Origin of the sequence: Methylobacterium iners (assembly GCF_022179305.1) — a bacterium.
Lineage (GTDB): Bacteria > Pseudomonadota > Alphaproteobacteria > Rhizobiales > Beijerinckiaceae > Methylobacterium > Methylobacterium iners.
Genome location: NZ_BPQP01000045.1, coordinates 1 through 54,424, shown reverse-complemented (window position 1 = coordinate 54,424; position 54,424 = coordinate 1). Strand labels below are relative to the sequence as shown.

General features: G+C 71.3%; 56 protein-coding genes and 3 pseudogenes (1 of these 59 cut by a window edge). 23 read left to right on the top strand and 36 right to left on the bottom strand.

The window, feature by feature from the left end:
- The 3 genes from MFF55_RS14960 to MFF55_RS14950 all read right to left on the bottom strand — a co-directional run.
- A protein-coding gene (locus MFF55_RS14960) for an ABC transporter ATP-binding protein (RefSeq protein ID WP_238244901.1) crosses the window boundary here: on the bottom strand, positions 1–440 show its 5' portion. 343 nt of this gene lie to the left of the window's left edge; the window shows 440 of its 783 coding nt (coding positions 1–440); it begins with the start codon at positions 438–440; its stop codon lies off the left edge, out of view.
- 4 nt (positions 441–444) lie between these two features.
- Positions 445–1,299, bottom strand: coding sequence for an ABC transporter permease (locus MFF55_RS14955; RefSeq protein ID WP_238244900.1), 855 nt, complete (start codon positions 1,297–1,299; stop codon positions 445–447).
- A gap of 139 nt (positions 1,300–1,438) precedes the next feature.
- Positions 1,439–2,413: an aliphatic sulfonate ABC transporter substrate-binding protein gene (locus MFF55_RS14950; RefSeq protein ID WP_238244899.1), complete on the bottom strand. Its 975-nt coding sequence runs from the start codon at positions 2,411–2,413 to the stop codon at positions 1,439–1,441.
- Positions 2,414–2,586: 173 nt separating this feature from the next.
- Between MFF55_RS14950 and MFF55_RS14945 the strand changes: the two genes are divergently transcribed.
- The 3 genes from MFF55_RS14945 (at position 2,587) to MFF55_RS14935 (ending at position 7,046) form a co-directional block, all read left to right on the top strand.
- Entirely contained in the window at positions 2,587–5,376 is a 2,790-nt protein-coding gene (locus MFF55_RS14945; RefSeq protein WP_238244898.1) for a [protein-PII] uridylyltransferase, read from the top strand.
- A 63-nt stretch (positions 5,377–5,439) separates the two neighbouring features.
- Positions 5,440–6,042, top strand: coding sequence for a nucleotide exchange factor GrpE (gene grpE, locus MFF55_RS14940; RefSeq protein WP_238244897.1), 603 nt, complete (start codon positions 5,440–5,442; stop codon positions 6,040–6,042).
- A 68-nt stretch (positions 6,043–6,110) separates the two neighbouring features.
- Positions 6,111–7,046 carry a hypothetical protein gene (locus MFF55_RS14935; protein WP_238244896.1) on the top strand — a complete coding sequence of 312 codons (936 nt, stop codon included), beginning with the start codon at positions 6,111–6,113 and terminating at the stop codon, positions 7,044–7,046.
- 63 nt (positions 7,047–7,109) lie between these two features.
- On the opposite strand, the gene MFF55_RS14930 is transcribed toward MFF55_RS14935, so the two are convergent.
- The 6 genes from MFF55_RS14930 to MFF55_RS14905 all read right to left on the bottom strand — a co-directional run bounded on the left by MFF55_RS14930 (position 7,110) and on the right by MFF55_RS14905 (position 11,794).
- Entirely contained in the window at positions 7,110–8,069 is a 960-nt protein-coding gene (locus MFF55_RS14930; protein WP_238244895.1) for a hypothetical protein, read from the bottom strand.
- A gap of 81 nt (positions 8,070–8,150) precedes the next feature.
- Positions 8,151–8,825 carry an alpha-ketoglutarate-dependent dioxygenase AlkB gene (locus MFF55_RS14925; protein ID WP_238244894.1) on the bottom strand — a complete coding sequence of 225 codons (675 nt, stop codon included), beginning with the start codon at positions 8,823–8,825 and terminating at the stop codon, positions 8,151–8,153.
- Positions 8,825–9,463, bottom strand: coding sequence for a 2,3-bisphosphoglycerate-dependent phosphoglycerate mutase (locus MFF55_RS14920; protein WP_238244893.1), 639 nt, complete (start codon positions 9,461–9,463; stop codon positions 8,825–8,827). The genes MFF55_RS14925 and MFF55_RS14920 overlap by 1 nt, the downstream gene beginning before the upstream one ends.
- Before the next feature lie 44 nt (positions 9,464–9,507).
- Complete coding sequence (gene dapB / locus MFF55_RS14915) at positions 9,508–10,305, bottom strand: 4-hydroxy-tetrahydrodipicolinate reductase (RefSeq protein ID WP_238244892.1); 798 nt, start codon at positions 10,303–10,305, stop codon at positions 9,508–9,510.
- A gap of 63 nt (positions 10,306–10,368) precedes the next feature.
- On the bottom strand, positions 10,369–11,055 hold the full coding sequence (locus MFF55_RS14910; RefSeq protein ID WP_238244891.1) for a MarC family protein: 687 nt from the start codon (positions 11,053–11,055) through the stop codon (positions 10,369–10,371).
- Positions 11,056–11,059: 4 nt separating this feature from the next.
- Entirely contained in the window at positions 11,060–11,794 is a 735-nt protein-coding gene (locus MFF55_RS14905; RefSeq protein WP_238244890.1) for a class I SAM-dependent methyltransferase, read from the bottom strand.
- Positions 11,795–11,943: 149 nt separating this feature from the next.
- Between MFF55_RS14905 and gloB the strand changes: the two genes are divergently transcribed.
- From gloB to MFF55_RS14860, 9 genes are all read left to right on the top strand, one after another.
- A complete protein-coding gene (gene gloB, locus MFF55_RS14900; RefSeq protein WP_238244889.1) occupies positions 11,944–12,720 on the top strand; it encodes a hydroxyacylglutathione hydrolase in 777 nt (258 codons plus the stop codon).
- Between the two features lie 170 nt (positions 12,721–12,890).
- A complete protein-coding gene (locus MFF55_RS14895) occupies positions 12,891–13,550 on the top strand; it encodes a TetR/AcrR family transcriptional regulator (RefSeq protein ID WP_373874809.1) in 660 nt (219 codons plus the stop codon).
- A 302-nt stretch (positions 13,551–13,852) separates the two neighbouring features.
- Positions 13,853–14,815, top strand: coding sequence for a malate dehydrogenase (gene mdh / locus MFF55_RS14890; RefSeq protein WP_238244888.1), 963 nt, complete (start codon positions 13,853–13,855; stop codon positions 14,813–14,815).
- A 136-nt stretch (positions 14,816–14,951) separates the two neighbouring features.
- Complete coding sequence (sucC, locus tag MFF55_RS14885; RefSeq protein ID WP_238244887.1) at positions 14,952–16,148, top strand: ADP-forming succinate--CoA ligase subunit beta; 1,197 nt, start codon at positions 14,952–14,954, stop codon at positions 16,146–16,148.
- Positions 16,149–16,158: 10 nt separating this feature from the next.
- Positions 16,159–17,043 (top strand): succinate--CoA ligase subunit alpha, encoded by an 885-nt coding sequence (gene sucD / locus MFF55_RS14880; protein WP_238244886.1) that lies wholly within the window; start codon positions 16,159–16,161, stop codon positions 17,041–17,043.
- Between the two features lie 166 nt (positions 17,044–17,209).
- Positions 17,210–20,194, top strand: a complete 2,985-nt coding sequence (locus tag MFF55_RS14875; protein WP_238244885.1) for a 2-oxoglutarate dehydrogenase E1 component — start codon at positions 17,210–17,212, stop codon at positions 20,192–20,194.
- Positions 20,195–20,262: 68 nt separating this feature from the next.
- Complete coding sequence (gene odhB, locus MFF55_RS14870) at positions 20,263–21,573, top strand: 2-oxoglutarate dehydrogenase complex dihydrolipoyllysine-residue succinyltransferase (protein WP_238244884.1); 1,311 nt, start codon at positions 20,263–20,265, stop codon at positions 21,571–21,573.
- Positions 21,574–21,684: 111 nt separating this feature from the next.
- A complete protein-coding gene (lpdA, locus tag MFF55_RS14865) occupies positions 21,685–23,085 on the top strand; it encodes a dihydrolipoyl dehydrogenase (protein ID WP_238244883.1) in 1,401 nt (466 codons plus the stop codon).
- 162 nt (positions 23,086–23,247) lie between these two features.
- Positions 23,248–23,571 carry a hypothetical protein gene (locus tag MFF55_RS14860; RefSeq protein ID WP_238244882.1) on the top strand — a complete coding sequence of 108 codons (324 nt, stop codon included), beginning with the start codon at positions 23,248–23,250 and terminating at the stop codon, positions 23,569–23,571.
- 133 nt (positions 23,572–23,704) lie between these two features.
- Here MFF55_RS14860 and MFF55_RS14855 read toward each other — a convergent pair whose 3' ends face one another.
- Positions 23,705–24,733 carry a tyrosine recombinase XerC gene (locus MFF55_RS14855; RefSeq protein WP_238244881.1) on the bottom strand — a complete coding sequence of 343 codons (1,029 nt, stop codon included), beginning with the start codon at positions 24,731–24,733 and terminating at the stop codon, positions 23,705–23,707.
- A gap of 400 nt (positions 24,734–25,133) precedes the next feature.
- Between MFF55_RS14855 and MFF55_RS14850 the strand changes: the two genes are divergently transcribed.
- Complete coding sequence (locus MFF55_RS14850; protein WP_238244880.1) at positions 25,134–25,643, top strand: ferritin-like domain-containing protein; 510 nt, start codon at positions 25,134–25,136, stop codon at positions 25,641–25,643.
- 76 nt (positions 25,644–25,719) lie between these two features.
- A complete protein-coding gene (locus MFF55_RS14845; RefSeq protein ID WP_238244879.1) occupies positions 25,720–26,724 on the top strand; it encodes an SDR family oxidoreductase in 1,005 nt (334 codons plus the stop codon).
- A 15-nt stretch (positions 26,725–26,739) separates the two neighbouring features.
- Here MFF55_RS14845 and MFF55_RS14840 read toward each other — a convergent pair whose 3' ends face one another.
- From MFF55_RS14840 to MFF55_RS14805, 8 genes are all read right to left on the bottom strand, one after another.
- On the bottom strand, positions 26,740–27,756 hold the full coding sequence (locus tag MFF55_RS14840) for a nickel/cobalt transporter (protein WP_238244913.1): 1,017 nt from the start codon (positions 27,754–27,756) through the stop codon (positions 26,740–26,742).
- Complete coding sequence (locus MFF55_RS14835) at positions 27,747–28,412, bottom strand: DUF1007 family protein (RefSeq protein ID WP_238244878.1); 666 nt, start codon at positions 28,410–28,412, stop codon at positions 27,747–27,749. The genes MFF55_RS14840 and MFF55_RS14835 overlap by 10 nt, the downstream gene beginning before the upstream one ends.
- A 189-nt stretch (positions 28,413–28,601) precedes the next feature.
- Positions 28,602–28,958, bottom strand: coding sequence for a hypothetical protein (locus MFF55_RS14830; RefSeq protein ID WP_238244877.1), 357 nt, complete (start codon positions 28,956–28,958; stop codon positions 28,602–28,604).
- Between the two features lie 227 nt (positions 28,959–29,185).
- Positions 29,186–29,647, bottom strand: a complete 462-nt coding sequence (locus tag MFF55_RS14825; protein WP_238244876.1) for a cytochrome c-type biogenesis protein — start codon at positions 29,645–29,647, stop codon at positions 29,186–29,188.
- A complete protein-coding gene (locus MFF55_RS14820) occupies positions 29,644–31,644 on the bottom strand; it encodes a heme lyase CcmF/NrfE family subunit (RefSeq protein WP_238244875.1) in 2,001 nt (666 codons plus the stop codon). The genes MFF55_RS14825 and MFF55_RS14820 overlap by 4 nt, the downstream gene beginning before the upstream one ends.
- A 31-nt stretch (positions 31,645–31,675) precedes the next feature.
- Positions 31,676–32,188, bottom strand: a complete 513-nt coding sequence (ccmE, locus tag MFF55_RS14815; protein WP_238244874.1) for a cytochrome c maturation protein CcmE — start codon at positions 32,186–32,188, stop codon at positions 31,676–31,678.
- Between the two features lie 134 nt (positions 32,189–32,322).
- Positions 32,323–33,816, bottom strand: a complete 1,494-nt coding sequence (gene ccmI / locus MFF55_RS14810) for a c-type cytochrome biogenesis protein CcmI (protein ID WP_238244873.1) — start codon at positions 33,814–33,816, stop codon at positions 32,323–32,325.
- Between the two features lie 161 nt (positions 33,817–33,977).
- Positions 33,978–35,396 (bottom strand): sensor histidine kinase, encoded by a 1,419-nt coding sequence (locus MFF55_RS14805; RefSeq protein WP_238244872.1) that lies wholly within the window; start codon positions 35,394–35,396, stop codon positions 33,978–33,980.
- 107 nt (positions 35,397–35,503) lie between these two features.
- Between MFF55_RS14805 and MFF55_RS14800 the strand changes: the two genes are divergently transcribed.
- Together MFF55_RS14800 and MFF55_RS14795 are read left to right on the top strand one after the other, a co-directional pair.
- On the top strand, positions 35,504–35,743 hold the full coding sequence (locus tag MFF55_RS14800) for a type II toxin-antitoxin system VapB family antitoxin (RefSeq protein ID WP_238244871.1): 240 nt from the start codon (positions 35,504–35,506) through the stop codon (positions 35,741–35,743).
- Positions 35,743–36,144, top strand: coding sequence for a type II toxin-antitoxin system VapC family toxin (locus MFF55_RS14795; protein WP_238244870.1), 402 nt, complete (start codon positions 35,743–35,745; stop codon positions 36,142–36,144). The genes MFF55_RS14800 and MFF55_RS14795 overlap by 1 nt, the downstream gene beginning before the upstream one ends.
- A gap of 9 nt (positions 36,145–36,153) precedes the next feature.
- On the opposite strand, the gene MFF55_RS14790 is transcribed toward MFF55_RS14795, so the two are convergent.
- From MFF55_RS14790 to MFF55_RS14765, 6 genes are all read right to left on the bottom strand, one after another.
- The gene (locus MFF55_RS14790; RefSeq protein WP_238244869.1) at positions 36,154–36,831 is read right to left on the bottom strand and encodes a response regulator transcription factor; all 678 of its coding nucleotides are present in this window, start codon (positions 36,829–36,831) and stop codon (positions 36,154–36,156) included.
- A gap of 28 nt (positions 36,832–36,859) precedes the next feature.
- A complete protein-coding gene (locus tag MFF55_RS14785) occupies positions 36,860–37,228 on the bottom strand; it encodes a PepSY domain-containing protein (RefSeq protein WP_238244868.1) in 369 nt (122 codons plus the stop codon).
- 86 nt (positions 37,229–37,314) lie between these two features.
- Entirely contained in the window at positions 37,315–37,524 is a 210-nt protein-coding gene (locus MFF55_RS14780; RefSeq protein WP_238244867.1) for a hypothetical protein, read from the bottom strand.
- Between the two features lie 16 nt (positions 37,525–37,540).
- The gene (locus MFF55_RS14775) at positions 37,541–37,894 is read right to left on the bottom strand and encodes a hypothetical protein (protein ID WP_238244866.1); all 354 of its coding nucleotides are present in this window, start codon (positions 37,892–37,894) and stop codon (positions 37,541–37,543) included.
- A gap of 20 nt (positions 37,895–37,914) precedes the next feature.
- Positions 37,915–38,430, bottom strand: coding sequence for a hypothetical protein (locus MFF55_RS14770; protein WP_238244865.1), 516 nt, complete (start codon positions 38,428–38,430; stop codon positions 37,915–37,917).
- Positions 38,431–38,465: 35 nt separating this feature from the next.
- Positions 38,466–39,080, bottom strand: a complete 615-nt coding sequence (locus MFF55_RS14765) for a lysozyme (RefSeq protein ID WP_238244864.1) — start codon at positions 39,078–39,080, stop codon at positions 38,466–38,468.
- Positions 39,081–39,214: 134 nt separating this feature from the next.
- Between MFF55_RS14765 and MFF55_RS14760 the strand changes: the two genes are divergently transcribed.
- Positions 39,215–39,496, top strand: a complete 282-nt coding sequence (locus MFF55_RS14760; RefSeq protein WP_238244863.1) for a hypothetical protein — start codon at positions 39,215–39,217, stop codon at positions 39,494–39,496.
- 6 nt (positions 39,497–39,502) lie between these two features.
- Here MFF55_RS14760 and MFF55_RS14755 read toward each other — a convergent pair whose 3' ends face one another.
- A complete protein-coding gene (locus MFF55_RS14755) occupies positions 39,503–41,083 on the bottom strand; it encodes a DUF2793 domain-containing protein (RefSeq protein ID WP_238244862.1) in 1,581 nt (526 codons plus the stop codon).
- 31 nt (positions 41,084–41,114) lie between these two features.
- Positions 41,115–45,012, bottom strand: a pseudogene (locus tag MFF55_RS14750) (baseplate multidomain protein megatron).
- A gap of 47 nt (positions 45,013–45,059) precedes the next feature.
- On the opposite strand from MFF55_RS14750, the gene MFF55_RS14745 reads away from it, so the two are divergent.
- Positions 45,060–45,434 carry a type II toxin-antitoxin system RelE/ParE family toxin gene (locus MFF55_RS14745; protein ID WP_306421436.1) on the top strand — a complete coding sequence of 125 codons (375 nt, stop codon included), beginning with the start codon at positions 45,060–45,062 and terminating at the stop codon, positions 45,432–45,434.
- Positions 45,431–45,715 (top strand): addiction module antidote protein, encoded by a 285-nt coding sequence (locus tag MFF55_RS14740; RefSeq protein WP_238244860.1) that lies wholly within the window; start codon positions 45,431–45,433, stop codon positions 45,713–45,715. Before MFF55_RS14745 ends, MFF55_RS14740 begins: the two co-directional genes overlap by 4 nt.
- Here MFF55_RS14740 and MFF55_RS14735 read toward each other — a convergent pair.
- The 10 genes and pseudogenes from MFF55_RS14735 to MFF55_RS14690 all read right to left on the bottom strand — a co-directional run bounded on the left by MFF55_RS14735 (position 45,649) and on the right by MFF55_RS14690 (position 50,925).
- A complete protein-coding gene (locus MFF55_RS14735) occupies positions 45,649–46,167 on the bottom strand; it encodes an NlpC/P60 family protein (RefSeq protein WP_238244859.1) in 519 nt (172 codons plus the stop codon). The genes MFF55_RS14740 and MFF55_RS14735 overlap by 67 nt on opposite strands.
- A gap of 45 nt (positions 46,168–46,212) precedes the next feature.
- Complete coding sequence (locus MFF55_RS14730; RefSeq protein ID WP_238244858.1) at positions 46,213–47,103, bottom strand: phage/gene transfer agent baseplate hub protein; 891 nt, start codon at positions 47,101–47,103, stop codon at positions 46,213–46,215.
- Positions 47,104–47,122: 19 nt separating this feature from the next.
- Positions 47,123–47,764 (bottom strand): DUF2460 domain-containing protein, encoded by a 642-nt coding sequence (locus tag MFF55_RS14725; protein ID WP_238244857.1) that lies wholly within the window; start codon positions 47,762–47,764, stop codon positions 47,123–47,125.
- Positions 47,765–47,779: 15 nt separating this feature from the next.
- The gene (locus tag MFF55_RS14720) at positions 47,780–48,355 is read right to left on the bottom strand and encodes a phage tail tape measure protein (protein ID WP_238244856.1); all 576 of its coding nucleotides are present in this window, start codon (positions 48,353–48,355) and stop codon (positions 47,780–47,782) included.
- Positions 48,356–48,365: 10 nt separating this feature from the next.
- On the bottom strand, positions 48,366–48,584 hold the full coding sequence (locus tag MFF55_RS14715; RefSeq protein WP_238244855.1) for a phage tail assembly chaperone: 219 nt from the start codon (positions 48,582–48,584) through the stop codon (positions 48,366–48,368).
- Positions 48,581–48,874: pseudogene (locus tag MFF55_RS14710) on the bottom strand (gene transfer agent family protein); the annotation flags it as partial. The pseudogene MFF55_RS14710 and the gene MFF55_RS14715, both read right to left, overlap by 4 nt.
- A 51-nt stretch (positions 48,875–48,925) precedes the next feature.
- Positions 48,926–49,309: pseudogene (locus MFF55_RS14705) on the bottom strand (phage major tail protein, TP901-1 family); the annotation flags it as partial.
- A 28-nt stretch (positions 49,310–49,337) separates the two neighbouring features.
- A complete protein-coding gene (gene gp17 / locus MFF55_RS14700; protein WP_238244854.1) occupies positions 49,338–49,760 on the bottom strand; it encodes a tail completion protein gp17 in 423 nt (140 codons plus the stop codon).
- The gene (locus tag MFF55_RS14695; RefSeq protein ID WP_238244853.1) at positions 49,757–50,095 is read right to left on the bottom strand and encodes a head-tail adaptor protein; all 339 of its coding nucleotides are present in this window, start codon (positions 50,093–50,095) and stop codon (positions 49,757–49,759) included. The genes gp17 and MFF55_RS14695 overlap by 4 nt, the downstream gene beginning before the upstream one ends.
- A gap of 266 nt (positions 50,096–50,361) precedes the next feature.
- A complete protein-coding gene (locus MFF55_RS14690) occupies positions 50,362–50,925 on the bottom strand; it encodes a head-tail connector protein (RefSeq protein ID WP_238244852.1) in 564 nt (187 codons plus the stop codon).
- Between the two features lie 30 nt (positions 50,926–50,955).
- Between MFF55_RS14690 and MFF55_RS14685 the strand changes: the two genes are divergently transcribed.
- The 4 genes from MFF55_RS14685 to MFF55_RS14675 all read left to right on the top strand — a co-directional run bounded on the left by MFF55_RS14685 (position 50,956) and on the right by MFF55_RS14675 (position 54,212).
- Positions 50,956–51,678 (top strand): S1 family peptidase, encoded by a 723-nt coding sequence (locus tag MFF55_RS14685; protein ID WP_238244851.1) that lies wholly within the window; start codon positions 50,956–50,958, stop codon positions 51,676–51,678.
- A 140-nt stretch (positions 51,679–51,818) separates the two neighbouring features.
- Positions 51,819–52,682 carry a S1 family peptidase gene (locus tag MFF55_RS14680; RefSeq protein ID WP_238244850.1) on the top strand — a complete coding sequence of 288 codons (864 nt, stop codon included), beginning with the start codon at positions 51,819–51,821 and terminating at the stop codon, positions 52,680–52,682.
- A gap of 20 nt (positions 52,683–52,702) precedes the next feature.
- A complete protein-coding gene (locus tag MFF55_RS26830; RefSeq protein WP_283206747.1) occupies positions 52,703–52,828 on the top strand; it encodes a hypothetical protein in 126 nt (41 codons plus the stop codon).
- A gap of 646 nt (positions 52,829–53,474) precedes the next feature.
- Positions 53,475–54,212, top strand: coding sequence for a Crp/Fnr family transcriptional regulator (locus tag MFF55_RS14675; protein WP_238244849.1), 738 nt, complete (start codon positions 53,475–53,477; stop codon positions 54,210–54,212).
- Positions 54,213–54,424 lie beyond the last annotated feature (212 nt).

Sequence of the window (54,424 nt, the reverse complement as noted above, 5' to 3'; positions counted from 1 at the left end):
CGCGGGTTCGCCACGAAGGCGCGGGCGATCGAGACGCGCTGCTGCTGCCCGCCCGAGAGCTCGCGGGGCCAGCGCCCGGCATGTTCCGAGAGGCCGACCCGCTCCAGGGCGTGCGACACCCGGGCGGCCCGCTCCGCCTTGGGAAGCTCGGCAAGCCCGAAGCCGACATTGTCGGCGACGCTGAGCCAGGGCAGCAGCCGCGGCTCCTGGAACACGAGTCCGACGCCGGGATGAGGGCTGGCGATCCCCTCGCCGTCGAGCTGGATCCGGCCCGCGCTCGCCCGGTCGAGCCCGGCGACGAGGCGCAGCAAGGTGGTCTTGCCGCAGCCCGAGCCGCCGATCAGCGCCACGATCTCGGCCTGCGGCACCGACAGGTCGATCCCGTCGAGCGCCCGGGTGCCGTCCGCGTAGGTCTTGGAGAGGCCCTCGATCGTCAGCATCGCCTTAGAGCGTCTCCCGCGCCGTATCCTGCCACCGCGTGAGCGGTCGAGTGAGCGCCACGAGCAGGGCATCGGCGAGCTTGCCGAGACAGGCGAAGGCGATGATCGCGGCGAGGATCTGGTCGGCCTTGCTGAATTGCTGGCCGTCGACGAGGAGGTAGCCGAGGCCCTCCGAAGCCCCCATCAGCTCGGCGGCGACCACGAACAGGAAGCCGAGGCCGAGCCCCGTGCGCAGGGCCACCAGGGTGGCGGGCAGGATTGCGGGCAGGAGGATCCGGCGGGCGAGCGCCGTCTTCGACAGCCGGAAGATGCGGCCGACCTCGACGAGCTTGCGGTCGACCGAGGCGATGGCGCCAGCGACCCCGATATAGACCGGGAAGAACACGCCCACCGCGATCAGGGTGACCTTGGGCGTCTCCAGGATGCCGAGCCAGAGGATGAAGAGCGGCACCCAGGCGAGCGAGGGCACGGCGCGCAGCGCCTGCAGGGTCGGATCGAGGAGGTGGCGGGCGAGCGGGAGGGTGCCGGTCAGCGCACCGACCGCGATGCCGGCGGTGGCGCCGAAGGCGAAGCCTAGCGCGACGCGCACCAGCGTCGCCTGAACGTGAAGCCAGAGATCGCCCGAAGCCGCCAGCGCGTAGAGGGTGGCGCCGATCTGGCTCGGCGGCGGCATCAGCCGCCCTTGCGCGAAGCCGGTCCGCACCGCGAGCTCCCAGCCGATGGCGAGCGCGAGCGGCAGCAGCAGCGAGAGGGCGACGCGCCCGCCGGCGGCGAGGCGCGCCCTCGGCTGAGTGAGCGCTGGGCCCCCTGACGGCGGGGCGCTGATCTCGACCTGAGGGGCCAGCGTCGGGGCTGTCATGCGCGGTCCGGTCACGTGTCCTTGGAAGTGGCCCGCGCGTCCTTGATCTTGAGCGCCGGCCCTCATTCGGCCACGCAATGACAGAGGCGTGTGCCCAAGGAAAGCGGCAGGGCGCCTGGCGGGTGCTGCCCGTTCGGCCTCAGCGCGTGGCGGGTGCGAATTGCGTGTCGATCAGGGCGTCGACCGCCGCCGCGACGTCGGTTCCCGCCGGGACGACCCCGGCCTGCTGCAGCGCGAGGCCCGCCGCGCGGATGCTGTCGGCCTGCGCCTTGCCGATCACCGGCTGCGACAGGTCGGTGCGCTCGATCTGCCGGGCGATCACGGGCTCCGGCAGCTTGGTGGCGGCCACCAGCGCCTGGCTCAGGGCCTGCGGGTTCTTCACGGCGTAGTCGCGGGCCCGCTCGTAGGCGGCGATGACGACGCGCACGAGCTCGGGATGAGCCTTGATGAAATCCTCGCGCACGTCGAGGACGCCCCAGGTGTTGGCGGAGGCGTCGCGGTGGAACAGCACGGACCCGCCCTCGATCTCGGACGCCGCCATCATCGGGTCGAGCCCGGCCCAGGCGTCGACGTCGCCCCGCTCCAGGGCGGTGCGTCCATCCGCGTGCTGGAGCAGGACGAGCTTGGCGTCCTTCTCGGTGAGCCCGGCGCTCTGCAAGGCGCGGATCAGGAAGATGTGCGGATCGGTGCCGCGGGTCACCGCGATGCGCTTGCCCCTGAGGTCGGCCGGCTTGGCGATGCCGGTGTCCTTGCGGGTGACCAGCGCCGTCCATTCCGGCCGGGAATAGGCGTAGACCGCCTTGATCGGGTTGCCGTTGATGCGCGCGAGCAGGGCAGCCGCGCCGGCCGTCGAGCCGATATCGATGGCGCCGCCGTTCAGGAATTCCAGCGCCTTGTTCGAGCCGAGCGACTGGGTCCAGCGGACCTTGATGCCGCGATCCTTGAGCGCCTCCTCGAGAAAGCCCCTGTCCTTGAGGACGAGGCTCACCGGATTGTAGGTCGCCCAGTCGAGGCGGATCTCGGCCGGATCGGCCGCGTGCGTCGCCGCCGGCATCGCGATGGTCGCGAGCGCGCCGCACAGGGCGCTGAGCAGGGTCCGGCGGTCGAGACGCATCGCGAAGGGCTCCGTAGCGCGGCAGGGGAAAACCGCGGCGGATCAGCTAGGCAATCACGTTCTTTCTGTCAAACGAATTTCCGGCACAGAGAACGAAGCAATCGCCGCAAAGTCCCGGCGTAGAAGGCCTTCCCGCTGGCGTCGGTCCACCAACCTGATAACGGGATCATCCCATGTTCGATGCCGTCGCCGCCCTGGACAAGGTCCTCGAGAACCTCGACCGCGATGCGCGCGAGGCGACGCAGCTGCGGGCCGTGCTCGTCCCGGAACTGCGCAGGGTCATCGCGCTCGGCCACGCCGATGCCGAGCAGCAGCTCCTGAAGGATCGGGACGGCACCGCCTGCGCGCAGCGGATCAGCCGGCTCACCGATGCGGTCATCCGCGCGATCCACGACGCGGTGGTCTGGCGCCTCTACCCCAACGACAACCCGTCGACCGGCGAGCAGCTCGCCGTCGTGGCCACCGGCGGCTACGGCCGGGGCAAGATGTCCCCCGGCTCCGACATCGATCTGCTTTTCCTGCTGCCCTACAAGCAGACGCCCTGGAGCGAGAGCGTCGTCGAGGCGATGCTCTACGTGCTGTGGGACCTCAAGGTGAAGGTCGGCCACGCCACCCGCTCCGTCGAGGAATGCCTGCGCGAGGGCCGCGCCGACATGACGATCCGCACCTCGCTCCTCGAAGCCCGGTTCCTGTTCGGGGCCCGCGCCCTGTTCGAGGAGCTGGTCACGCGCTTCGACGGCGAGCTCGTCATGTTCACGGCGCCGGAATTCGTGGAGGCGAAGCTGCGCGAGCGCGACGCCCGCGTCGCGAAGGCCGGTGCCTCGCGCTACCTCGTCGAGCCGAACGTCAAGGACGGCAAAGGGGGGATGCGCGACCTCAACACCCTGTTCTGGATCGCGAAGTACGCCTACCGCGTCCGCGACCAGATCGAGCTCGTGAAGGCCGGCCTGTTCACGGCCGAGGAGTACCGCGCCTTCGAGCGCTGCGAGGAGTTTCTCTGGCGCGTGCGCTGCCACATGCATTTCGTGACCGGCCGCGCCGAGGAGCGCCTCTCCTTCGGTCTGCAGCCCAGGATCGCCGAGCGCTTCGGCTACGGCCCACGCGGCGGGCTATCGGGCGTCGAGCGCTTCATGAAGGCCTACTTCCTCATCGCCAAGGAGGTGGGCGACCTCACCGCCATTGTCTGCGCAGCCCTGGAGCAGCGCCACGCCAAGCGCACGCCCGTGCTCGACCGCTGGATCGGCCGGTTCCGCGATCGTTTCCGCGCCACCGCCATCGAGGCGGAGGATTTCACGGACGACCACGGCCGCATCAATCTGCGCGGCCCCGACACGTTCGTGCGCGACCCGGTCAACCTGATCCGCCTGTTCTGGCTCGCCGACCGCCACAACCTGCCGATCCACCCCGACGCGACGCGGCTCGCCAACCGCTCGCTGCGCCTGATCGGCCATTCCCTGCGCTCGGACGGCGAGGCAAACCGCCTGTTCCTCGACATCCTGACGTCGCGGAACTCGCCCGAGACCATTCTGCGCCTGATGAACGAGGCCGGCGTGCTCGGCCGCTTCATCCCGGATTTCGGCCGCATCGTCGCGATGATGCAGTTCAACATGTACCACCACTTCACGGTGGACGAGCACCTGCTGCGCTCGATCGGCGTGCTCGCGTCCATCGATTCGGGACTGGTCGAGGAGGAGCACCCGCTCGCCTCCCGCCTCATCGACGCGATCAGCAACCGCCGCGCCCTCTACGTCGCCGTTCTCCTCCACGACATCGCCAAGGGCCGCCCGGAAGATCACTCGATCGCGGGGGCCGCCATCGCCGAGAAGATGGGGCCGCGCTTCGGCCTCAACCTCGCCGAGACCGAGACGGTGGCCTGGCTCGTCGAGCACCACCTCCTCATGTCGATGACGGCCCAGAGCCGCGACCTCTCCGACCCCAAGACCATCGAGAAGTTCGCCGGCATCGTGCAGAGCCTGGAGCGCCTGCGGCTCCTCACCATCCTCACCGTCGCCGACATCAAGGCGGTGGGCCCCGGCGTCTGGACCGCCTGGAAGGGCACGCTGCTGCGCACCCTCTACGACGAGACCGAGGTCGTGCTGTCGGGGGGGCATTCCGAGATCGCGCGCACCGACCGGGTCCGCCTCATCCAGATGGCGCTTCGCGAGGGGCTTCCGGATTGGGACGCGGGCGCCTTCGATGCCTACGCGGCGCGCCACAACCAGGCCTATTGGCTGAAGGTCGACAACGCGCATCAGCGCAAGCATGCCGCCTTCGTACGGGACCTGACCGAGGGGGGGCGCACCGTCGCCACCGCCTACGAGACGGACCCGTTCCGCGGCGTCACCGAGCTCACGGTCTACTCGCCCGACCATCCCCGCCTGCTCGCCATCGTCACGGGAGCCTGCGCGGCGTCGGGGGGCAACATCGTCGACGCCCAGATCTTCACGACGACCGACGGCTTCGCGCTCGATTCCATCATCATCTCCCGCGCCTTCGAGCGCGACCAGGACGAGCTGCGCCGGGCCAAGCGCATCACGGGCGCCATCGAGCGGGCGCTCAAGGGCGAGATCCGCATCGCCGAGCTCGTGGCCGACCGGCATCCGCCGAGCGAGCGCACCACCACCTTCCTGGTGCCGCCCGACATGTCGATCGACAACGCCCTGTCGAGCCGCGAGACCGTCATCGAGATCACCGGCCTCGACCGGCCGGGACTCCTCTACGAACTGACGACGGCGCTCAGCCGGCTCGGCCTCAACATCACCTCGGCGCATGTGGCGACCTTCGGCGAGCGCGCCGTCGACGTGTTCTACGTGACCGACCTGACCGGGACCCGGGTCACCCAGCCCGACCGGCACGTCGCCATCCGCAACGCCGTGATGGAGGTCTTCGCCGGCGACGTCGCCGCCCTGCGGGCCGAGGGCCTGGAGGCGCTGGTCGACTCGCCGCCGCCCCGGGAAGCTTGATTTCGCAGGGCCTCCGTCTGATATCAGCGGCGGCCCCAATCCCTGAAAAATCAACGACAAGCGATGATGGCGAACGACATGGAGAACGAGGAGAGGCGCGAGGCGGCGGAGGCTCTGGAGACGTCCGAGCCTGAGATCGTCGAGGCCGCGCCGGCCGAGCCCGATGCGCTGGCGGCGCTGACCGCCGAGCGCGACGAACTCAAGGACCGCGTTCTGCGCACGCTCGCCGAGATGGAGAACCTGCGCCGGCGTACCGAGCGCGAGGTTTCCGATGCGCGCACCTACGCGGTCACGAACTTCGCCCGCGACATGCTCAACGCCGCCGACAACATCCGCCGGGCCCTCGAGGCGGTGCCCGAGGAGGCCCGTGCCGGCGCCGAGGGCGCCTTCAAGGGCCTGATCGACGGCATCGAGCTGACCGAGCGCGACCTCGCCAAGACGCTGGAGCGCCACGGCGTCAAGCTGATCGAGCCCAAGGGGCAACGCTTCGACCCCAACCGCCACCAGGCGATGTTCGAGGTGCCGGATGCCGAGGTTCCGAGCGGCACCGTCGTGCAGGTCGTGCAGTCGGGCTACGTCATCGGCGAGCGGGTGCTCCGCCCCGCCCTCGTCGGCGTAGCGAAGGGCGGCCCGAAGGCGGCGGTCAACCCGCCCGACGCGGCGTAACGGATCGCTTGCCGAAGACCGGTCCGGTTCTCGCCCCGTCTCCCGGCTCTCCGACGTCTTTAGTCCGCATGCACTTTCGCTTCCTCGTCATCCTTGCAGCATGCCTCGCCGCCTCGGTGACGGCCGCCCGCGCGCAGGCTCCGACGTTCCCGCCGGGCGCGCGAACAGGACTCGTCGCGCCCTCCGGCTTCGCGCCGGCCGCAGCCTTCGTCGGCTTCGAGGACAAGGCCACGGGAGGCGCCATCGTGGTCGGCGACCTGCCGAGTGCCACCTACGACGAGATGCTGCCGACCTTCACGCCCGAGGGCATGGCCAAGGGCAGCATCCGGGCCGCGCAGCCCGCCGCGCCCTGGTCGGTCCCGGACGGCGAAGGCCGCATCCTGAGGGGCGCCCAGGAGTCGCGCGGCGTCACCTATCGGCGCTGGCTGGTTCTCGCGAGGACCAGGGACACGGCGGCGCTCGTGTCGGCCATGGTTCCGGAGGCAGCCGCGGAGGCGGCGACGCCGGCGATCGAGGCCGCGCTGAGGACCATCGCCTTCCGGCCGCCGCCCTCGCTGGACGAGCGGATCGCGGCGTTGCCGTTTCGCGTCGGGGACCGAGCCGGCTTCCGGCCGGTCCTGGCGATGGGAGGCCTGTCCCTGCTCCTCACGGAGGGGCCGTCCGACCAGCCGCAGGCCGCGACCCAACCCGTCGTCTACCTCGTCGCCCACGGGTCCGGTGCACAGGGCGGCCCGGCGGCGAATGCGGCGCTCGCCCGCGAGATGTTCACGAAGACCCCCACCCTGCGTTCCGTCGCATCGACGAGGGCGGAGGATCGCGACGGGACGAGCCGGATCGAGGGAACGGCCGTCGAGGCCGCCACTGGCGCTGAGGTCGAGGTCGTGCAGATCGTCCGCTTCGAGAACGGCGGCTACGTGAGGTCGATCGGAATCTGGCGTCGCGGCGAGGCTGTCCGCCATCGCGAGCGCTTCGAGCGGCTGGAGGCCTCCATCCGCTCGCGATGAGCGGTGTCGTCCCGAAGCCCTCCGCGCCGCTCATCCGAGCCTAAGTGTGATCCGCAGGCCGGCTCACTTCACCTGCACGCTGTCGACGACCTCGCGGAAGCGCGAGAGCGTCGCCTCGCGCTGGTCGGCCCTGACGACGCCGACCGCACGCAGGTAGCCGTCCGGCGCGAAGCGGATCGTCTGCGAGACCACCACCGGCGTATTCGTGGGCAGGTCGACGGCCCGGGCCACGATCTCGTGCCAGTCGGTGCCGTTCTGGCGGTAGCTCTGCGCCCGCTCGATCACGAAGTCCTTCATGGTCTGGTTCGAGTAGAGCGCGGCGCGGGCGAAGGCGTCGCGCTGCTCGGCGGCCGGCGGCGGCTGGACCGCCTGGGCGAGCACCAGGATCGGCTGTTCGAGGTTGACGATCTGGTCCTTGGGTCCCTGCGTCAGCAGAATGGAATTGCCCGCGAGCACCCGGACCGGCCGGAAGCCCGCGGGGTCGCCGAGACGGAAGGGCAGGGCGGCGACCTGCTGCTCCAGCGACAGGGCGGGGCGGACCCGCACGCCCATCACCATGGCGCGCATGGTCTCCTCGGTCTGGGCTCCCGGCAGCGCCTGCGCGATGATGATGCCCGTGACGGTCGGCTCGCCGACGAGGAGAAGCCACTTCTTGACCGTCGGCGCGCCGGCCTGTTCCGCGACAGGCTGCTCGCCGGTGAACAGCACCGCCTCGACATCGCCGGCGACCTTCACCGCCTCGCGGCTCGAGACGATGAAGCCCTGGGCCCGCAGGTTCTCGTCCGTGAAATTCTTCTCGAGATCGCTGAAGGCCGCCGGCGGGAGCTCGACCACCGAGACCGTGGCCCCGCCCTCCACCCGCTCGAAGCCGGCAAAGCGCTTCGAGGGCACCATGTCGGCGGGCGGCTCGAAGCCGAAGCGTGAGCTTGCCGGATAGACGGGCTCGCCCGCCCGCACCCCGCCTGCCACGGCAAGGAAGAGGGCCAGCGCCGCGCAAGATCGCGCGAGAGAACGCATACGCATCGGATCGGATCTCCGCATGGATTCCGCTGGAGCCGCTCGGCAGCCCGTCGGATCGATCCGTCGGCCCGCGCCAAGCTGCTGTCAAGCGCTCCGCATGGCGACCGGCCGCCTCACGCGGCGCAGGGTGAGGTTGCATCGACCGCCCGAGGGGAGGAAGTCGGGCGGCGGCTGCCCCGTCGCGAGCAGGTCGGCCTCCGCCGCAAGGATGCGGTCGACGCCGTGATGGATCAGGCGCGAGGCGCCGCCCATGACGAGGGCATCGCCGGAGCGGAGCCGGATCGAGCGGGTCGGGTCGCCCCGGCGCAGGCCGCCGTAGCGGAAGAGCGCGGTCGCTCCGAGCGAGAGGGAGAGCACCGGCGCGTCGAGATCGGCCTCGTCGCGGTCCTGATGCAGGCCCATGCGCGCCCGCGGATCGTAGAGATTGACGAGGCAGGCCTCCGGCGGCGCGCCGTAGCCGGCGATCGCGTCCCAGGCCGCTCTCGCGCTCTCCGGGATGTCCGGCCAGGGCATGCCGAGATTGGGATGCAGGGGCTGGTAGCGGTAGCCGGCGACGTCCGAGACCCAGCCGAGCGGCCCGCAATTCGTCATGCGCACCGAGAAGGGCACGCCGGTGCGCGGCATCCGGGGCAGGAAGGGCGGTGCCGCTTGGATTACCTGGGCCAGCTCGGCGGCGAGACGGCCCTGCGCCGCATCATCAAGATAGCCCGGATAGTGGATCAGGCCGGGCGCGAGCGCGATCCCGTCCCGGTCCCGCATCAGGACGCCTCGTCGATGTCCCGCTCCAGCACCGACTTGCTCTCCACCGTCGTGTCGGCCTTGAGGTGGTAGACCAGCGGGATGCCGGTCGCGATCTCGAGGCTGGCGATGGTCTTCGTCGTCATGCCGTCGAGCACCATGACCAGGGCGCGGAGCGAGTTGCCGTGGGCGGCGACGAGGACGCGCTCGCCCGCCATGACCCGGGGCAGGATGGTCTGGATGTAGTAGGGCAGGACCCGGGCGGCGGTGTCCTTCAGGCTCTCGCCGCCCGGCGGCGGCACGTCGTAGGAGCGGCGCCACTGGCGGACCTGCTCGTCGCCCCAGCGCTCGCGGGCGTCGTCCTTGTTGAGGCCCGACAGGTCGCCGTAATCGCGCTCGTTCAGCGCCTCGGACCGCAGCACGTCGATGCCGCCTTGGCCCATCTCCTCCAGCATCAGGGCGCAGGTGCGCTGGGCCCGGCGCAGGTTCGAGGTGAAGGCCACGTCAAACGCGAACCCCTGCTGCTTGAGCCAGCGCCCGGCCTGGCGCGCCTCCTCGACGCCCAGATCCGTCAGCTCCGGATCGCGCCAGCCGGTGAACAGCTTCTTGAGGTTCCACTCGCTCTGACCGTGGCGAGCGAGGACGAGCAGGCGCTCCATCGTGGGTTCATCCTGTTGGAACGGGGGGATGAGGCGGGCTCCTATCAGAGGCCGAGCACATCGGCCATGCCGTAGAGTCCCGGCGGACGGTCGAAGGCCCAGCGCGCCGCCCGCACGGCGCCGCGGGCGAAGATGGTCCGATCCTCGGCGTGATGGCTCAGGGTGATGCGCTCGCCCGGACCCGCGAGGATAACGCTGTGGTCGCCCACGACCGACCCGCCGCGCAGGGTGGCGAAGCCGATATCGCCGGGCCGGCGCGCGCCGGTATGGCCGTCGCGGGTCGAGACGCGCGTCTCGGACAGGGCGACGCCGCGGCCCTCCGCCGCCGCCTCGCCGAGGAGAAGGGCCGTGCCCGAGGGCGCATCCACCTTCATGCGGTGGTGCATCTCGACGATCTCGATGTCGTAATCCGGACCGAGCGCGGCCGCGACCTTGCGCACGAGACCCGCGAGCAGGTTGACGCCGAGCGACATGTTGCCGGAGCGCACGAGCCGGGCATGGCGCGCGGCCGCTGCGAGCTTCGCGAGGTCGGGCTCGGCGAGGCCCGTCGTGCCGATCACGTGGACGATGCGGGCCTGCGCGGCGAGCTCGGCGAAGAAGGTCGTCGCCGCGGGCGTCGTGAAGTCCAGCACGCCGTCCGTCGCCGCGAAGGCGGGGAGCGGATCGTCGGTGACGGGCACGCCGAGCGCGCCGATCCCTGCCAGCGTGCCGGCGTCCTGACCCAGGGCGGCGGAGCCCTCGCGCTCGATCGCGCTGGACAGGGTGCAGCCCTCCGCCTCGGCCACCGCGCGAATCAGCATCCGCCCCATGCGCCCGTCGGCGCCGACAACTACGAGCCGCATCGCTTTCCTCGATCTCGGAGTGGTTTGCGGTATAGGCTCAGGACGACCCTGCCAAGGTGACGACTAAGGTCGCGCGGCGAGCAGGGGCCCGAGCACGTCGACGATCCCGTTCAGGGTGATCTGGGTTCCGACGCAGAGGAGCAGGAAGGCGGAAAGCCGGCCGAGCACCCGGGCGCGGATCGGGCCGATCAGGGAGACGACCCGGTCGGCCGAGCCGTAGGCGATGCGCACCATCAGGGCGATGGCGAGCGCCGCGAGGGAGACCCCCAGAAAGAAGCCGACGAGATCGGGCCCGGCCGGCGGGCGGTTCGAGCCAAGCGCGATCGCCACTGCGATGGTGCCGGGGCCCGTCGTGAAGGGCAGCGTCAGCGGGAAGAAGGCGATCTCGGCGAGGTTGCGCGCGGGCTCCCGCACGGCCTCAGCCTGCTTGCGCGCCTCGCGGGCCTCGGGCGCGGTCAGCAGGGCCCAGGCCGAGGCGCCGACGACGAGGCCGCCGGCGATGCGGAGTGCCGCCAGCGACACGCCGAAGAAGTTGAGGATCGGCGCGCCGGCCCAGAGGGCCGCCAGCATCACCAGCGCCGCGTAGAAGCCGATGCGGCGGGCGAGCTCGACGCGCTCGGCATGGGAGTTCTCGCCTGTCACCTGCGCGAAGATGATGGCGCCGCCCACCGGGTTCACGATGGAGAACAGGGTGGAGAGGGCAAGCAGGAAGCTCGCCAGCGCGGCCTCGGCGCCGATGAAGCTCGTCATGGCCTCAGCCCGGGGAAGGGGCAGGCACGAGCACCCGGGCCGGGGCGAGCCGGGTGGCGCGGCGCACCGCCTTCACGGCGATGGGGCGATAGAGCTGCTTCGTCGCGTCGACGACGTGCAAGCCCGCGAAGGGCAGCGACAGGCCGGTGCCGACGCGCTCCCAGGCCCCGGAGGTCCTGAGCCAGAGTCGGCTCGCCACGGGCGGCATGTAGAGCGTCTCGGCCCAGCCCTCCGGCGAGAACAGGGTCTGGCGCATCAGGCGCCCGAGCTGCGAGCGGCTGTAGGGCTGGCCGTGCCCGAAGGGCGTGGCGTCGCGTCGGGCCCAGACGCCGCGGCGGTTGGGAACGACGAGGATCATCCGGCCCCCCGGCGTCAGGACGCGCCAGACGTCCTGGAGGAGCTCCGTCGGGCTCTCGACCGATTCGAGCGCGTGGACCAGGATCACCCGGTCCACCGCCGCCTCGGGCAAGGGCATCATGGTCGGGTCGGCGAGCGCCGCGCAGGAGCGTCCGCTCCCGGGCCAGTTCACCACGCCCTGCGTCGCCGGCATGAAGGCGAGCGTCCGCTCGGCGATGACGTGGACGGGGCCGAGATAGGGGGTGGCGTAGCCCAGCCCCAGCACGCGCAGGCCCGATACGGAGCCGAGGAACCCGTGGATCGCCCGACCCACGATGCGGTGCGTGACGCCGCCGAGGGGGCTCGCGTAGAAGGCGCGCAGGTCGGTGACGTCGAGACGCATGAAGGATTCCGGCGCGGCCTTGGGCTTTCGCGATCGGGCTCTTGGAGCGCATCAATGGGGATCGCGGGGCGGCAGGGCAACCCGCGACGGCCGGAACCGCCGCGTTTGCCCCCGGTTCTTCGACCGCATCTGCCCACCGAGAGGCGCCCATGACCGCATCCCGCCCCGAGATCCGCACCTTCCTCTGCCGCAGCGACAACATCGGCGTCGTCCTCTACGACCCTGTCCAGGAAGCCTGTGCGGCCATCGACGTGCCGGAGGCGGCGCCAGTCCTGAAGGTTCTGGACGAGACCGGCTGGCGCCTCACCGACATCCTGGTCACGCATCGCCACCCCGACCACGTCGAGGGCATTCCGGAGGTGAAGCGGCGCACCGGCGCGCGGGTCACGGCGCCGCTCAAGGCGGGAGCCGCCGTGCCCGAGGTCGATGTCACGGTCTCGGAGGGGGACACCGTCCGGGTCGGCTCGCTCTCGGCCGAGGTCTGGGAGACGCCAGGGCATTGCAGCGACCACGTCACCTACTGGTTTCGCGAGGCGGGCATCGTGTTTGCCGGAGATACCCTCTTCACCCTCGGCTGCGGCCGCGCGCTGGAGGGGCCGCCCGAGGCGCTCTGGACCTCGCTGTCGCGGTTCCTCGCCCTGCCCGCCGCGACGGCCGTCTACAGCGGCCACGACTACGTGCTCGCCAACGCCAAGTTCGCGCTGGCCGCAGACCCGCAGAACGAGGCGCTGGCCGCCCGCGCGGCCGAGGCCGAGCGCGCCCGCGCCGAAGGGCGCTTCCTGATCCCGACGACGATCGGGACGGAGCGCGCGACGAACCCGTTCCTTCGCGCCGGAGAGCCGGCCCTCGCGCGAGCCGTCGACCGGGTCGATGCGGACCCGGTCGCGGTCTTCACGGCCCTGCGCGCCTGGAAGAACACCTTCTGAGGGATTAAGCGGGGGGCAGGGGCGCCGGAGCAGGACCGGCGGTGCGTGCCTGGGGAGATGCCGTGATGCGAGGGCGCGACGATCTGCAAGCGTCCGTCCGCGCCCTGGCCGAGAACGATGTTGCCCCGCGGCCCACCGGGGGGGACGACCTCCATCATGATCCCCGCGACATGCCGCCGGCCCCCAAGCCTCTCCGTCCAGGTCAGCCCCTCCGCACCAGCCTGCGCACGCGTGCGGCGCCCGCCTCGGCCGACATGCGCATCCTCGCCATCGCCGCCGACCACCTCGCCCGGCTCGGACCGAGGGGGGTGACGGTGGTGGCGGTGGCTGCGGAAGCCGGCATGACCCACGCCAACGTCTACCGCTACTTCCCGTCGAAGGACACGCTGCTCGACGCGGTCGCCGGCCGCTGGCTCCGGACCGTGGAAGCGGAACTGGCCCGCATCGCCGACGCACCGGATCCGGCCGACGACAAGATCGAGCGCCTGCTCACCGCGCTCGCCACGGCGCAGCGCGAAACGCTCGCGGGGGAGCCGAACCTGTTCGCCGTCCACCGCGACGCGGCGATCGCCGCGCGTCCCATCGCTCGCCGGCACCGGGTCCGGCTGCGAAGCCTGGTCGAGCGCGTGGTCGAGGAGGGCATCGGAGCCGGTACCTTCCTGATCCGGGACCGCGAGCGCGCCATCGCCTACATCTTCGATGCGAGCTACCGCTTCACCCACCCGGCGGCGATCCAGCACGACGCCGAGTTGCCGTCCGACATCGTGAAGGCGCGGCTGAGCGGCGTGATTCACGGCATCCAGAAGGTTCTCAGGACCGGCGCGCTCTGAACCGAGTGACAGATCGCCGGATCTGTAACCCCGAAAATCCGACGCCTCGCCGCTATGCTGCGCTGCAGCTAAAGTCTTCGGCAAGCTCGGCTTTTGCGGTCTAGCCCTGGTATGGTCTCGACCATGCCCGTGGCTCGAACCCTGCTTGCAATCCCGGCTATCGGGTTGAAGCATTGAGCTAATTCCGCCAGAGACCGTCGCGACACGCTCACCAGGCGCTCTCGCCCGTCCGGCTACGGCCGGGAGTCGGCTGCCGACGGGCCTACCACGAACGTCCCATTCGACAACGGAGCTTGGCATCCATGGCACGCAGCAAGATCGCGCTCATCGGCGCCGGGCAGATCGGCGGGACCCTCGCGCATCTCGCCGGCCTCAAGGAGCTCGGCGACGTGGTGCTGTTCGATATCGCGGACGGCGTGCCCCAGGGCAAGGGCCTCGACATCGCGGAATCGGCCCCCGTGGACGGCTTCGATGCCCGGTACACCGGCGCCAGCGACTACGCGGCCATCGCCGGCGCTGATGTCGTCATCGTCACGGCCGGCGTGCCGCGCAAGCCCGGCATGAGCCGCGACGATCTCATCGGCATCAACCTCAAGGTCATGGAGGCAGTCGGCACCGGCATCAAGACGCACGCGCCAGACGCCTTCGTGATCTGCATCACCAATCCGCTCGACGCGATGGTCTGGGCGCTGCAAAAGTTCTCCGGCCTGCCGCCGCACAAGGTGGTCGGCATGGCCGGCGTCCTCGATTCCGCCCGCTTCCGCCACTTCCTGGCGGACGAATTCGGGGTCTCGGTGGAGGACGTCACCGCCTTCGTGCTCGGCGGGCACGGCGACGACATGGTGCCGCTCGTGCGCTACTCGACGGTCGCCGGCGTTCCCCTTCCTGATCTGGTCAAGCTCGGCTGGACCACCCAGGATAAGCTCGACGCGATGGTCGAGCGGACCCGGAAAGGCGGCGGCGAGATCGTCAACCTCCTCAAGACGGGCTCGGCCTTCTACGCGCCGGCGGCCTCGGCCATCGCCATGGCGGAGAGCTACCTGCGCGACAAGAAGCGGGTCCTGCCCTGCGCGGCCTATCTCAGCGGCGAGTACGGCGTCGACGGAATGTATGTCGGCGTGCCGATCGTCATCGGAGCGGCGGGCGTGGAGCGCGTCCTCGAAGTCACCTTCAACGACGACGAGAAGGCGATGTTCGAGAAGTCGGTCGGCGCCGTGAAGGGGCTGATCGAGGCGTGCAAGGGCATCAATCCGGCGCTGGCGTGAGCTGAAGCATCATTCCGGAGCGCTCGCAGAGCGAACCCGGAATCCAGGACCGCTGCGGCGGCAGACTGGATCGCAACCTGTGTTTCTGGATCCCGGGTTCCGCTGCGCGGCCCCGGGATGACGGCGAGGGTCCTCCATGAACATCCACGAATATCAGGCCAAGGCGGTGCTCAAGGAATTCGGCCTGCCCGTCTCGCGTGGCGTGCCGATCTTCAAGCCCGAGGAGGCCGAGGCCGCCGCGAAGGAACTCGGCGGCCCGGTCTGGGTGGTGAAGTCGCAGATCCACGCGGGCGGGCGCGGCAAGGGCACCTTCAAGGGAGCGCCCGAGGGTGCCAAGGGCGGCGTGCGCGTCACGAAGTCGATCGACGAGGTCAAGCAGTTCGCCGGCGAGATGCTCGGCCAGACGCTGGTGACGATCCAGACGGGCGCGGCCGGCAAGCAGGTCAACCGCCTCTACATCGAGGAAGGCGCGCAGATCGCCGAGGAGTTCTACCTCTCGATGCTCGTCGACCGCGAGACCGGGCAGATCGCCTTCGTCGTCTCCACCGAGGGCGGCATGGATATCGAGCAGGTCGCCCACGACACGCCGGAGAAGATCATCACCTTCTCGGTCGACCCGGCGACCGGCGTCATGCCCCATCACGGCCGCGCCGTCGCGAAGGCCCTGGGGCTCACCGGCCCGCAGGCGAAGGAGGCGGAGGCGCTGACGGCGAAGCTCTACCAGGCCTTCACGGCCAAGGACATGAGCATGCTGGAGATCAACCCGCTCGTGCTCACGGGCGACGGCCATCTCAAGTGCCTGGACGCCAAGATCTCCTTCGATTCGAACGCCCTCTACCGGCACCCCGACATCGTGGCCCTGCGCGACGAGACCGAGGAGGACGAGAAGGAGATCGAGGCCTCGAAGTTCGACCTCGCCTATATCGCGCTCGACGGCACGATCGGCTGCATGGTCAACGGCGCGGGGCTGGCCATGGCCACCCTCGACATCATCAAGCTCTACGGCGAGGAGCCGGCGAACTTCCTCGACGTCGGCGGCGGCGCCTCCGAGGAGAAGGTCACGGCGGCCTTCAAGATCATCACCGCCGACCCGCAGGTGAAGGGCATCCTCGTCAACATCTTCGGCGGGATCATGAAGTGCGACGTCATCGCTCGCGGCGTCATCGCGGCTGTGAAGGCGGTCGGCCTTCAGGTGCCGCTCGTGGTGCGCCTAGAGGGCACCAATGTCGAGCAGGGCAAGGAGATCATCCGCAATTCCGGGCTCAACGTGATCCCGGCGGACGACCTGGATGATGCCGCGCAGAAGATCGTCGCCGCCGTGAAGAAGGGCTGAGAGACCACCGATGTCCATCCTGATCGACGCGAACACCAAGGTCATCTGCCAGGGCTTCACCGGCAAGAACGGGACCTTCCATTCCGAGCAGGCGATCGCCTACGGCACGCGCATGGTCGGCGGCACCTCACCGGGCAAGGGCGGGGCGATCCATCTCGGCCTGCCCGTCTTCGACACGGTGGCCGAGGCCCGCGAGGCCACGGGGGCCGATGCCTCTGTCGTCTACGTGCCGCCGCCGGGCGCGGCGGACGCGATCTGCGAGGCGATCCAAGCCGAGATCCCGCTCATCGTCTGCATCACGGAGGGCATTCCGGTGCTCGACATGGTGCGGGTCAAGCGCGCGCTCGAAGGCTCGAAGTCGCGCCTCGTCGGGCCGAACTGCCCCGGCATCGTCACGGCCGGCGAGTGCAAGATCGGCATCATGCCGGCCAACATCTTCAAGCGCGGCTCGGTGGGCATCGTCTCGCGCTCCGGCACGCTGACCTACGAGGCCGTGTTCCAGACCTCGAATGCGGGCTTGGGCCAGACGACCGCCGTCGGCATCGGCGGCGACCCGGTGAAGGGCACCGAGTTCATCGCCATGCTCGAACTGTTCCTCGCCGACCCCAAGACCGAGTCGATCGTGATGATCGGCGAGATCGGCGGATCGGCAGAAGAGGAGGCCGCGCAGTTCATCGCCGACGAGGCCAAGCGCGGCCGCAAGAAGCCGATGGTCGGCTTCATCGCGGGCCGCACCGCGCCGCCCGGCCGCCGCATGGGCCATGCCGGCGCCATCATCTCCGGCGGGAAGGGCGGAGCCGAGGACAAGATCGCGGCGATGGAGGCGGCGGGCATCCGGGTTTCGCCCTCGCCGGCCCGCCTCGGCTCGACCCTCGTCGAGGTACTGCGGGGCTGAAGCGCAGGCCAGCCTTGCGGCGAGCGGGGGTCCGCGGACCCCATATGGGTGGAAGGGGTGCGGCGGGTCCGCATCCGAGAGGGAACATCCGGACCGGGGCCGAACCGCCGGTCAGGACACGGCACGGCCTCTGAGGCCGGTGCCCCAAGCGGCAGGATGAGCGGACATGGCACGGCAGGACGCGAACGCGGCGCTTCTCGAAACCTCGTTCCTCTACGGCGGCAACGCCGCCTATATCGAGGAGCTGCAGGCGGCCTATGCCCGCGACCCGATCTCGGTCGACCCGGAATGGCAGAGCTTCTTCCGCTCCCTGGAGGAGGAGAGCGGGCTTCCTGAGAAGAACGCGGCCGGCGCTTCCTGGCAGAAGCCGAACTGGCCTGTTCCGCTGAACGGCGAGATCGTCTCGGCGCTGGACGGTAACTGGGGCGCCCTGGAAAAGGCCGTCGGCGAGAAGATCCGTGCCAAGTCGGAGGCCGCCGCCAAGGCACCCAATGGTGCCGCCGCGCCCGCGGCGACGGGGGTGTCCGTCGAGCAGGCCACGAAGGATTCCGTTCGCGCCATCATGCTGATCCGCGCCTACCGGATGCGCGGCCACCTGCACGCCAAGCTCGATCCGCTGGGCCTCGCCCCGCGCGGCGACCACGAGGAGCTGCATCCCCAGCATTACGGCTTCGAGGAGCGAGATTGGGACCGCCCGATCTTCCTCGACAACGTGCTCGGCCTTGAATTCTCGACCATCCGCGAGATCGTCGAGATCTTGGAGCGGACCTACTGCCAGACGCTCGGCGTCGAGTTCATGCACATCTCGAACCCCGAGGAGAAGGCCTGGATCCAGGAGCGCATCGAGGGCAAGGGCAAGGAGATCACCTTCACGCCGGAGGGCCGGCGCGCGATCCTGAACAAGCTCGTCGAGGCGGAAGGCTTCGAGAAGTTCCTCGACCTCAAATACACCGGCACCAAGCGCTTCGGCCTCGACGGCTCGGAATCGATGATCCCGGCGCTGGAGCAGATCATCAAGCGCGGCGGCGCGCTCGGCGTGAAGGAGATCGTGATCGGCATGGCCCATCGCGGCCGGCTGAACGTGCTCTCCAACGTGATGGCCAAGCCCTTCAGGGCCATCTTCAACGAGTTCAAGGGCGGTTCGGCCAACCCCGCCGAGGTCGAGGGCTCGGGCGACGTGAAGTACCATCTCGGTGCCTCGTCCGACCGCACCTTCGACGACAACAACGTCCACCTGTCGCTGACCGCGAATCCCTCCCACCTCGAGATCGTCGATCCCGTCGTCCTCGGAAAGGTCCGCGCCAAGCAGGACCAGCGCGCCAAGCCCAATGTCGAGCGCAGCAGCGTCCTGCCGCTCCTCATCCACGGCGATGCGGCCTTCGCCGGCCAGGGCGTCGTCGCCGAGTGCTTCGGCCTGTCGGGGCTGAAGGGCCACCGCACCGGCGGCTCGATCCACTTCATCATCAACAACCAGATCGGCTTCACCACCGATCCGCGCTTCTCGCGCTCCTCGCCCTATCCGTCGGACGTCGCCAAGATGGTCGAGGCGCCGATCCTCCACTGCAACGGCGACGATCCGGAGGCCGTGACCTTCGCCGCCAAGATCGCCACCGAGTACCGGCAGAAATTCGGCAAGCCCGTCGTCATCGACATGCTCTGCTACCGCCGCTTCGGACACAACGAGGGCGACGAGCCGGCCTTCACCCAGCCGAAGATGTACCAGCGCATCCGCAAGCATCCGAGCGCGCTGGAGACCTACGGCAAGCGGCTGGTGGCCGAGGGCGTGCTGAGCGAGGAGCAGCTTGCCGAGCGCAAGGCGGTGTTCCGGGCCATGCTCGACAGCGAGCTCGAGGTGGCCAGCAACTACAAGGCCAACAAGGCCGACTGGCTCGACGGGCGCTGGGCCGGGTTCAAGGCGGTGCGGGAGGATGTCGACGATCCCCGCCGCGGCCGCACCGGCGTGCCCGCGGAGATCCTCCGCGAGATCGCGCAGAAGATCACGACGCCGCCGCCGGGCTTCCACCTGCACCGGACCATCCAGCGCTTCTTCGACAACCGCGCCAAGGCGGTGGAGACGGGCCAGGGCATCGACTGGGCGACCGCGGAGGCCCTGGCCTTCGGCTCGCTCCTGATCGAGGGCCACCGCGTGCGCCTCTCGGGCCAGGATGTGGAGCGCGGCACCTTCTCGCAGCGCCACGCCGTGGTGATCGATCAGGAGAACGAGCAGCGCTACACCTCGCTGAACTCCATCCGCGAGGGACAGGCCAACCTCGAGGTCATCAACTCGATGCTCTCGGAGGAGGCCGTGCTCGGCTTCGAGTACGGCTACTCGCTCGCCGAGCCGAACGCGCTGGTGCTCTGGGAGGCCCAGTTCGGCGACTTCGCCAACGGCGCCCAGGTCGTCATCGACCAGTTCATCTCCTCCGGCGAGCGCAAGTGGCTGCGCATGTCGGGGCTGACGCTCCTGCTGCCCCACGGCTACGAGGGCCAGGGGCCGGAGCATTCCTCCGCCCGCCTGGAGCGCTTCCTGCAGATGTGCGCCGAGGACAACATGCAGGTCGCCAACTGCACGACGCCCTCGAACTACTTCCACATCCTGCGCCGGCAGCTCAACCGCGAGTTCCGCAAGCCGCTCGTGCTGATGACCCCGAAGTCGCTGCTGCGCCACAAGCGGGCGGTGTCGAGCCTCGACATGATGACGGAAGGCTCGAGCTTCCACCGGGTGCTGTGGGACGACGCGCAGCACGAGGCGGACGGCGTCAAGCTCGTCAAGGACGACAAGATCCGCCGCGTCGTGCTCTGCTCGGGCAAGGTCTATTACGACCTCTTCGAAGAGCGCGAGAAGCGCGGCGTCAACGACGTCTACCTCCTGCGCGTCGAGCAGCTCTATCCCTTCCCGCTCAAGGCGCTCGCCACCGAGATGGCCCGGTTCCGCAACGCCGAGGTGGTCTGGTGCCAGGAGGAGCCCAAGAACATGGGCCCCTGGGCCTTCGTCGACCCCTATCTCGAATGGGTGCTCGGCCAGGCCGGCTCGGCGGTGAAGCGCGCCCGCTACGTCGGGCGGCCGGCCTCGGCCTCGACCGCGGTCGGGCTGCTCTCGAAGCACCAGGCCCAGCTCCAGGCCTTCCTCAACGAGGCCCTCGCGGTCTGATCCCGGACCCTCACCCCACCTGAGGGCGCCGCGAGCCGGTGCCCTTGAACCTCTCGGCGGACACGATCATGGCAACCGACATCCTCGTCCCCACACTCGGCGAATCCGTCAGCGAAGCCACCATCGGCCGCTGGTTCAAGAAGCCGGGCGACGTGGTCGCGGCCGACGAGCCGCTGGTCGAGCTCGAGACCGACAAGGTCACGCTGGAGGTCAACGCACCGGCTGCCGGCGAGCTCGGCGAGATCCTCGTCAAGGACGGCGAGACGGTGGAGCCCGGTGCGCTGCTCGGTTCGATCGTCGAGGCCGGGGCGGGGGGAAACAAGGCGCCGGACAGGAAGCCGGAGGCCAAATCCGAGGCGAAGCCCGCGCCCAAGGCCGCCGACACCCAGGCTCAGACCCGCAGCGAGGCCGAGCCGCCCAAGGAATCCTCTGCCGCCTACGGCAACCACGGCGACGCCGCCCCGCCCGCCTCGCGCCCGTCGGGCGACAACGGCCCGGCCGTCGCCAAGATCGCCCGGGAGACCGGCATCGATCCGGCCGGTCTCAACGGCAGCGGCAAGGATGGCCGCGTCACCAAGGGCGACATGCTCGATGCCGCCGCCAGGGGTGCCCCCGCACCGGCTCCGGCGAAGGAGGCGCGTCAGTCCCCGCCGCGTGCCCCCTCCAAGCCCGACGACGCGGCGCGCGAAGAGCGCGTGAAGATGACGAAGCTGCGCCAGACCATCGCGCGCCGCCTCAAGGACGCCCAGGACACGGCGGCGATGCTGACGACGTTCAACGACGTCGACATGTCGGCCGTCATGTCCCTGCGCAGCCAGTACAAGGACATCTTCGAGAAGAAGCACGGCACGAAGCTCGGCTTCATGGGCTTCTTCACCAAGGCGGTGATCGGCGCGCTCAAGGACGTGCCGGCGGTCAACGCCGAGATCGACGGGGGAGACCTCGTCTACAAGAACTACTACCACATCGGCATCGCGGTCGGGACCGATAAGGGCCTCGTCGTGCCGGTGGTGCGCGACGCGGACAACCTGTCGATCGCCGGCATCGAGAAGACGATCACCGGGTTCGGGAAGAAGGCCCGCGAAGGCAAGCTCTCCATCGAGGAGATGCAGGGCGGCACCTTCACGATCACGAACGGCGGCATCTACGGCTCGCTGATGTCGACGCCGATCCTCAACGCCCCGCAATCAGGCATCCTGGGCATGCACCGGATCGAGGAACGACCCGTCGTGCGCGCGGGGAAGATCGAGGCCCGGCCGATGATGTACCTGGCGCTCTCCTACGACCACCGCATCGTCGACGGGAAAGAGGCCGTGACCTTCCTCGTGCGGGTCAAGGAAGCGCTGGAAGACCCGGCGCGGCTCGTGCTGGACCTCTGAACACCCGGCAGCCGCCGTCCGCCGGCCGCCTGAGCGCGGCCGGACGCTCCCGTGTGCCTGATCTCGATGGTGGGACCTGACCCGCCGAACCTACAAGCGAGTCGCAACCTCATGTCCTACGATCTCGTCGTCATCGGCACCGGCCCCGGCGGCTACGTCTGCGCCATCCGGGCCGCGCAACTCGGGCTCAAGACGGCGGTGGTCGAGAAGCGGGCGGCGCATGGCGGCACCTGCCTCAATGTCGGCTGCATCCCCTCGAAGGCGCTGCTCCACGCCTCGGAAGCCTTCGAGGACGCGAGCAAGCACTTCGCCGATCTCGGGATCGACGTCGGCACGCCGAAGCTCGACCTCAAGAAGATGATGACGTTCAAGCAGGACGGGGTCGACGGCAACACCAAGGGCGTCGAGTTCCTGCTCAAGAAGAACGGCATCGACGCCTATCGCGGCACCGGGCGCCTGGCCGGAGCCGGCCGGGTCGAGGTGCTTTCGGAGGACGGCGCCAACCAGATGCTGGAGACCAAGAACGTCGTCATCGCCACCGGCTCCGACGTGACGCGCCTGCCGGGCGTGACGATCGACGAGCGGATCGTGGTCTCCTCGACCGGCGCCCTCGAACTCGAGACGGTGCCGGGCAAGCTCCTCATCATCGGGGCGGGCGTGATCGGGCTCGAACTCGGCTCGGTCTGGCGGCGGCTGGGCTCGGAGGTCACCGTGGTCGAGTATCTCGACCGCATCCTCCCGGGCATGGACGGCGAGGTCGGCAAGCAGTTCCAGCGCATCCTCGGCAAGCAGGGCATCAGCTTCAAGCTGTCCTCGAAGGTGACCGGCGTCGAGGTCAAGGACGGGTCGGCCAGTGTCACCGTGGAGCCTGCCGCCGGCGGCGAGGCGGAGGTTCTGCAGGCCGACGTCGTGCTCGTGGCGATCGGGCGCGTGCCCTACACGGAGGGGCTCGGCCTCGAGACCGTCGGCGTGCAGGTCGACAACAAGGGCCGCATCCAGACCGACAGCCACTACGCCACGAACGTCACCGGCATCTACGCGATCGGCGACGTCATCGCCGGGCCGATGCTCGCCCACAAGGCCGAGGACGAGGGCGTGGCGGTGGCCGAGCTGCTGGCGGGCCAGGCGGGCCACGTCAATTACGGCGTCATCCCGAACGTGGTCTACACCTTCCCGGAGGTCGCCTCGGTGGGCAAGACCGAGGAGGAGCTGAAGAAGGACGGCATCGCCTACAATGCGGGGAAATTTCCCTTCACCGCGAACGGCCGCGCCAAGGTCAACCACACCACCGACGGCTTCGTGAAGATCCTCGCCGACGCCAAGAGCGACCGGGTGCTCGGCGTCCACATCGTGGGCGCGGATGCGGGCAACCTGATCGCTGAGGTCGCGGTCGCCATGGAGTTCGGCGCCAGCGCCGAGGACGTGGCGCGGACCTGCCACGCGCACCCGACGCTGACCGAGGCGGTGAAGGAGGCGGCGCTCGCCGTCGGCAAGCGCGCCATCCACATCTAAGGGCTTGATTGAAAACCCGACTGGGCCGGATTCGTTGAGTGCGGTCACGATCGCGAAACGCAACCCTCCGCGAGTCGCGACCAAAACGGCGCACGCCGCGTTAGATGGTCGGAGGACGACCGCCTTCAGGCTGAAGCCGGCGCCGCTTCCGGAGGAACTGCCTTGCAAAAGAACATCATCATGGCCGCGGGCCTGCTTGCCGCCAGCCTGTTCCTCGCGCCCGCGCCCGCCTCGGCCCTGCCGGTCGGCGTCGCGGCCGTGCCGGAGGCGGCCAGCGCGGTCGAGCAGGTCCAGTACGGCTACGGCCGCGGCTACGGACGGCGTGGCTACGGCTATGGCGGTCGCAGCTATGGCCGGGGCTACGGCGGCGGTCCGCGCTACGGCGGCCGCGGCTACGGCTATGGTCGGGGCTACGGTCGCGTCGGACCCGGCAACGCACTCAGCGGCGGCATCGGCATCGTTCGCGGTCCCGGCTACTATCGCTGAGGACGACCGGCGCTTGCACCTGGCATGAGTCGCGTCGGTCAGCGGTATCGCTCGCAGCGATGCCGCTGAACGACGGCATCAACAAGCCCACCGCGCACCGGTCGCGTTGGGCACCCATCGGCAGGCCGCTACATCAGGCGGCAGTCGGCTTCGCACTCGCTTCCGGTCGGGTGGGGTTTCGGGCGGCGCGCGGGTGCGCGGCGTCGAAGGCGCTCATCAGGCGGGCCGCGTCGACTCGGGTGTAGAGTTGCGTCGTCGAGAGCGAGGCGTGTCCCAGCAGCTCTTGGATCGCGCGCAGCTCGCCCTGGCGGGCGAGGAGATGCGTCGCGAAGGAATGGCGCAGCGCATGCGGTGTTGCGGAATCCGATAGCCCCAGCGCTCCGCGGATCGATGCCACTGCGTACTGAATGATCCGCGGCGACAGCGCTCCGCCCTTCGCGCCGACGAAGAGCGGCCCTTCGGGTGGTAGCGGGTGGGGGCAGGCGTCGAGATAGGCCTCGATCGCGTCCGCCACGACGGGCAGCACCGGGACCATGCGGGTCTTGCCGCCCTTGCCCGTGACGGTGACGGAATCCGTGCCCCTGAGCGGGGCATCCATCCGCGCGAGGCCGAGCGCCTCCGAGATGCGCAAGCCCGAGCCGTAGAGCAGGGCGAGCACCGCGGCGTCGCGGGCGAGCACCCAGGGCGCACGATCCTCGCCGGCGCGCAGATCGGCATCCGTCATCGCCCGCGCGGCCGAAATCGGGATCGGGCGCGGCAGCTGGCGCTCGACCTTCGGTGAGCGCACGGCGCCGAGAGCAGCCACCGTGCCGTGGCCCTCGCGTTCGAGGTGGCGCGCGAAGGACCGGATTCCCGCCAATGCCCGCATCAGGGAACGCCCGCCGATCCCCTCCGCCCGCCGAGCGGCCATGAAGCCTCGCAGGTCGCGGGGCTTCAGGGCGATAAGGCTCGGGATCGTGGGCGTGCCCGCCCGCCCGGCGCGGTCATCCAGGAATTGGCGCAGGTCGCGGCCATAGGCCTTGACGGTGTTCGCCGCCATCCGCCGCTCCCGGATCAAGCCGTCCTGCCAGGCAAGGATGGCGGCCTGAAGCGACGCGTCCGCCGGCCAGGCGGGCGCCAGCCCGCGACCGTCGTCCGGATGGGGCGGGGTCGTCTCGAACATCGCGGTTCCTGAACCACTCGGGACCGCGATCGAAGCAGATCAAGGTTGACGGCGGGTTGCATTCGCGCCGATCGCCGTCCCCTCCGATTCTGCCTCGGGCGGATCGGCGAGCAGCACTGCGGCAGGTCGTCACCGTAATCGAAGGACATGGCCTGCCGGCAAGAGCGATGAGACAGCAAAGCTTGCAATACAGTCCGAGTAGACCGTTCTGAATTGCAGCCGCTAAGCTTTGATCAAGGGAACCGAAGCAACGGCCGATCATTGCCCGGTCACAGCAGCGATCCGGCGTGACCGTCGGAAGCGCTACGCTGCATCCATCCCAGACGCGCGGACGCGAGCCGAACGACTCATGCGCCGATACGCATGACCTCCGGTTTCCGCCGCCACGGAGCAGGACATCATGGCCGACGACATCCGTTCGATTTACGCCACGGCACTCAAGAACGCCCACGCCGTGGAGCTTCAGGCGCTCCAGATCATGGAGCGGCAGGTCGAGCGCCTGGAGCGCTATCCTGAGATGGAGACGATCCTGCGTCGTCACATCGACGAGACGCACCAGCAGCGCGACCGGCTCGAGGAGGCGCTCAATGCCATCGCCGAGAGCCCGTCGGCCCTCAAGGAGGGCGTGATGGGCTTCATGGGCAACATGGCGGCGCTGGCCCACGCCCCGGCCCAGGACGAGATCCTGAAGAACAGCTTCGCCAACCACGCCTTCGAGAACTACGAGATCGCGATCTACACCTCGCTTCTCACCATCACCGAGGCCGCCGGGCAGACGCGCTTCGTCTCGGCCTTCGAGACTTCCCTGAAGGAGGAGCAGAACACGGCTCGCCAGATCCTGGAGATCGTGGGTCCGACGACGCAGCGCTACCTCCAGCTCACCACCAGCGGCGCCAAGGCCGATCGCTAACCGGACACGGCGGGGCGGGGAGCACGCTCCCCGCCCGTCCCCCATACAACCCGCATTTCCCTGAAGGAGTGAGTTCTTGCAGGCATCGCACAAGCCCCTGGCAGAGCAGGTCATCGTCATCACCGGCGCATCGAGCGGCATCGGGCTCGCCTCTGCCAAGCGCGCCGCCGCGCACGGGGCGGCCGTCGTCCTGGCCGCACGCAACGGCGAAGCGCTCGCCGCGATCGAGGCCGAGATCACGGCCGAGGGGGGCCGGGCGCTGCATGTCGCGGCCGACGTCAGGCATCGCGAGGAGGTTCAGCGCATCGCCGATGCCGCGATCGCCCGTTTCGGGCGCATCGATACCTGGGTGAACGATGCCGGCCTCTCGATCTTCGGGCGCCTGCAGGAGGTCAGCGACGCCGATCACGACAGGATGTTCCAGACGAACTTCTGGGGCGTGGTCTACGGCTCGCTCGTCGCCGTGCCACACCTGAAGCGCAGCGGCGGCGTGCTGATCAATCTCGGCAGCGTGGCCTCCGACATCGCCTTCCCGCTTCAGGGCATGTACTGCGCCAGCAAGCACGCCATCAAAGGCTTCACGGATTCCCTGCGCATCGAGCTGGAGGAGGAGGGCGCGCCGGTCTCGGTCACCCTGATCAAGCCGGCCGCGATCAACACGCCCTTCCCGCAGAACGCGCGCAACTACCTCGACCACGAGCCGAAGCTGCCGCCGCCGATCTACGATCCCGAGGAGGTGGCGCTGGCCATCCTGCACGCCGCCGAGCGTCCGCAACGCGACATCTATGTCGGCGGGGGCGGCCGCGCGATGAGCGCCTTCCAGGCCATCGCCCCGCGGACCTTCGACCGGATCGGCCGCACCATGGTCGGCCAGCAGATGCGCGGCGAGCGCCCGCGCAATCCCGCCGGCGCCCTGCATTCGGCGGGCAACGACGGTCGCATTCGCGGCGACCATCCGGGCTACGTGATGCGGCGCAGCTTCTACACGCGGGCGGCGCTCCATCCGGCGGCGACGGGGCTGCTCCTCACGGCGGGCGTCGCCGCGGCCGCGGCCTTGGTGCGCGGCAGCGGCCGGCGCTGAACCGCGCTTACGCCCTCAGCCTCCCGATGCGGTCGAGAGGCCGGCGAGCATCGCGAGGCCGAGAACCAGCACGAAGGCGCCCGCCAGCACCTCGAGGCCGCTGACGGCAAGGGCTCCGGCTCCGCCGCGTCCGCCGGCGAGGTGTAGGGCAAATCCCTTCGCGAAGACGGCGAGCGTCGCGAGCGCGGCGGTCGTGAGGGCCGTGCCGAGCGCCATGGCGAGCACCGCCACGATGCCGGCAGCGGGAATGTTCTGGGAGAGCGCCAGGACGAGGAGCAGCACGGCTCCGGCGCAGGGTCGTGAGCCCGCAGCGACGATGATGGCCGCATGCTCGCGCCAGGTCCGCAGGCGCTCGAGGCGCGAGACATCGTCGAGATGGGCATGCCTGCAACCCGGCGCGCAGGCGGAGGCGGGCGCACCGCCGATAAGCCCGGCGAGGCGCCCGGCCTTTCGCCACGTCATGACAAGGCCCAGGACCGCGACCAGGGCGAAACTGACGGTCTCGATCAGGCTGCCGGCCCGAGTCATCGCGGCTGCCGTGGCACCGAGCATCAGCGTGCCGATGCCGACGATGGTGATCGCCACGAAGGCTTGCAGGAGCGCGGCGGCGAGGCTGAGGCCGATGCCGCGTGCCAGCACGCGTTCGCCGGCGACGATGTAGGCCGCGATCACGGCCTTGCCGTGGCCGGGCCCGGCCGCGTGGAGAACGCCGTAGCTGAAGCCGAGCAGCAGCATCGGCCCCCAGCCTCCGCCGTCCCGGATCAGGCCGATGGCCCCCTGAAGGCTGCGCGAGAAACTCGACTGCATCGCGAGCAGCCAGCCGCCGAGACCCGTCGCCGCCGGCAGAGCCTCGCGGAAGCCGATGCCGAAGGGCGAGCGGGGCGGGGGCGCGGCCGTCGGACCGATCAGCAGGGACAGCAGCGTCAGGGCCAGGGCGGCCAGAGCCGCCGCCGCGACGAGGATCGCGAGCCGCAGCGCGAGACGGTTGGGATGGGAGGCGGTGCCGGCGAGGAGGGTCGCGCTCACGGACAGGCCACGAGAATCCGGTTGGCGAATTGGATGCCGTAGGTGGAGGCCGTGGTCAGGGCCTCGAAGAAGGCCTCCGACATGCCCGGCTTGGCCGCTGCGGCCGCCGGCTCGGGCGTCTTCGGCCGGGTCACGGTGGCGGCGCAGCCGGCCGGCGCGCCCGTGAGGCGGGCGGCGTCGGCGGCCTCCGAGAGGCTGAAGGAGATCAAGTAGGTCGGATCGTAGATCTCCAGCGCCGCCACGCCGCGGCCCTGCAAAGCCGGGACCTTCAGCGGGAGCAGGAAGCTCAAGGTGAGCTTGTCCCCCTCCATCGCCATGCGCGGCTCGGTCGGGTCGGCGAAGGCTTGCTCCTTGCCCGCGACTTTGAGCTTCGTGAAGTAGGCGAACTCGGCGAGGTTGGCCGTGTTCTCGGCGGCCGAGCCGGCGAGTTCGTCCGGAGTCAGCCGCCCGTCGCCGTTCTTGTCGAGCCCCTGCGTCAAGAAAGCGGAATAGGAGGCGTCGAAGGTCCAGGCATGGCGGATCCCGGTCACACGTCCGCCCTCGCCGTAGGCGATCTCGGCCTTCGAGGTGATCCAGACATGGGGATGGGCCAGCGCCGGGCCGGCGAGGAAGGCGCCCGCGATGAGTGCGGCGAGACCTTGGAGGAGCGGAGCGTTGCCCATGATCGTGCTTCCGACGCTCGCGATTCAGGGTGAAGGAATCGTAAACGAGGCGCCGGTCGCCGTTTGGAATGCTGCCCGCCGCACGCCCTCCTCCTCGCGCCCGAGTAGGGCCAAAGCGAGGCGCCCCGACGTGAAAGGGCCCGCCCAGGGAGATCCCCTGGGCAGGCCCGGGCTGTCCGTCAGTGCGGTTCAGTAGGCGGCGTCGGCCGCGGCGATCTCGACCCGGTCACCACGGCGCGAGAAGGCGACGGTCGCCTCGCGTCCATCGCTGCCGAGCGTGCCCGGAACCGAGAGGTGCACAGTCTGGTCCGGGTTCAGGGTGGTGACGAGGCGGATCACCTGGGGCTGCTCGGCCCCGGTGTTGACGGCCGCCAGGGTCGCCACGACGCGGTAACCGCCGTTCTCGACCGTGTAATAGGCCGAGCCGCGGAAATTGCCGAGGTCGACGCTGCTCTGACGGGAAGGCCGCAGCTCGGCCGCGAAGGGAGAGGTGGTCCAGCCGACGAGGAGACTGGTGGAGAGAAGGGCAATGGAGAGCGTGCGCATGGGGTCGTGTCCTGTGCGATTACTGTCCGCCGGGAGTGCCCGTACGGAAAGCCGGTTGCACCGGGAGACCGCAAGATGCCCCTCCAATGGTGCGTTGCAAAGTTATGTTCTTCGCAACGCACAAATGCGCTGAGCGCATGAGTAAGGTAATAAATCGTAGTTTTATGCTCTGAGGGCAGATCGAGCGCGGCCTTACGGACCGCGTTTCGGTAACGCGCGGTGACCGTTCAGTCCCGGCGCACGAGCGCGGCCACTTCCGCTTCCTCCGCCGGGGACAGCGCCTGCTGCCCTGCCGAGGGCTGCCTCCGCGCAAGCCTCCAGATTCCGAACCCGCCGAGCAGCAGCGCCGCGAGGGGCGTCAGCCACAGCAGCAGGGTGTGCAGCGCCAGAACCGGCCGGAGCAGCACGTATTCACCGTAGCGGCCGACCACGTAGTCAAGGACCTGGCGATCGTCGTCCCCGGCCTTGAGCCGTTCGCGGACGATGAGGCGCAGGTCGCGGGCGAGCGGCGCGTCGGAATCGTCGATCGACTGGTTCTGGCAGACGAGGCAGCGCAGGCCCGCGGAGATGTCTCGGGCGCGGGTCTCGAGCCTCGCATCCGGCAGGATCTCGTCCGGCTGCACGGCCCCGGCGGCGGCGCCGAGGGCGAGGAGGAGAGCGAGCGCCGCGGGGCCAAGCGTGCGGTTCATTCGGCGGGCACCGCGTTGGGGAGCGGCTTCGCCTTGGCGCGCTTCGGCGCGCCGACGCGCATGCGCCGATCGGTCAGCGAGACGAAGCCGCCGATCGCCATGACGAGGCAGCCGATCCAGATCAGCAGCACGAGGGGCTTGTAGTAGAGCCGCAGGCCGATCGAACCGTCGGGCATCACCTCGCCGAGACTGGCATAGACCTGGCTCACGCCGAGGGTGAGCAGGCCGGACTCGGTCACCGTCATCTTCCGGCTCGGGTAGAAGCGCTTGCCCGTCTCGGTCGTGCCGACGACGTCGCCGGCCTTGTTCCGAATGGTGAGGAAGGCGGTGGTCTCCGCGTAGTTCTCGCCTTGGCGCGGGCCGACCCGTTCCAGCGTCGCGACGTAGGGGCCCGAGGCGAGGGTCTCGCCGGGCTTCACGTTGCTCAGGCCCTCCGTCGCCCAGCCCTGGGCGGCGATGCCGAGCACGAGGATCCCGACGCCGGCATGGGCCAGAGCCGTGCCCCAGGCCGAGCGCGGCATGCCCGCGGCACGGCGCGCGACGTCCCGGATCGTCCGCGCTCGGTTTCCGCCGTAGCCGCGCGCCCGGGAGATGATCTCCATCGCAGCGCCGAGGATGAGGTAGGCGCCCAGCCCGATGCCGACGGGCGCCAGCACCGGCCCGCCCCAGGTCAGAGCCAGCACCGCGAGTCCGATCGCGAGGGCAAGGCCCAGCGCCGCAAACAGGCGCTGGCTCGCCGCGTGGACGTCGCCGCGCTTCCAGGCCAGCGTCTGGCCGAAGGGCACGATCAGGAGAAGCGGAATCGCGATGGGCACGAAGGTCGCGTTGAAGAAGGGCGGCCCGACCGAGATCTTCTCGCTGGTCAGCATCTCCAGGAAGAGCGGGTAGAGCGTGCCGACGAACACCGTCGTGCAGCCGGCGGCGAGGAACAGGTTGTTCATCACCAGCGCGCCCTCGCGCGAGATCGGCGCGAACAGCCCGCCCTGGCGCAGCATCGGCGCCCGCCAGGCGAACAGAGCCAGCGAGCCGCCGATGAAGAGGATCAGGATTGCGAGGATGAAGACGCCTCGGGTCGGATCGGTGGCGAAGGTGTGGACCGAGGTCAGTACGCCCGAACGCACGATGAAGGTGCCGAGCAGCGAGAGCGAGAAGGTGAGGATGGCGAGCAGGACCGTCCAGACCTTGAGCGCGTCGCGCTTCTCCATCACGACGGTCGAGTGCAGCAGCGCGGTGCCCGCGAGCCAGGGCATGAGCGAGGCGTTCTCGACCGGGTCCCAGAACCACCAGCCGCCCCAGCCGAGCTCGTAATAGGCCCAGTAGGACCCCATGGCGATGCCGAGCGTGAGAAAGCTCCAGGCGATCAGGGTCCAGGGGCGGACGGCCCGTGCCCAGACCGCGTCGATGCGCCCGTCGATGAGGGCGGCGATGGCGAAGGCGAAGGTGATCGAGAAGCCGACATAGCCGACGTACAGGAGCGGTGGGTGCACCGCGAGCCCGAAATCCTGCAGGAGTGGGTTGAGGTCGTTGCCCTCCATCGGGGCCGGGTTCGCCCGCGCGAAGGGGTTCGAGGTCGTGATCAGGAAGAGCACGAACACGAAGGTGACGAGGCCCTGCACGGCCAGCGTGTTGGCGCGCAGCACGGTGGGCACCGAATCGCGCGCCACCGCGACCAGGGCGCCGAACAGGGCGAGGATCAGGATCCAGAGGAGCATCGAGCCCTCGTGGTTCCCCCAGACACCGGAGAGCTTGTAGAGGAAGGGCTTGGTGGTGTGCGAGTTCTCGACCACGTTCTGGACCGAGAAGTCCGAGGTCGCGTGGGCGTAGGTGAGCGCCGCGAAGGCGAACAGCACACAGGCGAAGGCGCCGAGCGCGGCCGGCGTCGCCACGGCGCGCAGGGCGGTGTCGCCCGAGCGCATCGCCCAGACGGGCATGATCGCCTGGACGAGGGACAGGGCCAGCGCGAGCGCCAGGGCGAAATGACCGACCTCGATCAGCAAGGGCTGAAGTCCTTCCGGCGGGCGGGACGCATCATCGCTCGCTGCGTTGTCCAAGTGTCTTTTCGGAGGAAAGCGTCTTGTCGGAGGCGGCCGGTGCGCCGGCCTTGCCGCCGCCCTCCTGCCAGCGCCCCTGCGCCTTGAGGGCGTCGGCGACCTCGCGAGGCATATAGGACTCGTCGTGCTTGGCGAGCACCGTGTCGGCCCGGAACACACCGTCGCGGTCCAGCGTCCCCTCGGCGACGACGCCCTGGCCCTCGCGGAACAGGTCCGGGAGGAGCCCGCGGTAGTGGACCGCCACCGTGGCGGCCGTGTCGGTCACCGTGAAGTCCACGTTCTGATCGGGGCCGCGCTTGAGGCTTCCGTCCTGGACGAGGCCGCCGAGACGAAAGCGCGTGCCCGGCGCCACGACCTGCGCCGCAACCTCCGCAGGCGAGCGGAAGAACACGATCGATCCCCGCATCGCGGTGAGGATCAGGCCGAGCGCCAGCGCGAGCACGAGTCCGCAGGCGGCGATCAGGACCAGGCGTCGGCTCTTGCGCGTCACGCGGACTCCGTCCCCTTGCTCCGGCGTCGATGGTCGATGGATGAGCCTGAGAACCGAACCCTGACGCGTTCTAAGTTCTTTCTGGTGTCGGCCTCGCGCGGGAGCGGGTCAAGGCTTTCGACCGGGACCGATTGTCAGGGGGGGGCGCTTTTGGTGGTGCGTGCGGGCAGATCGAGCTCCCGGGCGAGACCCTCGAGATGCGCCAGCGCGCCGGCATCCGGCCCCAGCGCCAGCCGGGCCCGCTCCAGGGCCTCGCCCGCCTGCTTGCGCTCGCCGAGCACGGTGTAGGAGCGCACGAGCCGCTGCCACTCGTCGAGGGTGCCGCCCTTGGCCGCCAGGCGCCGGTCGAGGCCCAGCACCATGCCGCGGATGGCGGCGTCGCGCTCGGGCGCAGGCATCGCCTTGACGGCGGCCACGGCGGCGGCCTCCGGCTCGCCGGTTTCCGGCGCGGACGAAGCGGCGGCGCCCGGCCGCAGACCGATCTCCCTGGCGAGGTCTTCCAGGCGGCGCAGCCCGTCCGGATCCCGCGCAAGCGCCGTCCGTGCCCGGGTCAGGGCACCCTGCGCCTTCTCGCGGTCGCCGAGGACGCTCAGGGAACGGACCAGCCGCTGCCATTCCTCGGCGGTCCCACCCTTCTCCGCGAGGCGCTGGTCGAGGCTGTCGACCATGCCGCGGATCGCCGCGTCGCGCGCCTGCGGCGGCATCGCCTGGATCTCCGCCGCCGGCCCCGGCGGGCTCGCCGGCGCAGCGGGTTGGGCGGGCGCCGCTTCCCCCTTCAGGCGCGCCAGGTTCTCGCGCACGAGCGGCAGCCAGGGCGCATCGGGAGGACCCGCCTCCGCCATCGCGGAGAGCCGCGCGACAGCGTCGGGAATGTTGCCGTCGAGCTCGGCCGCGCGGGCGAGATAGAAGCGGGGCTTGGGCGCGCCCGGATCGAGGGCCACGGCCCGCTCGAAGACCTTCCGCGCGTCGGCGGCAATCGCGCCGTTCGCGGCGGCGACCAGGGCCTCGCCCCAATCGGCCAGGCGCTCCGGCGTCTCGCCCAGCAGGCGGGTCGCGGCCTCGAAGGCGTGGGCCGCCTCCTCGAAGCGCCCCATCCGCACGTAGACGGGGGCGAGCACCGACCAGCCGCGGCCGTCGCTCGGGTTGGTGGCGAGCCGCGCCTCGATCTGGCCGACGGCCTTGAGCAGCTCCTGCTCATCCGATTGCGCCGCCTGCCGCTCGCCCGGGGTCTGCGCCGGCAGGTGGGGCGAGCCGTAGATGCCGTAGGCGATCAGCGCCACGAGGGGGATCGTCGAAAGGGCGAAGGCGGAGGCCGCGCGACGCTGGCGGAGGGCCGGCTCGGCCATGCCGTCGCTCGCCACGGCCGGATTCTGGCGGCTTGCCCGCAGGAGGCGACGCGCGGCCTCGGTGCGCGCGGCCTCGGCCTCCGTCGGCGCGATCAAGCCGCGGCCGAGGTCGCGCTCGATCTCGCGCAGCTGGTCCTCGTAGAAGCCCGTCTCGGTGGCGAGCGTGCTGGCCTCAGGCGCCGTGGCCGCCGCAACCGGGTTGGCGCGCCGCGACATCGGCCAGAGCAGGGCGAACACCGCCGCTCCGGTCATCGCCGTTAATATGAACCAGATCGCCGTCATCGTACCCCGGACGCTAACAAACCCATGCTAAAGATGCGCGCCCGGCCGCACGACGCGCCCGGGCGGTGACACGGTGTCACGCGCGCCTCGCGCGGTCGGACATCCTTGGCGGCCAAAAGCTTAGCGGTCTTTGCCCGCGAGGCAATCCGCGCGATCGGTGTTCACCGCTGCGCGACGCCCGCCGGCGCGTCGCCGGGCACCTCGATCACCGCGCGCAGGCCGCCGAGCGCCGCCTCCTCGAGCCGGAACCGCCCCCGGTAGAGCGTGGCGAGGTCCGCGACGATCGAGAGCCCGAGCCCGGACCCGGGCTTCGTCTCGTCGAGGCGCCGGCCGCGGCCGAGCACGGCCGAGCGCGCCTCCGGCGGCAGGCCCGGCCCGTCGTCCTCCACGGCGACGAGGAGGTGCGGATAGGCGTCCTGGTCGACGGCCTCGGCGCGGATCGCGACGCGCCCATTCGCCCATTTCGAGGCGTTGTCGACGAGGTTGCCCACCATCTCCTCGAAGTCCTGGCGCTCGCCGCGGAAGCGCAGGCCCGCCGGCACGCTGACCTCGTAGGCAATGTCCTTGTCGCGGTAGATCTTGCCGAAGGTGCGGACCAGGCCGGCGAGCGCCGGCTCCACCTCCGTCGAGGTGCCGAGCGTGCCGGCCAGCGCCGCGGCCCGGGCCCGGTCGAGATGGTAGTTGACCTGGTCGCGCATCACCGCCGCCTGCTCGCGGATCTTCTCGGCGAGCTCGGGCGGCGCGTCGCCCGCGCCGACCTCGTTGACGATGATCGAGAGCGGCGTCTTCAGCGCGTGGGCGAGGTTGCCGACCTGGGTGCGGGCGCGCTCCAGGATCTCGCGGTTGGTCTCGATGAGCAGGTTCACCTCGCCGGCGAGCGGGGCGATGTCGCGCGGGTACTCGCCGCTGATCCTATCGGCCTCGCCCCGCCGGATCGCGCCGAGCGCCGAGCGCAGCTTCGTCAGGGGCGCCAGGCCGAACCGGATCTGCAGGAGGGTCGTCAGCGCCAGGAACAGGCCGAGCAGCCCGAAGGTCACCATCAGCGAGAAGCGGAAGCGGCCAACATCGTTCTCGATCTCGTCCGCCGGCCCGGCGACGCGGACCGTGTAGCGGCCCTCCTCGCCGAGATCGACGTCGCGCTCGATGATGCGCAAGGGCCGCTCGTCCTGGGCCCGCCCGTAGCCCTGCCGGATCTGGCCGATGCCGGCATTGGTGTCCGGGCGATTGGCGGGTTTGAGCGGCACGCCGACGAGGGAGCGCGAGGTGCGCAGGTCCCGCGGGCGCGCGTCGGGCCGGCCGATCTGCCAGTACCAGCCCGACAGCGGCAGGTCGAAGCGGGGATCGCTCAGGGTGAAGGAGCGGCTCTCCGGGTCGTTGGGCGAGATCAGGTCGGTGGCGAGATTGTTGGCGTAGACGAGGAGACGGCTGTCGAAGGCCCGCTCGGTGTTCTCGCGGTAGAGCGTCGTCAGGATCCAGGCGGCGATGAGCAGGATCGCGGAGCTCGCGATTAGCGCCGACACGGCAAGGCGCACCGCGACGGAGCGGCGCCGGAACGGGAGCCAGGCGGGGAAGGCGATCATTGAGATTTCGTTGTCATGCGTGTCCCAGCCCGGCGACCGAGCGATCGCGCTTCGTGGTGTAGATCCTGGGGGCAAACGATGTACATAGGCAGGGGGGAGGACGTTTCATGGCCCTGCATATCCGCGATCAGGAAACCGATCGCCTCGTACGCAAGCTCGCGGAACGCAAGCGCATCCCGCTGACGGAAGCCGTGAAGCTCGCCGTCGGCAACGAGCTGCGGCGCGAGGACGAGAAGCTCACCTTGTGGGAGCGGCTGAAGCCGATCCATGACCGGATCAATGCGCGGCCCGACACGGGGCTCAAGGCGGACAAGGCGTTCTACGACGAACTCAGTGGCGACGCGTGATGTTCGTCGACGCGTCGGCCCTCGTCGCGATCCTGATTCAGGAGCCGGAGGCCCAGGTCCTTGTCAATCGTCTCCAGAAGGGTTTCGCACCGATCACGTCCCCGATCGCCATCTACGAAGCGGTCGCCGCGGTGGCGCGACACAAGCAGGGCGGCCTCAAGGCCGCGCGGGCCGACGTTCAGATGCTGCTTGACGCCGTTCCGATCGAAGTCGTCGCGGTCACCTTGGCAGATGCAGATACGGCGCTCAAAGCCTTCGCGCGCTTCGGAAAGGGGCAAGGGCACCCGGCGCGTCTCAACATGGCCGATTGCTTTGCCTACGCGGCCGCCAAGAACCATCGCGTACCCCTGTTGTTCAAGGGCGATGACTTCTCCCGGACGGACATCGCCGTCGGACCGTGAGCAACCACCTCACACCCGCGGCGCGGGCTGGCTCGGGTCGACGAGGTAGCCCAGTCCCCGCACCGTCTGGATCAGGTCCACCGCGAGCTTCTTGCGCAGCCGGCCGACGAAGACTTCGATCGTGTTGGAATCCCGGTCGAAATCCTGGTCGTAGAGGTGCTCGGTCAGCTCGGCGCGGGAGACCACCCGGCCGGTATGATGCATCAGGTAGGAGAGCAGCCGGTACTCGTGGCTCGTCAGCTTGACCGGGTTGCCGTCGACGAAGACGCGGCCCGAGCGGGTGTCGAGCACGACGGGGCCGCAGGCGATCTGGCTCGTCGCGTGCCCGGCCGCCCGGCGCAGCAGCGCACGCACGCGGGCCATCAGCTCCTCCATGTGGAAGGGCTTGGTGACGTAATCGTCGGCGCCGGCGTCGAAGCCGTCGACCTTGTCCGACCAGCGGTCGCGGGCGGTCAGGATGATGACGGGGGTCTTGATCCCGGCCCGGCGCCACTTCTGCAACACGCTGACGCCGTCGGCCTTGGGCAGGCCCATGTCGAGGATGATGGCGTCGTAAGGCTCGTTCTCGCCGAGATACCCGCCTTCCTCGCCATCGAAGGCCTTGTCGGCGACGTAGCCGGCCTCCTCGAGCGCATTCACCACTTGCCGGTTGATGTCCCGGTCGTCCTCGACGACGAGCAGCCTCACCGCGCCGCACTCCTTGCTTGGGGGAACCTCATCGCCCGATCAGCTGACCGGTCGTGGCATCGACCATGACGTGTACGAACTGGCCGTCGCGGCGCAGGGCCGTGAGCAGATAGGCCAACCCCTCTTCGTGCCGGCAGAGCCGGGCACGCTGGATCTCGGCGCGGGGGATCACCTGGCGGGCCGCGCGGATCGCGGCCACGGGCTCGATGACCCGCTTGTCGGCCACGGCCTCGCGCAGGTCGGCGGGGCTGAGGCAGGATTCGGCGCGCGGCACGGCGAGGGCCGGCGCCGGGATCGCCCCGGTTCCCGCCGTCTCTTCCGCCAGCGTGCCGCCCGGCGCCGTCGCGAGGACGGCGGCCGTCAAGCCGACACACAGGAGGGCGAACAGGTAACGCATCGTTCTCCCACTCTCGGCCCCGGGCACTGAATGTGCCGTGAATGCACGGGGATGCAAGGCCGGTCGCCCCTCCGCCGTCGCGGCGCTCACGGGCGCGCGGCCTCGAACCGTTCGAGGGCGGTGCGCAGGGCGAGGCCGACGAGCATCTGGCTATCGATATGGTCGAGGGCCGCCTTCCGGAGCCGGGCCATCGAGCGGTCGAAGCGCTCCCGGGCCGAATGGAGGCGCAGCGTCGCCCGCCGGCTCCGGTTGCGGCGCAGGCCGGCGGCGGGAAGGAGGAGCAGGAGGCGTCTCATCGCGGGTTCCTCGTCGTCACGGGCGGCCCTGGTGCTGCACGTCGGAGAGCCGCCGCAGAATCTCCTCGAACTTGTCCCGCGCCCGCTCGTCGTTGCGGTCGACGCCCCGGGCGATCTCGCTCGCGAGCCGCGAGAGTTCTTCCAGCACCCGGGTGCGGCTCTCCAGCGCCGCGGCGACCGCCGCGTTGCTCTGGGAGGCGCGCTCCAAAGCCGTGGCGACGCTCCCGGTATCGTCGATCCGCGCTTCCTGGGCGCGCAGGGTCTCGCGGTGGAGGTGCAGGCAGGCGAGGCCGAGGAGCACGGCGACGATCCAGCCCGCGCCGCCATCCGAGAACAGGAGGCGGGCAGCCTCCAGCGCGATCCGTTCCAAGGCCGCCTCCCGCGGTCGCGTCAGGGCGAGGGCGGCGCCAGCGCCTGGAGCGCCGGCGCCAGGGTGTTGTCGGCATCGGCCGCCGCGTCGAGGGGCAGGGTGCGAAAGACCTTCTCGGCCAGTCCCCTCGGTCCGCCCGCCGCCCGGAGGAGCCAGGCGGGCGCCTGGTCCAGCGCCCGCTGGACCGCCCGCGCGATCACCGCCGAGCCCAGCGGGACGGTCAGCGTCCGCCCGTGCGCGGCCTGCGCGACGGCGTTCAAGGCGTAGTCGCTCACGTTGCGCACCAGCCGCTCGACGAGGGCGGTCGTGATGAGGAGGCGCAGGGGCCCGGCGATCCGGGCGACGGCGCCGGTGATCGCGGCGGCCGCAAGGGGCAGGAGCAGGGTCGCGGCCGCCTGGCTCGCGGCGACCAGGGTGTCGCCCCAGGGCACCACGACAGAGCCCGCATCGGCGGCGCACGCGGCGTGAGGCGCCAGGGCGAGGCTCGCGAGGAGCGCGGCGGCCAGGATCGTTGTCTGCGGCGGCGTGCGGTTCATGGCGGTCTCCATCGGATGAGGGTTGAGGCGCGGGCTCAGGAGCGCGAGCGGAGCGTCGCCCACAGCCGAGCCAGGAGGCCCCTGGCCCCAGCCGGGGGCGCCTCCGACGGGTGCCAGGGCGGAGTGGAGGGCGCAGGGCGGGGGATCGGCCTACGGTCCGGGACGGGTAGCGGCCGGACGACCGGCGCCTCGTTGCTCCGGGCCCGGGGGAGCGCGACCGCGTAGGGCGTGCGGAACTGGTCGTACTCGGCCCGCCGCCGCGGAATCAGCACGGCCGGCCGGTTCCACATCAGGATCGCCTCGGCGGCGCCCTCGTGATCGCCGGCCTTGAGGCGACGCAGGACGCTGGAGCGCCGGAAGGCCGCCCGCCCAATGTTGAAGCAGAGCGAGACCAGGGCGTCGAAGGCGTGCTCGGGCAGGGGCGCCGGCAGTCCTGCGGCGACGCTCTCGGCGAAGCGGGCCACGTCGCGGGTGAACAGCGCGTCGCATTCGGCGGGCGTGAGGCGCAGGCCTGGCGTCACCACTGGCGGCCCCGCCGCGCTGGTGTGACCGATGCCGATCGTCCAGATCCCGACGGAATCCCGGTAGGCTTCGAGGCGCCTTCCCTCGCGGTCGATGAGCACCTGGCGGCCGATGGCGCTGAGTTCCATGGAGCGAACCTCGATGGCGGAGGCCGCCCTCGGGGGCGGCGTGGAACGGAAGGAGGGATGGAGCCGTTCGCTCGGCTGGATCCGGCTCGGGTCAGGAGCCTTGAGCCGGAGCCTGAACCGCTCGGGAGGGATGGATGATGGGACCGATGATCCGCGCGCTCGCCGCGACGGGGTTTCTGCTGGCGGCGGGCCATGCCGCGTCGGCGCAGGGCAGCGGGGCCGGCAGCGGCCTCTCGATCAATCCGGAGGCGACCGGCAACGATCGCTCGGCCGGCGTCAACAACGGCAACAACCGGCTGCCGGGCTATGGTTATCGCGGCTACCGGTCCGCCTACGGCTACCGCGGCGGCTACCGCCAGCCGGTCTATGGCGGCTACGTCCGCCGTCGCGGCTCCTATTACGGCTACCCTTACTGACGCGCGCTACGGGAGCAACCGTCCGCTGAAGAGCGAATCGGCGGCCGCCACGTAGCCGTCCGCGCCGGTGAAGCGGCCTCGGACCTCGACCGTGTCGCCCGGCGCGAGGTCGAGCACGGCGCTGAGGCCGAGGCAGGAGATGCCGTCGACGAGGCCGCCCGTCAGCGCGGCCCGGCCGCGCCCGGCGGGCGCGCCGTTGCGGTAGAGCTGGGCCTCGAGGGCGGTCGGCGCGCTGCTGCCGTTACGTCGGTAGCCGACGTTCGCCGTGAAGGCGTGGAGCCCCGCTTCCGCCGCCGTGAAGCGGCCCGTCGCGGCGGCGAAGGCGCCCTGCTCGTTCTCCTCCGCGATGTTGAACTGAACCCGGGTCCAGGCATCGGCGCCAAGGTAGTTGTCGAAACTCGTCGTGGCCGAGAAGCGGGGCAGGTGGGTGAGCCGCCGCCAGCGCGACCCGTCATGGCCCTTGAAGGCGCCGGCAGTGGAATCGAACACGATCTGGCCGGCCGCGCCAGTCGGTGCTGCGGCCAGCGGCTGTAGCTCCAGGGCGCCGTTCCCGCGCACCTTCACGGCCGAGCGCGGGCCGGTAGCGCCCGCCGGCGTGGTCCGCAGGTCGAGGCCCGCACCGTTGCCGGTCGCCGTGAAATCCTCCTCCGCGAAGCCGGCCACGGCGACGACCTCGGCGGAATAGGCGCCGTCGCTGCGCCGGCCCGTCCCGGCCAGGGTGAAGAACCCGTCCAGGGCCTTGAGGGGCGCGGGGTTCGCGGGCGTGCCGCGGGCGACCTGCGCCACGAAGGCGGCGGCGGGCGCCACCGCGCCGGCCGCGTCGCCCCCGAAGGCATCGACCTGCACGTCCCGCGGGACCGCGCCCGGCCCGGTGCCGGAGCGCAGCGTCGTCAGGTGCAGGCCGGCCGCCGGCATCGCCGTGGGGCCGAGGCCGAAGCCGCCGGTGACCGGGTGCACGCCGAAGCCCGGCGCGTAGGTCGCACCGTCGGCGCTGACCTTCAGGCCGACGCGGTCGCCGCCGAGGAGACCGAACAGGGCGCGGGTCTCGTAGCCGCTCTGGAGGACGATGGCGGCCTCCTCGGCCTCCGAGCGCCGGTTGAGGGTCAGCCGCACGTGCCCCGAGCCCGGCGTGACGTCGTCCCAGGAGAACAGCACGGCATCGGCCTTCACCGCCAGGCGGTTCGCCGCATCGCCCGCCGTGTTGATCCCGAGCCGGTCGAGGTTTCCCAGGCTCCCGATCGTCGTCCGGAAGGGGACCCAGCCGTCCCTCACACGGATGTAGAGCTCGCCCTCGTCGGCGATCCAGGCGAGCCAGCCGGGCCGCGGCGGGAAGCCGAGCCAATGGCCGTCCTGGTAGCACGCGACCTGGCCGGTGAGCCCCGCCCAGGCGCCGGTCGGCTCGGGCGTCGCCACGAGGTAGCGATCGCCCTCGGCCGGGTTCGCCGGCGGCGCGCTCAGGTCCTTGTCGAGGCAGGCGAGCTGCACGAGCGCGTCGAGGCCCAACAGCGCCTCGTTGTGGGTCACGTGCTTGCCCGCCTGCGCCGCCGCCAGCAGCGGCAGGGCGAGGTTCGTCGTGGTCTGCGGCATCGGCCGGCACCCTTGGTGTGAGAGGGGAAGATCAGCGCGAGCGGATCGGCACCCGCGCCCGATGCGCCGGTCCGCGCCCGGCCGCCGCGCCGACCTGCGCCACCGCGACGTCGAGGCTGAGTTGCGGAGCGCCGAAATCGGCGGCCTCGTCCGCGGCCGGGTAGAGGAGCGAGGGTTCCGAAGCTGTCAGGCTCCGGGCGAGGTCGCCGCGAAAGATCTCGACGCCGTAAGCCTCCGAGCCCTCGTCGAGGGGGATCTCGATGGGTTCCCAGGTATCCGCGTCGCGGCGCGCCCGCCGCGTCCAGGTCAGGCGCACGCCCTCAGGCTCGCGCCGGGCGCGGAGATGGACGGGGCTCAACGGCGTCAGCGCCCCCAGCCCCGCGCTCGCAGCGACCTCCACGAAGGCGGGGTCGCCGGGATCGCGCGCGGCCGGGCCGATCCGGTAGCGGAAGGCGCGGCCGGCCTCGTCGAGGCGCTCCACCAGCGGCACCACGGCGCCATCGTCGAGGCGCACGATCAGGCTGCCGGCCGGAACCGTGCGGCCGGCCGCTTCCTCGCTGCCGGCGAGGCCCCGCAGCAGCCTGGTGAGCCGGTAGGTGCCCCGACCGATCAGCGCCGCGCCGGCCGCCGAGAAGATCTCGGCGGCGCCGTCCGGACCGACCAGGGCGAACAGGTTGCCGCCGGCCAAAGCCGCCGCCTCGTCGATCGAGGCGAGGGCGCCGGCATGGCGCAGGGACACGTCGAGCCGGGCCCGGCGATCGAAGCGCCAGAGCGGGCCGGGACCGAGCGCCGTCAGGGTCTCGCCGAGGCAGGCGGGATAATCCACCATCCGGTAGAGGGCGAGCGGCGCCCCGTCCCCGGCCGAGCGCCAGATCGCGACGGTGCCGGGCCAGGGATCGGCGGCGACGGCGAGGTATTGCAGGGGCGTCGGCGCGCTGCGATCGACGGGCAGGTCGAGCACGACGGCGAAGGGCGGCCCGGCCAGCGCGGGCGGGGCCGGCCGAGGCCTGGCGCTCCCGCGGCTCGCCGGCAGGAGGCGGCGGTCCTGCACCGGCACCGCCCGGGTCTCGATGCGCCGCCCGGCCAGGCTGTCGGCGATCCGCACGATCCGATGCCGGGCGCCGTCCGGCAGCGCGACGAGGTCGCCCGGCTCCAGGTCGATCCGGCGCGGGCTCAGCGTGAGGCTCGCGGTGTCGCGCCCGGCGATGGCCGCGTCGAGGCAGGCTTCGGCGAGCGCCTCCGCGGGGTCGCGGCGGGTGACGAGGGCGGCTTCAATCCGGCTCTCGCGCCGCCTGGCGCCCGTGGGGCGGATCGCAGCGGCCACGGCCCTGCGGTACTCGGGGCTGTCGGCATCGCTGAAGGCGATTTCGACCGAGCGGGGCAGCTCGCTCTCCTCGGCGCGCACGAGGCTTAAGGGCGCAGCGTCGGGCCGGATTGCCACGAGCTCCGCCGCCTCGTGGGCCACGCGGTCTCCGTCCGCGGCGAGCGGATGCGCAGTCGCCCGGCCACCGCCGAGACGTCGAGGCCGAAGAGGGTCGCCAGCGGTTCGAGGGCGGCGCGGGCCGAGAGCGGCCGGTCGAGGACGTAGCCGTCGAGGAAGGCGGAGGCCGTGATCTCCGCCGGCACCGTGATGCCGAGATCGGCGAGGATGGCGGCGATGAGGCAGTCGAGCTCCAGGCCCTCGACCCGTCCCCCGATCCAGTGCCCGATCGCGCAGTTCGGCGCGTCGGCCCAGACCGTGTCGAGGTCCGGGAAGGCGGGGAAGGGGCGGGCGTCCCAGCACCAGACGAAGATCCAGTCCGCCGGCACCATCCGGCCGTCGTAGAGCGGCGAGACCGGGTTGTCGGCCTGCGCGAAGCCCGGCAGCGCGGCGTCGAAGCGGCTCAGGATCGCGGAAAGCCCCCGCATCTGGATGAGATCGTCGCGGCCGCCCCGCGAGAGGGGCGGCGCCGCGTTCTCGGAGGATTTCGGATCGAGGAAGACGTTGGGGCCGTTCGTACCCTTGTCGACGGCCGGCACTCCGATCTCGGTGAGCCAGATCGGCTTGGAGCCCGGCACCCAGGCGGTCGCTCGCGCCTCGACCCCGCCGTCGCGCTCCACGTGCGGGTTCGACCACCAGGCGACGAGGTCCTTCGCCCGGTAGATCCAGGGTTTCTCGTAGGCCCCATCGGTGATCGGGGTGCGGATCTGCGCGAGCCGGTCGGCCGGGCTCGCGTAGTACCAGTCGAAGGCCTCGCCCGCGCCGAGCCCGCCCCGGAGATAGGCCGGATCGTAGATCGCCGCCCCGCGCGCGAGGTCGGCGTGGTCGGCCCCGTCGCGCCAATCCGAGAGGGGCGGGTAGTAGTCGATGCCGATCGCGGCCACGGCCGGATCGGCGAAGAGCGCGTCGAGCGGAAAGCGCAAGGTGGCGCCCCTGTCCCGGACGTGGGCGCCGTACTCGGTCCAGTCGGCGGCGTAGACCAGCGGCACGCCGGGCAGTCGGGCGCGGACCTCCTGGGCCAGCGCCCGGAAGGCCTCGACGGCCGGGTAGCGGTCGCCCTCGGCCCGTACCCGGGTCAGGCCCACGAACTCGCTGCCTATGATGAAGCCGTCGAGGGCGAGGCCCTGGCCGGCCCAGCCGGCCGCGAGATCGGCGTAATGCAGGACGAGGCGGCGGTAGCCGTCCGGCCGCGCGAAGAAGGCGGCGACCTGCGCGCCCGCCGCCTCGGTGCCGTCGGGGCTGCCCGGAAGACCCGGCGCGGGGTCGCAGGTGATGCGGCCGCGCCAGGGATAGGGCGGCTGCCCGGGCGCGGAGGGATCGCGCGGGTCCGGCAGGGTCTTGCCGGCCGCGACGTCCATCATCAGGAACGGGTAGAGCACGACCTTGAGTCCGCGCCGTCGCAGCTCCGCGACGAGGCGGGTCAGGCCCGCATCGGACGGCGTGCCGCCATAGGCGGGGCCGCCGTCGGGGCCCCGCGTCACCAATCCGGCCTCTGCGCGGTCGAGCCCGGCGACGCGCTAGGCATCGCCGAGCGTGACCTTCTTGGCCGCATCGACCTTGGGCGCGACCGTGCAATGGCCGGCGCGCAGGTCGTCGCCGAACCAGCTCGCCACGACCGAGACCTGCGTCAGGCGGGGCAGAGCGCCTGCAGCGCGTCCAGCGAGGCGACGACGTCGGTCGCGGCCTGGAGCTGGAAGCGGTTGGCGGGCTTCGTCGCCCCGAAGCCGGCATCCTCCGTGACGGGAACGGGGTCGAGGCCGAACTCCGTGGAGCCGGGAATGAGGCAGACCGCGCGGATCATGCCCGCGAGCCCGTCCACAGGGCGGATCACCTCGAAGGCGAATTGCGGCACCCGGCTGCCGTAGGGTTCGAGCGCCAGACCCTCGAACACGATGTAGGCGAGGCCACGATAGGCCGGTGCCGCGTCGGCGCCCTCCTTGGCGACGATGAGCGGGTCCGGCGCCTGGTCCGGCCCGCCGCGATGCAGGCGCCAGGCGATGGTGGTCAGGTCGAGCTCGCGCCCGTCCGCCCAGATCCGGCGAACGAAGGCGATCTCGCCCTCGCACAGGCCGATCGCGAGATTGGCGAAGTAGGCGTAGGTGGTCCGCACATTCCGCTGGCCCCCGCCCCCGCCCTTGGCGCTGCCTGAGGCCCGCTCGACGCTGGTGTTGGCGGTCTCCAGCGGCCGCGTCGCCCAGATCAGGGTGCCGCCGATCCGCGCCCGGCCGTAGACCCGCGGGATCGGATCGCCCTCCGTCGAGGTCAGCCCCGCCACCTCCGAGAGGCGTGGCCCCTCGACGAAGCGCGGGCCGGCCCGCGAGCCGAACAGCGCCCCGTCGATGCCTCCGCCCGCGGCCGCCCCGAGCACGCCCCCGATCGCCCCGCCGATCGGACCGCCGAGCGCCGTGCCCACCACGCTCCCGGCCGTCTGCAGGATCAGCGTGGCCATGCGGGGCTCCGGGCGATGGAAGAATGTGATCGTCGATCCTCACGGGTGTGAGCCCGGCTTTTCGGATCGGCTTCGGACCGCTTGCTCGATCGTATCCGGTCGGATACGATCCTTGCGTGACCGCAATTCTGCTCTCGGATACTTTCAAGCGATGGCTGAGGGAACTCCGCGACCCACGCGGTAAGGCACGCGTGGCGGCCCGCCTACGCTCCGCGAGTTACGGCCATTTCGGAGATGTCCAGCCGGTTGGCGATGGCATCATGGAGATGCGCATCCATCACGGGCCGGGATATCGCTTGTATTACACGCGTCGCGGCGAGGCCGTGTACCTCCTCCTGGTCGGTGGCGATAAGGCGAGTCAGAACAGAGATATCCCGCGAGCGAAGGCCATGGCCGCAGAACTCGATCGGAAGGCGACATGACTCAGTTCACCCTCTTCGATGCAGCCGAATTCCTCGACAGCGAGGAGGCGATTGCCGATTATCTGGGCGCGGCTCTGGAAGACCCCGATCCGGAGGTGTTCGTCGCGGCTCTGGGAGATGTCGCGAAGGCACGCGGGATGACGCAGATCGCCACGGCTTCCGGCCTCGGTCGCGAAAGTCTCTACAAGGCGCTGACACCCGGCTCCAAGCTTCGCTACGAAACTGTCCGCAAGGTGATGGCCGGCCTCGGCGTGAAGCTGACGGTCTCGGCCGGGGGCTGATTCGTCGCCTCGGCGTCGGGAAATCGGAACACGTGCGTCAGGTGCCGCCACCAGCCGGTCAGGGCGACCTCCGTCACCGCGGCGCCGTCATGGGCGTGGATCATCGTGCCTGCGCCCGAGGCGATGGCGCAGTGCCGGGCCGGCAGGTGGGCGCGGAACGCGAAGAGCAGGACTTCGCCCGCCCGTGCCTCGTAGCCCGAGAGGGGTCCGTCCACCGGCACGAGGTGGCGCCGCGCCGCTTCGGCCAGGGGGTCGGCACCGGTCCCCGCCGACTCTGCCCAGGAGGACGCGTAGGGCGGCACCGCTTCGGGCTCGGGGCCGTAGACCGCCCGCCAGACCCCGCGCAGGAGGCCGAGGCAGTCGCAGCCGACGCCCTTGAGCGAGGCCTGGTGCCGGTAGGGCGTGCCGATCCAGCCGCGCGCCTCCGAGACGATCGTTTCCGGGTCGCGCATCGTCGCTCCGATCCATGGGTTTGGCTAAGTGCGATGGGTTCCGCCTCACTGAAACAGGCTGCCGCCGTCGAGGCCGGGTCCCGAGCCCGGCACGCCGCGCAGGACGAAATCGTTGCCCGGCATGTGGGGGAAGCCCTGGAAGTTCACGCCGTTGCCGAACTTGGCCCGGCAGGTCGCGAAGCGCTTGTCGCAGCCGGCGGTGAGCGCGAAGGCGTCGCCGGAAGCGACCGGGCGCGGCGGCGGCTGCCACAGCTCGATCGTGGCGCCGTTCGCCGCTTGCGCCCGCACATCCGCCGCGAGCCCGGCATTCGCGCCCCCGGTCCAGGTCAGTCGCCCGCCCGAGAACCAACCCGGCGCATGGATGCTCTCGAGCGCCACCTCAAGCGTCCCAGCGCGTGCGGGTGCCACCAGGACCCGCCCCGCGGTGCGATGGCGCGGGTCGGCGAGGTCGACCCGGCAGCGGGCGTCCCCAAGGTCGGCAGCGCAGGTGGCACGATAGGTCCGGCCGCGCTCCTCGTCGAGCCGGTCCATCAGCCTGCGCAGCTCCGCGACGAAGGCGCCGCCGGCGCGGCGCACCTCGCCGATCGTGCCGATGTCGAGGAGGAGGCGCGTCTCCGGATCGGACCAGTCGACGAGCCAGGTCTCCACGCCCGCCGCGTCGTAGAGCCCGGCCGCCACATCGGCCTCGGCGATCCCGGCCGCGCTGAGGGCGCCGGCCACGTCCCCGCCCGAGACCGCGAAGCCGGTCTCGGCGCTGGCCTCCGCGGCCTCCAGCCCGGAGCGCGCCGCGTAGGTGAGCCCGCCGAAGGCGAGGTCGCGGTCGTGGTCGGTGAAGCCGAGCACCAAGCCGTCGCGGCGGGTCAGCGACCAGCAGCGGCAGAGGGTCGTCGCCCCGCCCGCGAGATGCGCGGCGAGGTCGTCGGGCAGGTCGCGCATGGCGGCGTTCCTCTCGGGCCTAGGGCACGATCTCGATGAGCGGCACAAGCGGGATCTCGCCGACCGTGAAGGCGGAGAGGTCGATGCTCAGCGCGTCGGTGTCGAAGCGGACGGGCACGTCGAAGGCGAAGCCCGCCGTCACCGCGGCGCCCGGAGGCGGCACGGCCTCAGTCGCGAAGGTGAGGAGGCCCGTCGTGCCGTCGCAGGCGACTTGGCCTAAGGGTACGGCGACCCCGTCGACCGCGACGCGCACGGTCTCGGCCACGGGCTTGGCGATGACGCGCCGATAGGGTGCAGGGCCGGTCCCATAGGTCTTTGCGAGCTGAAACACTCGGGTCGTGCCGTCGCCCGTACCGATGACCTGGTCGGTGGCCGTCACGGGCCGGCTCGGCGGGCCGGAGAGGTGGTCGACCCGGTCGCGGTAGCGGAAGCCGTAGAGCCGGCCCCGCCGCTCCTCGAAGAAGGCGAGCACCGCGTGGAGCGCGTCGAGGGTCCGGATGCCGAAGCCGGCATCGTAGCGCCGGCGGGAATCCGCCCAGCGGCTGTTGCGGTGCTCGCGGCCGGAGGCCAGCGTCACGATCTCGGTCATCCGGCTCGGCCCGCCGCTGCCGCGCAGGGAGACGTCCAGCGGAAAGCGGATTTCGTGGAAATCGGCGGGCATGGCGGCTCCCAAGGTTCAGAGCGCCCGGCGGCCCCGGGCCACGGCGCGGGCGAGGCTCGCGGCGACCTGCGCCTCCGAGCGGCGGAAGCTTTCCACGTCCTGCGCCTGGATGGTGACGTGGACGGTGGCGGCGGGCCCGCCACCGGCGGCGACGCCGAGCCGTCCGTCGCTGCCGCGCTTGAGCGGCAGGATCGCCTCGGGGCCGGCCTCGCCCATCAGGCCGAGCCCGCCCTGCATCGGGAAGTAGGTCGGCGCCGCCACGACGCCCCCGGACGCGAAGGGCCGCACCCGGCCCCCGGCGAGGATGCCGCCGCGGGCGAAGGCCGTCGTCTCGGAATTCGCCCCCGCGTTGAGCAGGTTCTGGACGAGGCTCGTGACCCCGCTGCGCACGGGGCTGGCCAGGGCCCGGGCCGCGATGCTCCCGAGCCGGCTCGTCAGCGAGCCGAGCACCCCGTCGAGCTGGCGCCCCGCATTGAGGTTGCCGGTGAAGGCCCGGCCCAGGCTCTGCCCGAAGCGCTGGGCGAGGCGGTCCAGGGTGTCAAGCTGCCGGGCGCGGGCGGCATTGGTGCGGTCCGTCTCGGTCTCCGCCATGGCGCTCTCCTCATCTGTCGTCGGGGAAGGCGGCGAGCAGCCGTTCGAGGTCGGCCCGGCCCGCGGCCGGATGGACCCGGGTCAGGCCGGCCGCCGCCATCAGCTCGCGGGGCGTCGCCGCCCAGAAGTCGCGCGGGCGCCAGCGCAGGGCATGCAGCCCGAGCGCCAGGGCCTCGTCCCACGGGAAGGCGGAGGCGGGCTCCGGCGCGTGGCTCCCCGTGGGGCTCAAGGGTCCGCCGCCTCCCCGAAGGCGGCCGCGAGGACAGCGCCGAGCGCCTCCGCGATCGGCGCGAGGCCCTCGCTCAGGGGCAGCCGGGCCACCGCCGCGTCGTCGAGATCGTGGCCGCCCCCGCGCAGGGACGCGCCGAGCAGCGCGATGACGTCCCGGGCGGCGAGGCGCCCGCCAGCGAAGCGCTCGGCGAGGCCGGCGAGGTCGCCGGCGTCGAGCGCATCCTCCAGCTCGGCCAGCGCGCCGAGGGTGAGGCAGAGGGTGTAGGCCCGATCCCCGAGGACGAGGGGCACCTCGCCGCGCCTGCGGTTCGCCATCACAGGCTCGCGAAGGCGAGGGGGGCCGGCCGAGTCCAGCGCCATATCGAAGGTGACCTCGCCGGCATGGTCGCCGCGATATTCGAGGCTCGTGATCTGGAAGGCGCCCTCGATCGTGCCGAAGGCCGGCACCACGACCTGGAAGGTCTCGATCCTTCCCTCGAAGAAGGCCTGCCGCATCCGGGCGTCCGAGGCCTCGTCGCGAAACACGCCCGAGCCCGAGACGGAAGCCCGGCGGATGCCGGCGCCGGCGAGCAGCTCGCGCCAGCGCCCGGCCGAGTCCGCGTTCGTGACGTCGACCGCCTCAGCGTTGAAGGCGATCTGCCGGGCGCGGAGCCCCGCCACCGCGGTGAAGACGTCGCCGTCGGCGATCCGGATGAGCAGGTCCTTGCCTCTCTGGGCGGTCATGGCGGTCTCCGATGCTTTGGGGAGGGCGTCAGCCGGCGAGGACTTCCGTCACCGCCTGCAGGGTCAGGGTGGCGCGGGCCTCGCCGCTGCGCTCGTCGCGGGCGACCCGGACGGCCTCGACGCGCAGGGTCACGAGGACGTGGCCGGCGAGCGCGAGGGGCGCCTCGGCCAGGAGGTCGGCCATGCGCTCGGCCGCATCGAGCGCGCTGCGGGCCGAGCCCGGCTTGGCGAAGACGATCAGGCTCAGCGCATGGGCATGGCGCCGGGCGCCGTCGACCGAGTCGTCGCGCAGCTCCGCGTCTCCGAAGACCGCGTGGACGGGCAGGCTCCCGCGCGGCGGCTCGTCGTAGAGGCGGACAGTGCCGCCCATGAGCCCGGCGAGGGCGGCGTCGGCGGCGAGATGGGCGAGGATCGCCCCGCGCAGGGCGAGGAGGGGCGTGGCGGAACTCATGGCCGCGCCTCGATCAGTTCCTCGACCTGGCAGACGAGGTCGCGGCGGCGCCCGTCGGGATCGCCCGCCGCCCGGATGGCGAAGCGGCGGGGCCCCGACGTCAGGCGCATCGCGGGGGTGATGCCGGCCCGGTAGGCGAGCCGGACCCGGTGCGTGGCGACGGCGTCCGTGCGCCCGCCGCGGGTCCGCTCAAGCGCGCCGAGCGCCTCGATCGCGCCCCACAGAACGGGGCCGGCGACGTAGCGGCGCAAGCGACCTCCGAACCCGTCGGCCTCCTCCAGCGGCAGTTCGAGCACGAAGCGGCGCCGCCGCGCGCCGAGGGGCGGGTGGGTCATGGGAGCTCCGGGGCTTTTGGAGAGTGCCGGTGGTCGGGCGGTCGGCCTGGGCGAGCCTTCCCCTCTCCCCGCTGGGCGGGGAGAGGGCTGCATGGACCCTGTCGTCCATGCAGCGAGCGAAGCGAGGGTGAGGGGGTGACTCCGGAAGAGGCTCCTCCGACGAGACCCCCTCACCCCCGGCTGCCGCCTCGGCGCGCTCCCCGGCGAGGGGGAGACGCGCCCCTCTTCCCGCCCGCGGGGAGAGGAAATGTGCCCTGATCGCCCCGCTACAGCCGCAGCCGGCGGTGGGGCGCGATCAGGGCGGCCACGCTCGCCGGCAGGATGGGAACCGCCTCGTCGCCGCGATGCTCGAACCAGGCGGCCGTCAGCATCCGGATCGCCTGGGCCAGGGCCGGCGGCAGGGGCGGGCCCTCGCCGCCGTAGCCGGCCGCCACCTCGACGAGGGCAGCCCGTCCCATGAGGGAGGGGGCGGCCGGATCGACGATCAGCACGGGCGCCTCGACCGGGTCCGGCCCGGGCCGGACGAGGCCGGGCCCGAGCTCCGTGACGGCGCCCTGCGCGTCGACGACGCTCGCCCGCACAAGGGCGACGAGGGGGCTCAGCGGCAGCGGCACCCGCCCGTCCGCGGGCCAGGCCGTCAGCATCAGCCGGTAGCGCCCGGGCGCGAGGATCCGTCCCGTGGCGGCCTCGATCGCGCTCCGGGCCGCGGCGAGGAGGCTCGTCACCAAGCCATCCTCGGCGTCGTGGTCGGGATCGAGCCGGAGATAGGCGCGCATGGCGGCGAGGCTTACCGGCTCGACGGCGGGATCGTCGACGCGTATCGGGGTCATGTCGTCTCCGTGGACGCCGGAAGGGCCGGGATGCTTCGAGGTTGTCAGTGGGGCGCCGCGCTCTTCGCCCTGGTCGCCTCGACGCCTGCCGCGGCCGTGGTCGGCGGCGTCGAGGCGCCGGAGGCCGCGGGCTCGAGCGTCATGGTCCTGTCCGCGGGCGGCGGGGTCTGCACGGGCATCGTGCTCGGCCCGGACGCCGTCCTCACCGCCGGCCACTGCGCCGCCTCGGGCGCCCAGCACCGGGTGCATTTTCGCGACGAGGCGGGCCAGCCCGTCCTCGTCGAGCTCGCCGCCCGCAGCGTCCATCCGGGCTACGATGCCGGCGCGATCGCGGGGCGGCGGCGCTCCATCGACCTCGCGCTCCTGCGCACCGCGAGCCCGTTGCCGGCCCGCTTCGTCCCGGCGCGCCTGAGCGCCGCGATGCCGCGGACGGGCGAAAACCTGACGCTCGCGGGCTACGGCGCGGTCCGGGCCGGCGAGGCCCGCTCGACGGGCACCTTCCGCCGCGTCGACCTGCCCGTGGTCGAGCCCCACGGGCCGAGCCGCATCCTGGTCTGGCTCAAGGCCGCGGCCGCCGGCGCCTGCCAGGGCGATTCCGGCGGGCCGATCCTCGCGGACGGGAGCATCGTCGCGGTCACGGCCTGGGTCGGCGGCGCCTGCGGCGGGGTCTCGCAGGGCGTCCTGCTCGGGCCGCAGCGCGCCTGGATCGACCGCATCCTGGCGGGCTGGGGCGTGTCGGCCCGGTGGCAATAGGCCGGAGGGCGCGCCCGAATGCCGGGCCTTGCGTAGATTCGGTCGCGGACGGCCCGGGAACCGGAGCTTGGCCGAACCATTGCCTTCCGTTACGCTTCACGCTGTCGTCCAGGTCTGAGCCCGGACGCGGGAGAGACACGATGTTCGCGACCGCGCTCCGCAGAGCCGCCCTCGGCGTCCTGATCGCCGCCTTGCCCCTTCCGGCCCTCGCCGTGATCAACGGCGAGGTCTCCCGCGATCCCGACGGGTTGCGCGCCTCGGTGGTGCGCATCGAGAGCTCGCAGGGCGAGATCTGCTCCGGCACCCTGATCGCGCCGGACCTCGTGCTCACCGCCGCCCATTGCGTGATGCACCAGGCCGGCTACAGCGTGGTCGCCGTCGACCGCAGCTTCCGGCCGCGCCGCATCACCGCCATCGCCGCCGCCATGCACCCCGATTTCGTGCCCGGCACCACGCCGGAGGACCAGCCCGGGATCGACCTGGCCCTGATCAAGCTCGGCCAGTCGCTCGGGCCGGACTTCCAGCCGCTGGACCCGCGCGGCGGAGGCGGCATCACGACCGGCGAGTCCCTCAACATCGCGGGTTTCGGCGTCGTCGCCGAGAACCGGCGCAACACCGCGCGCACCCTGCGCCAGGCGCAGCTCGTCTCCGTCGGTTCGCTCCAGGTCGCCAACACCGTCACGGTCGTGACCGACCGCCGCCGCATGGCCGAGACGGCCGGCGCCGGCGCCTGCCTCGGCGATTCCGGCGGCCCGATCCTGCGTGGCGGGCCGGGCGGCTACCAGATCGTCGGCGTGGTCAGCTGGTCGAGCGGCGCCATGCGCCAGGACCGCCGCGCACGCACCGCCTGCGGCGGCTTCACCGCGGTGACGCCGACGGGCGAGCATGCCGGCTGGATCACGTCGCGCGCCGCGGAGCTGGCGCAGTTCCGCCCCGACGATCTCCCGCAGGGGCTGCGCCGCGGCAACCGCTCGGATTGGGTGGCGCGGCCGGGCCGTCGCTGAGGCCTGTTCGGGACTCCCGGGTGAGGCGCGACTGGCGCAGCCTCGATTGGCGCTCGCCGCGGGTTCTGCTCCTCGCCGCGCTGATGCTCCTGCCCGAGATCGTGCTCGGCCTCGTCGCGCTCGCCGCGTTCCTGTCCCGAGGTTGATCCCCGGAGGCCGCGAAGGCTCCGGCCGGGCTCGGCCCAGGGCCTTCTCGGCTGAGGGATCGATCAGGTTTCGTCGCCGTTCGACGTGTTCTCCCGCGAAGGAAAGCTCCGTTTTCCAGCAGCGCGGGACCGGGTCTGCCGACGCCCTCGCCTTGCTGCGGCGCGCCGCTTCGAGACGGCGGAATGTTCGGTACCGGACCTACGGACGGCCTCGCCTTCAAATCGCACGGCCCGCGCTCTAAAATGCGTACCGGCCTCGGTGGGAAGCGCCTTTCCGCTGCAGCATCAGGGGCTTGGGCGGCATGGCCGCTCCGGGCACGCCGCCGCTGCTTCTTCTGACGGAGGATGACGTCATCACCGGTTTCTCGCTCCGGGAGGTCCTGACGGACGCGGGGTTCCGCGTGCCCGGACCGCCCTGGAGCAAGGGCGACGCGCCGGCCCCGGTCCTGCGCGGGGCCCGCGCGCCCTTCCCCGTGCCTTCCTCCGCCGTGCAAGCTGCGACCCGCGTCAGCCTTCGGGGCGCATCCCGGCTTTCGAAACCAGTCTCGTCCCGGGACGTTGTGGCGACGCTCGATGACCCTTCGCTCCTGGTCCCCGATCGGTTGCGCCATCCTCAGACCTCAGGAACAGCCCTCCTCGCCCATCCATGAACGCGCATCTGGACCTGTCGAACACCCTCATCCGCAAGCTGGATGCGTTCGTTTCCCTCTCCGATGACGACAAGGCGCACCTGGCCCAGCTCACGGCGCGGCCGCGCCTGGTGGAGGCCCGCACGGATCTGGTCCGCGAGGGCGACGTGCCGGACGGCGTCGTCGTGATCCTGGAGGGCTTCGCCTGCCGCTACAAGATCCGCGAGAGCGGCGCCCGGCACATCACCGCCTACCTGCTGCCGGGCGATCTCGGCGACGTCGACGTGGGGCTGCTGCCCCGGATGGATCACGCCATCGGCACGCTCTCGCCCTGCCGGGTGGTCCGGCTCGACCCCGCGGCGGTCGAGGACCTCCTGCAGAACCATCCCCGCATCGCGCGGGCCCTGCGCATCGGGACGCTCGTCGACGAGGCGACGCTGCGCGAGTGGCTGGTCAATGTCGGCTGCCGCTCGGCCCTGGAGCGGATCGCCCATCTCATGTGCGAGCTGCTCCTGCGCCTGCAGGTGGTCGGCCTCGCCTCGGCGAACCGCTATGCGCTGGCCCTCACCCAGCTCGACCTCGCCGACACCACGGGCCTGTCCAACGTGCACGTGAACCGCTCGCTGCAGGAGCTGCGCCGCCGCGGGCTCATCGTGCAGAAGAGCCGCACCCTCGAGATCCTCGACCTGCCCGGCCTCAAGGCCGTGGCCGAGTTCAAGCCAGGGTACCTGCATATCGAGCCCCGCGCGGCCTGATACGGTCTCCGGTCGAGCGCTTCGGCTGGGTGCGCATCCTCCTCTCCCCGCCGGGCGGGGAGAGGGCTTCATGCACCTTGCCGTGCATGAAGCGAGCGGAGCGAGGGTGAGGGGGTGCCTCCGAAGGAGCCTCACGCGGAGAGACCCCCTCACCGTCGGCTGCCGCCTTGTCGCGCTCCCCGGCAAGGGGGCGACGCGACCCTCTCCCCGCC

Bases quoted from the DNA above. Each gene is read 5' to 3' on its own strand.
- MFF55_RS14905 (WP_238244890.1), bottom strand. From the start codon at position 11,794: ATGCGTCTCGACGTCACCGACCTGCGCGCCTTCTACGCGAGCCCCCTC.
- MFF55_RS14910 (WP_238244891.1), bottom strand. From the start codon at position 11,055: ATGACGAGCTTCATCGGCGCCGAGGCCGCGCTGGCGAGCTTCCTGCTT.
- MFF55_RS14805 (WP_238244872.1), bottom strand. From the start codon at position 35,396: ATGATCGCCTTCCCCGCCTGGCTCCCGTTCCGGCGCCGCTCCGTCGCG.
- MFF55_RS14835 (WP_238244878.1), bottom strand. From the start codon at position 28,412: ATGGGCAACGCTCCGCTCCTCCAAGGTCTCGCCGCACTCATCGCGGGC.
- gloB (WP_238244889.1), top strand. From the start codon at position 11,944: ATGACCGCATCCCGCCCCGAGATCCGCACCTTCCTCTGCCGCAGCGAC.
- MFF55_RS14720 (WP_238244856.1), bottom strand. From the start codon at position 48,355: ATGGCGGAGACCGAGACGGACCGCACCAATGCCGCCCGCGCCCGGCAG.
- mdh (WP_238244888.1), top strand. From the start codon at position 13,853: ATGGCACGCAGCAAGATCGCGCTCATCGGCGCCGGGCAGATCGGCGGG.
- lpdA (WP_238244883.1), top strand. From the start codon at position 21,685: ATGTCCTACGATCTCGTCGTCATCGGCACCGGCCCCGGCGGCTACGTC.
- MFF55_RS14955 (WP_238244900.1), bottom strand. From the start codon at position 1,299: ATGACAGCCCCGACGCTGGCCCCTCAGGTCGAGATCAGCGCCCCGCCG.
- MFF55_RS14925 (WP_238244894.1), bottom strand. From the start codon at position 8,825: ATGCGGGACCGGGACGGGATCGCGCTCGCGCCCGGCCTGATCCACTAT.
- MFF55_RS14695 (WP_238244853.1), bottom strand. From the start codon at position 50,095: ATGACCCACCCGCCCCTCGGCGCGCGGCGGCGCCGCTTCGTGCTCGAA.
- MFF55_RS14935 (WP_238244896.1), top strand. From the start codon at position 6,111: ATGCACTTTCGCTTCCTCGTCATCCTTGCAGCATGCCTCGCCGCCTCG.
- gp17 (WP_238244854.1), bottom strand. From the start codon at position 49,760: ATGAGTTCCGCCACGCCCCTCCTCGCCCTGCGCGGGGCGATCCTCGCC.
- MFF55_RS14875 (WP_238244885.1), top strand. From the start codon at position 17,210: ATGGCACGGCAGGACGCGAACGCGGCGCTTCTCGAAACCTCGTTCCTC.
- MFF55_RS14730 (WP_238244858.1), bottom strand. From the start codon at position 47,103: ATGCGCGACCTGCCCGACGACCTCGCCGCGCATCTCGCGGGCGGGGCG.
- MFF55_RS14945 (WP_238244898.1), top strand. From the start codon at position 2,587: ATGTTCGATGCCGTCGCCGCCCTGGACAAGGTCCTCGAGAACCTCGAC.
- MFF55_RS14850 (WP_238244880.1), top strand. From the start codon at position 25,134: ATGGCCGACGACATCCGTTCGATTTACGCCACGGCACTCAAGAACGCC.
- MFF55_RS14765 (WP_238244864.1), bottom strand. From the start codon at position 39,080: ATGGAACTCAGCGCCATCGGCCGCCAGGTGCTCATCGACCGCGAGGGA.
- MFF55_RS14800 (WP_238244871.1), top strand. From the start codon at position 35,504: ATGGCCCTGCATATCCGCGATCAGGAAACCGATCGCCTCGTACGCAAG.
- MFF55_RS14755 (WP_238244862.1), bottom strand. From the start codon at position 41,083: ATGCCGCAGACCACGACGAACCTCGCCCTGCCGCTGCTGGCGGCGGCG.
- odhB (WP_238244884.1), top strand. From the start codon at position 20,263: ATGGCAACCGACATCCTCGTCCCCACACTCGGCGAATCCGTCAGCGAA.
- MFF55_RS14920 (WP_238244893.1), bottom strand. From the start codon at position 9,463: ATGGAGCGCCTGCTCGTCCTCGCTCGCCACGGTCAGAGCGAGTGGAAC.
- sucD (WP_238244886.1), top strand. From the start codon at position 16,159: ATGTCCATCCTGATCGACGCGAACACCAAGGTCATCTGCCAGGGCTTC.
- MFF55_RS14735 (WP_238244859.1), bottom strand. From the start codon at position 46,167: ATGCGCGACCCGGAAACGATCGTCTCGGAGGCGCGCGGCTGGATCGGC.
- MFF55_RS14825 (WP_238244876.1), bottom strand. From the start codon at position 29,647: ATGAACCGCACGCTTGGCCCCGCGGCGCTCGCTCTCCTCCTCGCCCTC.
- MFF55_RS14675 (WP_238244849.1), top strand. From the start codon at position 53,475: ATGAACGCGCATCTGGACCTGTCGAACACCCTCATCCGCAAGCTGGAT.
- MFF55_RS14770 (WP_238244865.1), bottom strand. From the start codon at position 38,430: ATGAACCGCACGCCGCCGCAGACAACGATCCTGGCCGCCGCGCTCCTC.
- ccmI (WP_238244873.1), bottom strand. From the start codon at position 33,816: ATGACGGCGATCTGGTTCATATTAACGGCGATGACCGGAGCGGCGGTG.
- MFF55_RS14740 (WP_238244860.1), top strand. From the start codon at position 45,431: ATGACTCAGTTCACCCTCTTCGATGCAGCCGAATTCCTCGACAGCGAG.
- MFF55_RS14795 (WP_238244870.1), top strand. From the start codon at position 35,743: ATGTTCGTCGACGCGTCGGCCCTCGTCGCGATCCTGATTCAGGAGCCG.
- MFF55_RS14930 (WP_238244895.1), bottom strand. From the start codon at position 8,069: ATGCGTATGCGTTCTCTCGCGCGATCTTGCGCGGCGCTGGCCCTCTTC.
- dapB (WP_238244892.1), bottom strand. From the start codon at position 10,305: ATGCGGCTCGTAGTTGTCGGCGCCGACGGGCGCATGGGGCGGATGCTG.
- MFF55_RS14685 (WP_238244851.1), top strand. From the start codon at position 50,956: ATGCTTCGAGGTTGTCAGTGGGGCGCCGCGCTCTTCGCCCTGGTCGCC.
- MFF55_RS14690 (WP_238244852.1), bottom strand. From the start codon at position 50,925: ATGACCCCGATACGCGTCGACGATCCCGCCGTCGAGCCGGTAAGCCTC.
- MFF55_RS14950 (WP_238244899.1), bottom strand. From the start codon at position 2,413: ATGCGTCTCGACCGCCGGACCCTGCTCAGCGCCCTGTGCGGCGCGCTC.
- MFF55_RS14725 (WP_238244857.1), bottom strand. From the start codon at position 47,764: ATGCCCGCCGATTTCCACGAAATCCGCTTTCCGCTGGACGTCTCCCTG.
- MFF55_RS14680 (WP_238244850.1), top strand. From the start codon at position 51,819: ATGTTCGCGACCGCGCTCCGCAGAGCCGCCCTCGGCGTCCTGATCGCC.
- MFF55_RS14855 (WP_238244881.1), bottom strand. From the start codon at position 24,733: ATGTTCGAGACGACCCCGCCCCATCCGGACGACGGTCGCGGGCTGGCG.
- MFF55_RS14780 (WP_238244867.1), bottom strand. From the start codon at position 37,524: ATGAGACGCCTCCTGCTCCTCCTTCCCGCCGCCGGCCTGCGCCGCAAC.
- MFF55_RS14895 (WP_373874809.1), top strand. From the start codon at position 12,891: ATGCCGCCGGCCCCCAAGCCTCTCCGTCCAGGTCAGCCCCTCCGCACC.
- MFF55_RS14760 (WP_238244863.1), top strand. From the start codon at position 39,215: ATGATGGGACCGATGATCCGCGCGCTCGCCGCGACGGGGTTTCTGCTG.
- grpE (WP_238244897.1), top strand. From the start codon at position 5,440: ATGATGGCGAACGACATGGAGAACGAGGAGAGGCGCGAGGCGGCGGAG.
- sucC (WP_238244887.1), top strand. From the start codon at position 14,952: ATGAACATCCACGAATATCAGGCCAAGGCGGTGCTCAAGGAATTCGGC.
- MFF55_RS14785 (WP_238244868.1), bottom strand. From the start codon at position 37,228: ATGCGTTACCTGTTCGCCCTCCTGTGTGTCGGCTTGACGGCCGCCGTC.
- MFF55_RS14830 (WP_238244877.1), bottom strand. From the start codon at position 28,958: ATGCGCACGCTCTCCATTGCCCTTCTCTCCACCAGTCTCCTCGTCGGC.